Source organism: Enterococcus hulanensis (assembly GCF_005405485.1).
Lineage (GTDB): Bacteria > Bacillota > Bacilli > Lactobacillales > Enterococcaceae > Enterococcus_A > Enterococcus_A hulanensis.
Genome location: NZ_BJED01000007.1, coordinates 1 through 57,671 on the forward strand (window position 1 = coordinate 1; position 57,671 = coordinate 57,671).

58 protein-coding genes and 2 pseudogenes (1 of these 60 running past the window's edge) are annotated in these 57,671 nt (G+C 40.3%); 29 read left to right on the top strand and 31 right to left on the bottom strand.

All coding sequences use genetic code 11. From position 1 onward, the window contains the following. Positions 1-94 precede the first annotated feature (94 nt). The 9 genes and pseudogenes from FFR60_RS08825 to FFR60_RS08860 all read left to right on the top strand — a co-directional run bounded on the left by FFR60_RS08825 (position 95) and on the right by FFR60_RS08860 (position 5,024). The gene (locus tag FFR60_RS08825; RefSeq protein ID WP_137663858.1) at positions 95-637 is read left to right on the top strand and encodes a hypothetical protein; all 543 of its coding nucleotides are present in this window, start codon (positions 95-97) and stop codon (positions 635-637) included. A 149-nt stretch (positions 638-786) separates the two neighbouring features. Then, positions 787-1,317, top strand: a complete 531-nt coding sequence (gene tnpA / locus FFR60_RS08830) for an IS200/IS605 family transposase (protein ID WP_249354979.1) — start codon at positions 787-789, stop codon at positions 1,315-1,317. Positions 1,318-1,723: 406 nt separating this feature from the next. Continuing rightward, positions 1,724-1,876 carry a hypothetical protein gene (locus FFR60_RS08835; protein WP_171004902.1) on the top strand — a complete coding sequence of 51 codons (153 nt, stop codon included), beginning with the start codon at positions 1,724-1,726 and terminating at the stop codon, positions 1,874-1,876. A gap of 140 nt (positions 1,877-2,016) precedes the next feature. Next, positions 2,017-2,676 (top strand): DUF6998 domain-containing protein, encoded by a 660-nt coding sequence (locus tag FFR60_RS08840; protein ID WP_137663859.1) that lies wholly within the window; start codon positions 2,017-2,019, stop codon positions 2,674-2,676. 358 nt (positions 2,677-3,034) lie between these two features. After that, positions 3,035-3,097, top strand: a pseudogene (locus FFR60_RS23230) (metal-sulfur cluster assembly factor); the annotation flags it as partial. Positions 3,098-3,174: 77 nt separating this feature from the next. Then, positions 3,175-3,384: a hypothetical protein gene (locus FFR60_RS08845; RefSeq protein ID WP_137663860.1), complete on the top strand. Its 210-nt coding sequence runs from the start codon at positions 3,175-3,177 to the stop codon at positions 3,382-3,384. A gap of 108 nt (positions 3,385-3,492) precedes the next feature. Then, positions 3,493-4,398 (top strand): helix-turn-helix transcriptional regulator, encoded by a 906-nt coding sequence (locus FFR60_RS08850; protein WP_137663861.1) that lies wholly within the window; start codon positions 3,493-3,495, stop codon positions 4,396-4,398. A gap of 10 nt (positions 4,399-4,408) precedes the next feature. Continuing rightward, on the top strand, positions 4,409-4,708 hold the full coding sequence (locus FFR60_RS08855; RefSeq protein ID WP_137663862.1) for a YciI family protein: 300 nt from the start codon (positions 4,409-4,411) through the stop codon (positions 4,706-4,708). A 13-nt stretch (positions 4,709-4,721) separates the two neighbouring features. After that, positions 4,722-5,024 carry a YciI family protein gene (locus FFR60_RS08860; protein WP_137663863.1) on the top strand — a complete coding sequence of 101 codons (303 nt, stop codon included), beginning with the start codon at positions 4,722-4,724 and terminating at the stop codon, positions 5,022-5,024. Between the two features lie 40 nt (positions 5,025-5,064). On the opposite strand, the gene FFR60_RS08865 is transcribed toward FFR60_RS08860, so the two are convergent. After that, positions 5,065-5,631, bottom strand: a complete 567-nt coding sequence (locus tag FFR60_RS08865; RefSeq protein WP_137663864.1) for a hypothetical protein — start codon at positions 5,629-5,631, stop codon at positions 5,065-5,067. A gap of 126 nt (positions 5,632-5,757) precedes the next feature. Between FFR60_RS08865 and FFR60_RS08870 the strand changes: the two genes are divergently transcribed. The 6 genes from FFR60_RS08870 (at position 5,758) to FFR60_RS08895 (ending at position 11,901) form a co-directional block, all read left to right on the top strand. Further along, a complete protein-coding gene (locus FFR60_RS08870) occupies positions 5,758-7,293 on the top strand; it encodes an ABC transporter permease/substrate-binding protein (protein WP_137663865.1) in 1,536 nt (511 codons plus the stop codon). After that, complete coding sequence (locus FFR60_RS08875; protein WP_137663866.1) at positions 7,294-8,247, top strand: ABC transporter ATP-binding protein; 954 nt, start codon at positions 7,294-7,296, stop codon at positions 8,245-8,247. Positions 8,248-8,249: 2 nt separating this feature from the next. After that, complete coding sequence (locus FFR60_RS08880; RefSeq protein WP_137663867.1) at positions 8,250-9,575, top strand: dihydrolipoyl dehydrogenase family protein; 1,326 nt, start codon at positions 8,250-8,252, stop codon at positions 9,573-9,575. Between the two features lie 74 nt (positions 9,576-9,649). Then, on the top strand, positions 9,650-10,336 hold the full coding sequence (locus tag FFR60_RS08885; RefSeq protein ID WP_137663868.1) for a hypothetical protein: 687 nt from the start codon (positions 9,650-9,652) through the stop codon (positions 10,334-10,336). A gap of 4 nt (positions 10,337-10,340) precedes the next feature. Next, entirely contained in the window at positions 10,341-11,252 is a 912-nt protein-coding gene (locus FFR60_RS08890) for a sce7725 family protein (protein ID WP_137663869.1), read from the top strand. After that, positions 11,242-11,901, top strand: coding sequence for a GNAT family N-acetyltransferase (locus FFR60_RS08895; protein WP_137663870.1), 660 nt, complete (start codon positions 11,242-11,244; stop codon positions 11,899-11,901). Before FFR60_RS08890 ends, FFR60_RS08895 begins: the two co-directional genes overlap by 11 nt. Here FFR60_RS08895 and FFR60_RS08900 read toward each other — a convergent pair. After that, positions 11,881-12,423, bottom strand: coding sequence for a guanylate kinase (locus FFR60_RS08900; protein ID WP_137663871.1), 543 nt, complete (start codon positions 12,421-12,423; stop codon positions 11,881-11,883). The genes FFR60_RS08895 and FFR60_RS08900 overlap by 21 nt on opposite strands. Positions 12,424-12,489: 66 nt before the next feature. Here FFR60_RS08900 and pbp4 point away from each other — a divergent pair, with 66 nt between their 5' ends. The 7 genes from pbp4 to FFR60_RS08935 all read left to right on the top strand — a co-directional run bounded on the left by pbp4 (position 12,490) and on the right by FFR60_RS08935 (position 22,412). Continuing rightward, positions 12,490-14,514, top strand: coding sequence for a penicillin-binding protein PBP4(5) (gene pbp4 / locus FFR60_RS08905; RefSeq protein WP_137663872.1), 2,025 nt, complete (start codon positions 12,490-12,492; stop codon positions 14,512-14,514). Positions 14,515-14,569: 55 nt separating this feature from the next. Beyond that, entirely contained in the window at positions 14,570-14,752 is a 183-nt protein-coding gene (locus FFR60_RS08910; protein WP_088932608.1) for a hypothetical protein, read from the top strand. A 206-nt stretch (positions 14,753-14,958) separates the two neighbouring features. After that, positions 14,959-15,990 (top strand): DUF1002 domain-containing protein, encoded by a 1,032-nt coding sequence (locus FFR60_RS08915; protein ID WP_137663873.1) that lies wholly within the window; start codon positions 14,959-14,961, stop codon positions 15,988-15,990. Between the two features lie 217 nt (positions 15,991-16,207). Further along, the gene (locus FFR60_RS08920) at positions 16,208-17,056 is read left to right on the top strand and encodes a hypothetical protein (RefSeq protein ID WP_088932606.1); all 849 of its coding nucleotides are present in this window, start codon (positions 16,208-16,210) and stop codon (positions 17,054-17,056) included. Further along, positions 17,056-18,090: a hypothetical protein gene (locus tag FFR60_RS08925; RefSeq protein WP_137663874.1), complete on the top strand. Its 1,035-nt coding sequence runs from the start codon at positions 17,056-17,058 to the stop codon at positions 18,088-18,090. The genes FFR60_RS08920 and FFR60_RS08925 overlap by 1 nt, the downstream gene beginning before the upstream one ends. 225 nt (positions 18,091-18,315) lie before the next feature. Beyond that, positions 18,316-20,196, top strand: a complete 1,881-nt coding sequence (asnB, locus tag FFR60_RS08930; protein ID WP_137663875.1) for an asparagine synthase (glutamine-hydrolyzing) — start codon at positions 18,316-18,318, stop codon at positions 20,194-20,196. 329 nt (positions 20,197-20,525) lie between these two features. Beyond that, complete coding sequence (locus FFR60_RS08935) at positions 20,526-22,412, top strand: endonuclease MutS2 (RefSeq protein WP_137663876.1); 1,887 nt, start codon at positions 20,526-20,528, stop codon at positions 22,410-22,412. A 38-nt stretch (positions 22,413-22,450) separates the two neighbouring features. Here FFR60_RS08935 and FFR60_RS08940 read toward each other — a convergent pair whose 3' ends face one another. Then, positions 22,451-24,550, bottom strand: a complete 2,100-nt coding sequence (locus FFR60_RS08940; RefSeq protein WP_137663877.1) for an LTA synthase family protein — start codon at positions 24,548-24,550, stop codon at positions 22,451-22,453. Positions 24,551-24,798: 248 nt separating this feature from the next. Between FFR60_RS08940 and FFR60_RS08945 the strand changes: the two genes are divergently transcribed. Beyond that, complete coding sequence (locus FFR60_RS08945; protein ID WP_137663878.1) at positions 24,799-25,188, top strand: tautomerase family protein; 390 nt, start codon at positions 24,799-24,801, stop codon at positions 25,186-25,188. A gap of 14 nt (positions 25,189-25,202) precedes the next feature. After that, positions 25,203-25,994, top strand: coding sequence for an ankyrin repeat domain-containing protein (locus FFR60_RS08950; protein WP_171004903.1), 792 nt, complete (start codon positions 25,203-25,205; stop codon positions 25,992-25,994). A 217-nt stretch (positions 25,995-26,211) separates the two neighbouring features. Here FFR60_RS08950 and FFR60_RS22925 read toward each other — a convergent pair whose 3' ends face one another. From FFR60_RS22925 to FFR60_RS08990, 8 genes and pseudogenes are all read right to left on the bottom strand, one after another. Continuing rightward, positions 26,212-26,514, bottom strand: coding sequence for an IS30 family transposase (locus tag FFR60_RS22925; protein ID WP_249354974.1), 303 nt, complete (start codon positions 26,512-26,514; stop codon positions 26,212-26,214). 403 nt (positions 26,515-26,917) lie between these two features. Next, entirely contained in the window at positions 26,918-27,313 is a 396-nt protein-coding gene (locus FFR60_RS08960) for a hypothetical protein (protein ID WP_088932598.1), read from the bottom strand. Next, complete coding sequence (locus FFR60_RS08965) at positions 27,313-27,900, bottom strand: TetR/AcrR family transcriptional regulator (RefSeq protein ID WP_137663879.1); 588 nt, start codon at positions 27,898-27,900, stop codon at positions 27,313-27,315. Before FFR60_RS08965 ends, FFR60_RS08960 begins: the two co-directional genes overlap by 1 nt. 178 nt (positions 27,901-28,078) lie before the next feature. Beyond that, complete coding sequence (locus tag FFR60_RS08970; RefSeq protein WP_137663880.1) at positions 28,079-28,468, bottom strand: DUF3796 domain-containing protein; 390 nt, start codon at positions 28,466-28,468, stop codon at positions 28,079-28,081. 146 nt (positions 28,469-28,614) lie between these two features. Further along, complete coding sequence (locus tag FFR60_RS08975; protein WP_137663881.1) at positions 28,615-29,121, bottom strand: GNAT family N-acetyltransferase; 507 nt, start codon at positions 29,119-29,121, stop codon at positions 28,615-28,617. Positions 29,122-29,140: 19 nt separating this feature from the next. After that, positions 29,141-29,727 (bottom strand): annotated as a pseudogene (locus tag FFR60_RS08980) (HAD family hydrolase). 118 nt (positions 29,728-29,845) lie between these two features. After that, positions 29,846-30,475 carry a hypothetical protein gene (locus FFR60_RS08985; RefSeq protein WP_137663882.1) on the bottom strand — a complete coding sequence of 210 codons (630 nt, stop codon included), beginning with the start codon at positions 30,473-30,475 and terminating at the stop codon, positions 29,846-29,848. Positions 30,476-30,635: 160 nt separating this feature from the next. Continuing rightward, positions 30,636-31,259, bottom strand: coding sequence for an NAD(P)H-binding protein (locus tag FFR60_RS08990; RefSeq protein WP_171004904.1), 624 nt, complete (start codon positions 31,257-31,259; stop codon positions 30,636-30,638). Positions 31,260-31,458: 199 nt separating this feature from the next. On the opposite strand from FFR60_RS08990, the gene FFR60_RS08995 reads away from it, so the two are divergent. Genes FFR60_RS08995 through FFR60_RS09005 form a run of 3 tightly spaced genes read left to right on the top strand, consistent with a single transcriptional unit; the run spans position 31,459 to position 33,310 of the window. Next, on the top strand, positions 31,459-32,256 hold the full coding sequence (locus FFR60_RS08995) for a bifunctional hydroxymethylpyrimidine kinase/phosphomethylpyrimidine kinase (RefSeq protein ID WP_137663884.1): 798 nt from the start codon (positions 31,459-31,461) through the stop codon (positions 32,254-32,256). Further along, on the top strand, positions 32,253-32,747 hold the full coding sequence (locus FFR60_RS09000; protein WP_137663885.1) for an ECF transporter S component: 495 nt from the start codon (positions 32,253-32,255) through the stop codon (positions 32,745-32,747). Before FFR60_RS08995 ends, FFR60_RS09000 begins: the two co-directional genes overlap by 4 nt. Before the next feature lie 23 nt (positions 32,748-32,770). Continuing rightward, the gene (locus FFR60_RS09005; RefSeq protein ID WP_137663886.1) at positions 32,771-33,310 is read left to right on the top strand and encodes a TIGR01440 family protein; all 540 of its coding nucleotides are present in this window, start codon (positions 32,771-32,773) and stop codon (positions 33,308-33,310) included. Positions 33,311-33,359: 49 nt separating this feature from the next. On the opposite strand, the gene FFR60_RS09010 is transcribed toward FFR60_RS09005, so the two are convergent. The 16 genes from FFR60_RS09010 to FFR60_RS09085 all read right to left on the bottom strand — a co-directional run bounded on the left by FFR60_RS09010 (position 33,360) and on the right by FFR60_RS09085 (position 51,218). Beyond that, positions 33,360-35,594 (bottom strand): AAA family ATPase, encoded by a 2,235-nt coding sequence (locus FFR60_RS09010; RefSeq protein WP_137663887.1) that lies wholly within the window; start codon positions 35,592-35,594, stop codon positions 33,360-33,362. A 23-nt stretch (positions 35,595-35,617) separates the two neighbouring features. Then, positions 35,618-36,097 carry a DUF6530 family protein gene (locus tag FFR60_RS09015; RefSeq protein ID WP_088932589.1) on the bottom strand — a complete coding sequence of 160 codons (480 nt, stop codon included), beginning with the start codon at positions 36,095-36,097 and terminating at the stop codon, positions 35,618-35,620. Positions 36,098-36,620: 523 nt separating this feature from the next. Then, positions 36,621-37,466, bottom strand: coding sequence for a DegV family protein (locus tag FFR60_RS09020; RefSeq protein WP_137663888.1), 846 nt, complete (start codon positions 37,464-37,466; stop codon positions 36,621-36,623). 79 nt (positions 37,467-37,545) lie between these two features. Continuing rightward, positions 37,546-38,730, bottom strand: a complete 1,185-nt coding sequence (locus tag FFR60_RS09025) for an LCP family protein (RefSeq protein ID WP_137663889.1) — start codon at positions 38,728-38,730, stop codon at positions 37,546-37,548. Positions 38,731-38,826: 96 nt separating this feature from the next. Further along, the gene (gene pheA / locus FFR60_RS09030) at positions 38,827-39,675 is read right to left on the bottom strand and encodes a prephenate dehydratase (protein ID WP_137663890.1); all 849 of its coding nucleotides are present in this window, start codon (positions 39,673-39,675) and stop codon (positions 38,827-38,829) included. Next, positions 39,675-40,184, bottom strand: coding sequence for a shikimate kinase (locus tag FFR60_RS09035; protein WP_137663891.1), 510 nt, complete (start codon positions 40,182-40,184; stop codon positions 39,675-39,677). The genes pheA and FFR60_RS09035 overlap by 1 nt, the downstream gene beginning before the upstream one ends. A 307-nt stretch (positions 40,185-40,491) precedes the next feature. After that, positions 40,492-41,763: a 3-phosphoshikimate 1-carboxyvinyltransferase gene (gene aroA / locus FFR60_RS09040; protein WP_137663892.1), complete on the bottom strand. Its 1,272-nt coding sequence runs from the start codon at positions 41,761-41,763 to the stop codon at positions 40,492-40,494. 4 nt (positions 41,764-41,767) lie between these two features. Beyond that, complete coding sequence (locus FFR60_RS09045) at positions 41,768-42,841, bottom strand: prephenate dehydrogenase (RefSeq protein WP_137663893.1); 1,074 nt, start codon at positions 42,839-42,841, stop codon at positions 41,768-41,770. 16 nt (positions 42,842-42,857) lie between these two features. Further along, positions 42,858-44,018 carry a chorismate synthase gene (gene aroC / locus FFR60_RS09050; protein ID WP_137663894.1) on the bottom strand — a complete coding sequence of 387 codons (1,161 nt, stop codon included), beginning with the start codon at positions 44,016-44,018 and terminating at the stop codon, positions 42,858-42,860. A 3-nt stretch (positions 44,019-44,021) separates the two neighbouring features. Then, positions 44,022-45,080, bottom strand: a complete 1,059-nt coding sequence (aroB, locus tag FFR60_RS09055; protein ID WP_137663895.1) for a 3-dehydroquinate synthase — start codon at positions 45,078-45,080, stop codon at positions 44,022-44,024. A gap of 16 nt (positions 45,081-45,096) precedes the next feature. Then, positions 45,097-46,137: a 3-deoxy-7-phosphoheptulonate synthase gene (aroF, locus tag FFR60_RS09060; protein WP_088932580.1), complete on the bottom strand. Its 1,041-nt coding sequence runs from the start codon at positions 46,135-46,137 to the stop codon at positions 45,097-45,099. A gap of 21 nt (positions 46,138-46,158) precedes the next feature. Beyond that, positions 46,159-47,037, bottom strand: a complete 879-nt coding sequence (gene aroE, locus FFR60_RS09065) for a shikimate dehydrogenase (protein ID WP_137663896.1) — start codon at positions 47,035-47,037, stop codon at positions 46,159-46,161. A gap of 518 nt (positions 47,038-47,555) precedes the next feature. Then, on the bottom strand, positions 47,556-48,338 hold the full coding sequence (locus FFR60_RS09070; protein WP_137663897.1) for an ABC transporter ATP-binding protein: 783 nt from the start codon (positions 48,336-48,338) through the stop codon (positions 47,556-47,558). Between the two features lie 4 nt (positions 48,339-48,342). Further along, positions 48,343-49,224, bottom strand: coding sequence for an ABC transporter permease (locus FFR60_RS09075; RefSeq protein WP_137663898.1), 882 nt, complete (start codon positions 49,222-49,224; stop codon positions 48,343-48,345). A gap of 4 nt (positions 49,225-49,228) precedes the next feature. Continuing rightward, a complete protein-coding gene (gene trpX / locus FFR60_RS09080; protein ID WP_088934635.1) occupies positions 49,229-50,239 on the bottom strand; it encodes a tryptophan ABC transporter substrate-binding protein in 1,011 nt (336 codons plus the stop codon). Between the two features lie 418 nt (positions 50,240-50,657). Further along, positions 50,658-51,218, bottom strand: a complete 561-nt coding sequence (locus tag FFR60_RS09085) for a hypothetical protein (protein ID WP_088932576.1) — start codon at positions 51,216-51,218, stop codon at positions 50,658-50,660. Between the two features lie 174 nt (positions 51,219-51,392). Between FFR60_RS09085 and FFR60_RS09090 the strand changes: the two genes are divergently transcribed. After that, a complete protein-coding gene (locus tag FFR60_RS09090) occupies positions 51,393-53,060 on the top strand; it encodes a phosphoenolpyruvate carboxykinase (ATP) (RefSeq protein ID WP_088932575.1) in 1,668 nt (555 codons plus the stop codon). An 89-nt stretch (positions 53,061-53,149) separates the two neighbouring features. Further along, positions 53,150-54,853 carry a fibronectin-binding protein EfbA gene (gene efbA, locus FFR60_RS09095; RefSeq protein ID WP_137663899.1) on the top strand — a complete coding sequence of 568 codons (1,704 nt, stop codon included), beginning with the start codon at positions 53,150-53,152 and terminating at the stop codon, positions 54,851-54,853. Here efbA and FFR60_RS09100 read toward each other — a convergent pair. The 4 genes from FFR60_RS09100 to FFR60_RS09110 all read right to left on the bottom strand — a co-directional run. Then, positions 54,850-55,887, bottom strand: a complete 1,038-nt coding sequence (locus tag FFR60_RS09100) for an AI-2E family transporter (RefSeq protein WP_137663900.1) — start codon at positions 55,885-55,887, stop codon at positions 54,850-54,852. The genes efbA and FFR60_RS09100 overlap by 4 nt on opposite strands. 168 nt (positions 55,888-56,055) lie before the next feature. Continuing rightward, positions 56,056-56,682, bottom strand: a complete 627-nt coding sequence (pyrE, locus tag FFR60_RS22930; RefSeq protein WP_249354975.1) for an orotate phosphoribosyltransferase — start codon at positions 56,680-56,682, stop codon at positions 56,056-56,058. Next, positions 56,683-57,399, bottom strand: a complete 717-nt coding sequence (gene pyrF / locus FFR60_RS22935) for an orotidine-5'-phosphate decarboxylase (protein WP_249354976.1) — start codon at positions 57,397-57,399, stop codon at positions 56,683-56,685. Continuing rightward, a protein-coding gene (locus FFR60_RS09110) for a dihydroorotate dehydrogenase (protein ID WP_137663901.1) crosses the window boundary here: on the bottom strand, positions 57,399-57,671 show its final stretch. It continues 645 nt past the right edge of the window; the window shows 273 of its 918 coding nt (coding positions 646-918); its start codon lies off the right edge, out of view; its stop codon occupies positions 57,399-57,401. Before FFR60_RS09110 ends, pyrF begins: the two co-directional genes overlap by 1 nt.

The window sequence follows — 57,671 nt, forward strand, 5'->3', positions numbered from 1 at the left end:
TGCTTAAAAATACTGTGAGAGGCTATTTACTAGAAAACTTAATTAATTAACTTCCACAGTTTAGTTGACAAACCCGTTAAAAGATGTATATACTTTGAGAACCACTTTAAGACTCGATTCTAAAGGTCGTACCCACTCAATATTTAAAACTTGTTTTGATTTAATAGTTTCTTTAACAGTTAAATTTGGTGTTTCTATAGGGGTATTTTCATATTTTCTTTCAAATGATTATGGCATCATCGAATCAGTACTATTCATGATTTTTACTTACATCATTTTGAAGTTACTTGGTACGCTTTATTTCAGTGAGTGGTTGAGAAGCCAAGGAGATAGAGCTACGAGGAATTTTTTTCACGAAGAAAATTTACCTAACGCTGATTATAATTTCGATAGTATGACTAAAACGATAATTTTTTATTGTGATTTGATATTTAATGAGGTTATTAATTTAGACAATCCATTTGTGCAAAAAAATATAAGAATTATATGTAGATATATGCTAAAGCACCACTGGGAGTATCTAAATGTTCCAAATTACAGATTTTTTAAAACGATACAGATAGCATTAGATGATAAGAGGATAATCAAGGAGATTGTGAAACAATTAAAGCACAACCACTATAAGACCTCTGGTTAGAGGTCTTATTTTATTAACGACTTCAGTCGGTTTCGCTCGCACCAGCGAGAGAAACAAGAAAACCGCGCGTTTTTACGCGTGGACGAAATAGCTTTAGCGTTAAAAACTCATTTCGATATACTAATAAGTGGCTACTAACCGCTCATTTTATCGAAAGGAGTTTTTTCTATGCCATCAATTGTAAGTATCACATCGTGCTCACTCCAAAATATAGAAGGAAAGTAATTTATGGGGAATTGAGAAAAGACATTGGAAGGATTTTACGTAAGCTCTGTGAGATGAAAGAAGTAGAAATCATCGAGGCGCATGCAATGCCAGATCACATCCATATGTTAGTAAGAATTCCACCGAAAATAAGCATTTCAACTTTCATGGGATTCTTAAAAGGAAGAAGCGCTACTCTGATCCATGAACAGCATGGAAACTTAGTCTATAAATATGGGAATAAAAGTTTCTGGTCAAAAGGATATTACGTAAGTACAGTAGGATTGAACCAGAAAACGATCGCAAAATATATAAGAGAACAGGAATCAGATGATCGTATTCGGGATAGTATAAGTAAACGAGAATACGTCGATCCCTTTAAAAAGCAACAGATAAACGAAAGAAGTGAGAGTCGAGCGGTTGGCGGTCTTTTAGAAAGCTCCATTTATGGAGTGGTGAGTGGGGACCTCTTCTAGAGGTGTTAAAAAGCCACCCGTTTTCACGAGTGGATGGGTTACTTTCTCAAAAGCTACTAAAGAAAAACAAATAGGAAAATTGACGTATCTTATAGAAAAAAAGACTAAGGAGTAGGAGAGATGCTAGATAAAAAATCATCCATATTTTCTTAAAGATGATATAGAAAAATGTGCCAAACTTTTGCATATCCTAAATCAAATAGATTTTGATTCCACACCCGACGAGCAGCACTTAATAGAAGAAAACTAATCCCTATATTTATCTCATAAAGTTGTTTACTACAATGAACTTTGCGAATAATCTACGTTATTATTCTAAATAAAAACAGATCATAAGTTCGGAGAAGCGTTAAGATTTTGGTATCATGTGATTAATCAATTCCAATATAAAGAAGGTGGATTAACCATGAAGCGAGTTCAAACGATTGAAGATATCGCGCATTTGATAGAGGGCTTGGATAAGAATATTGTAGTTAGAATTCAAGAATATATTGACCACCAATTATTATACTTAGAGGATTTTTCTAGTGAGCAGGAAGAAGTGAATGAATCAAAATAAATTTTTATGGACATAGCAGATAAGTTATTTAAGCTAATAAAATGTTTTGAATATAAGTAAAATGAAAGAGCGGATTGTTTTCTACTCTTTTTATCATTAAAATGGAAGTAGTGATTTATTACTTTAAAGTAGGTGGTTTCTTGAGTATTACACAAAAGGACTTAATTCATTCATTAAGTAAATTATTAGATTGGTTAGAACAAGAAAGAGATTGGGGAACAAATAGTGGTGAATTAAAGTTTATCACTGGCAGAATTGGTGAAATATATACAGCTATCATGGTAAATGGACAAATGGCCGAAAATACTAATCAAAAAGGATATGATGTGGTCTCTGAGAAAAATGAACGAATCAGTGTAAAAGCAAGGACAAAGCTAAAAGGACAAGTTAATTTCAACAGTAATACTTTAGATTATGTTGATAGAGTTATCATAGTTTTCGTTGATGTTGAAGAGATTACTGTCAAGATAATTTATGATGCGTCAATTGATGAAGCGAAAAAAATAATGACCATTCAAGATACATCCGTAAGAATTTCAATGAGTAAAATAGTTTTAAATGAACAAGAGAAGCCCAAGGAAGAGCATATTCTAAATGTTGCTGAATTTGAGGACTGCAAAATTGTTAGATTGGAAAGTGGAAAGATTGAGGTCTATAAAAAAGATTCATTAATATCTCCGTCAAAAACTATTTTAAGAACTATAGCACAGATTATTGGAGTAGATATTATGAATTCAAATGGTAATAAGAAAAACCAGAGGCAGTTGGGATATGATGTCATCAGACAGTTAGAAGAATAATAATCCACATCAATATTTGAAAAAGGAGGATTGAGAGTGTAATGATAGGTTTGAAAGAAAAGCTTATGATTTTTAAGTCCGACTGTTATTTTTTAATCTAGCTTTAAAAGAATAAATACTTTGACAAAATATACAAACATTTAGCTGGACTACAGACAAAATGAGTAGTTTTTGACTCAATAACTCAGCACTCCAAGCCAAATTTTTATCATTGCTGAAGCAAAATACTTGAGTTATATTTAAAAAAAGAGAAGAAAATGTTACTTAAAACATTGCTAAATCAGCATATTTGTCTGAAAGTAAGAATTCCTGCTTGTCCAAGGTTTTTTGTAAAACAAAAGACTGGATTAATTTTTGATATCCAGCATGGACGACCGATAAGATGAGTCGTTATGCACGGATTGCTTTAGGGATTCGCTAATTTAACAAGAGATTTTGTCTCCTCTTTCTTTAGGGGGAGACTTTTTTTGCTATAATTAAATAAAGGAGCGTGTCAGCTTGGAAAACTATGAGTTAACTGATTATTTGGCCGCAAAGAAGTCATTAGCTTCGACGCTGCACAAAGTCGAGCAGGCGATCATTTCATTAGAAGAAAAACAATCTGCTGGACGAAACATGAAATCACAAATTACTTTGTCAAAAGAACGGGTAAAGGCCTTGAAGCTTTCCCTTGCATTGATTGAGCGAGAAATTACTAGATTGTCTTAAAAACAGAGGTAGAGCATAAAAAATGTTTTATCTCTGTTTTCTTTTTTTAATATGACAGCTTATTGTCGCATTACCCTTGTTATAGTTTTATTGAAAGGAAGGAATTTTATGCAGATCGAACGGTTGGTGAGGATGATTTTTTACATTGTCAGCCATAAACAGGTCACGGCAAAAGAATTGGCGGAGTACTTCAACGTTTCGACCCGGACGATTTATCGTGATATTACGACTCTCACTTTGTCAGGTATTCCCATAATGTCGAAAAAAGGATCTGGCGGCGGTATTTCACTGATGGATGGATACGCCTTGAACAAATCTTTTTTGACGAGTGAAGAACAAGTACAGGTCTATCAAGGATTGCAAATTCTTCAGGCATCAAATTATCCGGATGCAGATCAAGCGCTGAACAAGATCGGTGCATTGTTTGATCATCCGTTGTCAGAGGATTGGCTGGAGGTTGACTTCAGCTATTGGGGAAGCAAGGATGATGAAAAAATCACGATTGCAGAATTACGAAGAGCGATTACTCAAAAGTATGTGTTGACCTTCGAATATTTCAACTCAGAATTGCAGCACTCAATAAGAACCGTTGATCCGCTGCGCTTGATTTTCAAATCCCATGCTTGGTACATCGTGGGCTATTGTCATCGCAATCAAGCGATCAGAGTTTTCCGTCTGTCGCGTATGAAAAGAATCAATGTCATGAACGAAAACTTTGAACGAACATTGCCGAAGGATTATTCGTTGGACGAATCTGCTTATACTATGGTTTTTACGACATTTAAGCTGCGATTTTCCCCAGAGATGGCCTTTCGCTTATTCGATGAGTTTCATGAGCATCAGGTCGAGCAAAATCCAGATGGAACTTTTTTAGTAACGGTTGAATATCCATTGAACGAATGGACCTATCATCGCTTGCTTTCGTTTGGTCCCTACATGGAAATACTCGAACCGGAGGAAGCTCGAAAAGAGTTGAAGAGACGTGCGTTGAATATCGTAGAAAAATATGATTAGGAGGAATATCATGGAGGAATGGTTATATGTCATGATGATCAAGAAAACTAAAGAGTATCGCAAACTAAATAAAGCCGGAGTGATCGAGCATGTCGGAAATTTGCGTAAACTAGATGCTGAGGGCAGTATTGAACTTGCCGGTGCGTTCAAAGGGTATCCGGGCATGGCGGGAATGTTTATTCTCAAGGCGAAAAGTTATGAAGAGGCAGAAGCCATGTGTAAACAAGAACCATTAGTGGTCGCAGGTTACGCGACTTATGAGCTTTATCGTTTGCAGGCAGCGAATAAAGAAAACAATTATTTGTTATAGGAGGGGATAAAAAATGAAAGAAGGAAGTATGTTGTTTGTTAGGATTGATTACAAAGTTGGAGCAGATGAGGTGACCGAGCAAGTCGCAATAGAATCCGCAGAGTATTTGAAAAAGTTATCGGCGAAACGGTATTTGACAGCTGGTGTTTTCGGTGACATGACGACTGAAGAAATTGATGGGGCGATGGTGATTTTTGAGGCGGAAAATCTGGCAGAGGCCAAAGCTATCTCAGATGCGGACCCTGTGTTTCAAGGCGGCCTTTATCGATATGATTTAAAGCAGTGGCATGTCATGGTAACTTCGACTGAGCAGTAAGAAAAAAAGAAACGACCAAAAAAAGTCGTTTCTTTTTTCTTTAAAGATTTTGAAATAGCTCCAACATTTCTTGGGTTCGTTTTCTGGTAGGTGCATTCAGAGTATTCAGCTCTTCGGAAGCAGCATCTGCTGAAGCTTCCTTTAGTAAGAGCAGACGAGCGATCAGCCGCAAGTCTTGGCGTCGTACTTTTGGCAAATGCTGCATTAATACTTGATTGAAATCTGCATTCATTTGATTGATGCCGATTAACGGATCTTTTTGCATCGTATAATTCGTCAAATACCGATCGAAGTCTTTCATCGCGGCTGCGGATTTTTCAGGAACGAAGCCATTCGCCCAAGCCGCAGTTACTAATACGAAACTGTCTGTATCAGACAGTTCCTTCTGGAAGCTAATGATCGTTGCATTTAAAACTCTTTCCTGCAGCGTTTCAAAAATAGCCGGTTCATTTTGCTTGATCCGCAAGAAATAGTTAGTGAACCCGTCGCTGTTTAATAAATTTAAATCGATTGCTTTGAACCAATTATAATGATGAGAATTCAAATAAGAATAAGTTTTCTCTTGTTTAGTAAGCTGAATTTCTTTTAAATCATCCATTGTTTTCATCTTTTTCCTGCTTTCTTTATTAGGAGTCACTTGTCATTATACTACTTTTTATCCGAGCCAATATTTTTGTCTCCCTTTTTGATTAAGTTATACTGAGAACAAGTCATAATTTTGAAAGGATATTTTATGAATGAATTAATGAATACTTTTAGTGAAAGAAAAGACGATCTCTTATCAGCGATCTTTGAACATTTAGCGATTTCTTTGAGTGCGTTATTAATTGCGGTAGTGATCGCGATTCCGTTGGCGATTTTGTTGAGCCAGCGAAAAAAATTAGCAGAGGTTGTTTTGCAAATTACGAGTATTTTGCAGACTATTCCATCTCTAGCTTTGCTGGGATTATTAATTCCCTTTGTGGGTATTGGAACGGTGCCAGCATTAATAGCCCTAGTGGTTTATGCGTTATTGCCGATTTTCCAAAATACTTATATCGGTTTATCAGAGATTGATCCGTCGATCGAAGAAGCGGCCGATGCATTCGGGATGTCACGGATGCGAAAACTAATGCGTGTCGAACTGCCGATGGCAATGCCCGTGATTATTTCTGGGGTCCGTACAGCCCTCGTTTTGATTATTGGGACTGCTACATTGGCAGCACTAATCGGTGCCGGCGGATTAGGGACATTTATTTTACTCGGGATCGACCGAAATGATCCAAATTTGACATTGATCGGCGCCATCAGTTCAGCGTTACTTGCTATTATTTTTAGTACGTTGATCCGCTTCTTGCAAAATCGCAGCGGAAAAGTAACTTTGATTACACTAGCTGTGATCTTTTTAAGTATCGGCGGAATTTTCTTCGCACAGAACAATCCGATTGGAACGGAAACGGTGACGATCGCTGGGAAGCTTGGGTCAGAACCGGATATCTTGATTAATATGTATAAAGAAGTGATCAAGGATGAGGATTCCTCGATCAATGTAGAACTGAAGCCGAACTTCGGAAAAACAAGTTTCTTATTCAGTGCAGTGAAGAATGACCAGATCGATATTTATCCTGAATTTACCGGAACAGTTTTGGAAAGTTTAGTCAAGGTTCCAAAAAGTACACCAGATGATCTATCGCCAGAAAAAACATATCAAGAAGCGAACAAGCTGCTGGATTCGCAATTCGATATGCGTTTATTGAAACCGATGGATTATGAAAATACCTATGCTTTAGCTATGAAGAAAAGCGAAGCAGGAAAACGGGGAATCAGCAAGATTTCTCAGCTTCAAGCACAGCAAGATCAATTAAAAGCCGGCTTTACGTTAGAATTTATCGATCGCCAAGATGGTTATCGCGGAATTCAAGATAAATATGGTGTGAAATTAGGTTCGGTTCAAAGTATGGAACCCGCGCTGCGCTACCAAGCGATCAATACAGGTGATGTCGATGTGATCGATGCCTATTCTACAGATAGCGAGATCAAACAGTATGAGCTGATGACACTAGAAGATGATCAGCATCTCTTCCCGCCATATCAAGGAGCACCTTTAATGAAGAAAGAGTTTGCGGAGAAACATCCGAAAGTTGTTAAAGCTTTAAATCGTTTAGCTGGAAAAATCACGGAAGACCAAATGATCGAAATGAATTATCAGGTCAACGTGAAAAAAGAACAACCGGCGAAAGTTGCTCATGACTTCTTAGTGAAAGAAAAAATCATTGGGGAGGAGAAATAGATGGAATCAATTATTGAATTTAAAGATGTGAGTAAAGAATTCGAAGGCAATGTTGTCTTGAAGGATTTAAATTTCTCAGTTAAAAAAGGGGAGATTTTTGTTCTGGTTGGACCTTCTGGAAGCGGAAAAACGACGTCCTTAAAAATGATTAATGGATTGATCGAACCAACAGACGGCAACCTATACTTTAAAGAAAAACGGATCAAAGACTATAACATTCAAAAACTGCGTTGGCAGATTGGTTATGTCCTGCAGCAGATCGCTTTATTCCCAACCATGAGCGTCAAAGAGAATATCGAAGTAATTCCTGAAATGCTTGGATGGAATAAGGAACAACGCAATAAACGAGTGGATGAGTTATTGCAGGAAGTGGATATGGACCCTGAACAATTTAGAGATCGAATGCCTAGTGAATTATCCGGCGGACAGCAGCAGCGGATCGGGATTATTCGAGCGTTGGCATCAGAACCAGATATTGTCTTGATGGATGAACCATTTAGTGCGCTCGATCCCATTTCACGGGCTAGTTTGCAAGATCTCGTGTTGGAATTACATCAGAAATTAGGCAATACGATTATTTTCGTAACGCATAATATGAAGGAAGCGATGAAGATCGGCAGCCGAATTGCTGTGATGCACGAAGGAAAATTGATCCAGTGCGACACACCTGAGGAGATTCAAAAAAATCCTGCCAATCAATTTGTTGAGGAATTTTTCGATGAAACAACAGATGAAGTTTATACACAAACTTTAGAGACTTTATATAACGGCGGTTTTTACCAAAGTGCGGAAACGGCAGATGCTGCATTACCAAGTTTGTCGATGGATACTAGTTTAAGCGAAGTCTTTGATTTACTAGCCGAACAGGATGCGTTTATCCTTAAACGTGATGGCAAACCGATCGCATCAATCAATCGAAGCGACGTCTTCCGCTTTTTAAGTCAGGAGGGTTAATAATGGAAAAATATGATGTTATCGTGATCGGCAGCGGTCCAGCTGGAAACTCCGCTGCCTATGCTTTAAAAGAAAAAGGAAAAACTGTAGCGATTATCGAATCGGATCTGTGGGGCGGCACCTGTCCAAACCGCGGCTGTGATCCCAAAAAAATGCTGATGAGCGGCGTAGAGGCGCAAAAGCGGATCGAAACCATGATCGGCAAAGGCTTTGAACAAACACCAAAGCTCGTTTGGGAAGATTTGATGACCTTTAAGAAAAGTTATACAGATAGTGTTCCACAAAATACCAAGGATGGATTGGACGCTGCAGAGATTGATCGTTATCAAGGTCAAGCAAGTTTTATCGATGCCAACCATATTATTATTGACGATCAAAGTTTAGAGGCGGATCAATTTTTGCTAGCGACTGGTCAGCGCCCTGCTGTCTTATCAATTGAAGGACAAGACCTGCTGCAAAGCAGTACAGATTTTCTTGCTTTGGAACATTTGCCGAAAACAATCGTCTTTATTGGTGCCGGCTATATCGCATTTGAATTAGCTGTGATCGCTAATGCTGCTGGTTCTGAGGTGCATATCATTCATCATAATGATCGTCCGTTAAAGGAATTTGATCAAGAGTTGGTGACGGATTTAGTCGAACACATGAAATCCGCCGGTATTGAGTTTCATTTTAATGTTGATACAAAAGCGGTAGAGTTGCTGCATCCAAATTATCGCATTACTGGTGAGAATTTTGAATTAGTAGCTGACATGGTTATTGGAGCAACTGGTCGAATTCCGAATGTCGAAGGCTTGGAGTTAGCAAAGGCTGGTGTCGACTATGATAACAAAGGAATTAAAGTTGATGATTATTTACGTACCTCGCAGCAAAATATTTTTGCCTGCGGCGATGTGTTGGCAAAGAGTCAGCCAAAACTAACTCCTGTGGCTGGCTTTGAAGCAGGCTATGTCGTCAATGCAATGGATGGTGATAACGAAGCGATCGAGTATCCATTGATTCCAACGATCGTTTTCGGGGATCAGCGTTTGGCTCGCATTGGATTAAGCGAAAGAGAGCTTGCGGCTCATTCGGAAAAATATCATTCAAAAACCACGGATTTATCTAGCTGGTACACCTATCATCGAATCAATGATCAAGGTGCCAAAATCAAAATTGTTTATGATGAAGAGAATAAAATCGTTGCGGTTACTTGTTTAAGTCAATTAGCAGATGAAGTTATCAATTATCTTTTGATCGCTCTAACGAAAAAAATGACTCATGAGGAAGTTGAAAAATATATTTTTGCTTACCCAAGTCCAGCGAGCGATCTTTCATATTTTATTTAAAACAGAGGGTAGCCTCTGTTTTTTTTCATGCAGATATGCTAAAGTTTACGAAAATACGTTCCCATGGTGAGATTATGAAAACAACATTAACCCAAGAAATCGAAAAGGCTTTGTATTATTATTGTTTGGAACTCGGCGGTATCGTAGTCGAAGAGGTAACGATGCCAGACGAACAAGGAATCGTTGATACGTTGGCTTGCTTCTTTAAGCCAAATGCTACGGAATGGCGCTGCTATGAACTAAAGGTTACAAAAGCAGATTTCTATTCTAAGGCAAAGCTATCTTTTATCGGTCATTACAATTATTTCGTATTAACGGAGGAGCTTTATAAAAAGGTTCAAGACGATATACCAAATGAAATCGGCGTTTTAATATATCGGCCATATACGCAGGCTGAGGATTTACCCGCTGATGGCACCTTCTTCATAGCCAAAAAGCCTTTAAGAAGAGAGTTGCTCGTGGCAGAAACAGCCTTGACTCAGCGATTTATGGCTTCTTTATTTCGAGAAGTTCAAAAAGCTAAGAGAATGTCATATGGTACGAGCTTTTTCTCAACTGAACAGCTTTATAAAGAATTGCGACGGCGTCTGGACGAAAAGGATCACCTGCAGGAGAATAACTATTATCAACGATTTATTGAAGATGTTCAGTCCGCTCGAATTGAGAGTCTGGAAGAAGAGCTTCGGGCATTAGAACAGGATTACGAGTTTTTACGTCAACAAAGACAGGTTCGTCGTCGTCCGACTGAACCATTGGAGTGATTCGATGTATTATCCATATTTACGAGGGAAGCAATTTGATCTATTAGCGATTAACACTTTGATCAAAGAAGAGCGCTGGTCAAAAAACATTCGTCCAATTATTCAACCAGTTCGTGATTCACCTACATTAAAAAAGACGATTGAGCTGTTTGATAGAAACGATATGATTTGTTATTTAATCATGAATCCGCAAGTTGGGACCGCGAAGCTTTTTGTGGACAAGCGCTTTGAGTGGACATTAAGAGAAGCTTCAAGTGTTAAAAAGGCGGAAATCGTGACTCAAGAAAATCCTTTTGAAGCGGAATTGTATTTGTTTAATGCTCATTCACCGCGGAAGAAGTCTCAGCTTGCGATTAAAAACGAGGCTGTATCGGTTATTCCGGATCAAGGAAGATTTAGAATTTTAGATGTACCAAATAAAATTTTACTCAGAGAAGCTTTTCAAGCGAAAAAAAATGTTGCCAATTACGGTGAAAAGGCGGATGATTTTTATAGCGACGAACACCTTTTTTTGGAGCCGGATTCATTGGGGTTCAGTGACTATACTATTGAAGGCAGCCGTTATTTTGATAAAGGCGGACCTAGTCGTGCGATCGCCATTCACATTAGCTATTTTGATGCGTATCTTAATTTAAGAGTCAAACATTTCGTGTCAGATAGTAATGAGAATGCCCAAGACCAAGGTGGTAAATTTTTCGAAGCACTGGATAAATTAGCTGACTGGTATTCCCGTAATCAAGATCAGCTATTGCTGACGCTTGGTTTAGAGGAATTACTGCATTACCGGGAAACAAAAAAATTTCCAGGTTTAGGAACAATCAAGAAATGGACACTGGCGCATCATTTAGAATTGATTGGCGCTTTTTTAGAGCAAGGCGATCATTGGCAGAGAGGATGGAAGAAAAATGGGATATGAAGATGAAGATTTTATTGTTAGACAGGCCAAACAAATGGGAGAGGTTTTAGGCGGAATTCTAGGAAAGAAAGATGCGGAAGCAATTCTTTCATTTGGTGACGAAGCCAAAACCAGCGAACAAAATGAACCAACATTTATTTTCCGTCCAAGTACAATAGCGGATATACCAGCAATTGGAATTATTATCAATGAAGCGAAACAATATTTGAAGGAGCAAGGTTCGCCGCAATGGCAAGATGGACACGAACCCCATGAAGGAGTGATTCGTGAAGATATACAAAAAAAAGCCAGCTATGTGCTGACTTTAGAAGATGAGGTCGTTGGAACGATCGCCTTAATCGCTGAAAACGATCCTGTCTATGAAGCTATTGAAGGCAATTGGCAAGGTGAAGGACCTTATGTTTCTTTGCATCATGTCGCGGTTAGTCAAAAGCATCGCGGAATCGGGTTAGGTAAAAATTTATTGACGTTGGCAGTCAAGCAGGCTCAAGCTTTAGGCTATGAAGATATCCGAATTGATACATACCCTGCCAATCAGCCTATGCTTAGCCTTATCGAAAAATGCGGTTTTACTTATTGCGGTATGGTCCATTTTCCATTTGAACATGGCGAACGCAAAGCCTTTCAGTTAATTCAAAGCTTGACGTAATTGACGCAGCATCTCATCTAAAGAAGTTTCGGCATCGATTTCGATCAGATTTGGATATTTTTTCAAACGGGCCAAGCTCTCTTGATCTTCTTGAAAAATGGCCAAGCGCCGATCCAAGTTTTCTGAAGTGGCTCGCTTTTCTAGTCTGGCGATCATCGTTTCTTTAGAAATATTGATCCAGATTGGAACCATCTGATCACCAAAGATACGATGCAAGTTAACAAAGCCTGTCGTCGTGATTGGATCGTAACAGTCACCAGCAGCTAAAGCATCGCGCAAGGTCGCCTTGGCAATACCATAAAAATGTTCGTCATAAACATCATATTCAGCAAATTGATCGTGATTGACCATCTGCTTGAATTCTTTCTTCGATACAAAGTAGTAATCACGCCCGTGTTCTTCACCTTCACGAGGGGCACGCGTCGTATAAGAAATAATCTTTTGTTCAGTAGTAAAGGCTTTTTCGGCCAAGCTGGTTTTTCCAGAACCGCTCGGACCAATGAATAAGTAACAATGATTCATAGTCAACACGTCCTTTTTTATAGTATAAAGAAAGAGGACGAAAGATGCTAGGGAGGGGACCCTTATATGGAAAGAAGTACACGTAATAAAAAAGGAACGAATAAACTCCCGATTATTATTATCGGTGTAATCATTGTGCTCATTGCAGGCTTTTTCGGTGTACGCGCATATCAAGCGAGCCAAGTTAAGAAGCAAGCAGAAGAAACGGTACAAACATTTGTTAAGAGTCTGCAAAAGGGCAAATATCAAGAAATGACTAAAAGCTTGAATGCTGATTCGATCAAGTCAAATGGCTATACTAAAAAACAAGTCGCTGAAAAATATCAGTCGATCTTTTCAGGTATTAGCGCCTCGAATATCAAGATGAAGAATCTAGCGGTGGATAAAGAGGGAGACGACTACCACTTTTCTTACGAATTATCCGTAAATACCGGTTTTGGTCAATTAAAGAATCAAAAATATTCTGGTACTTTGGCTGATGGCGGCAAAGAAATTAATTGGAAGCCGAATTTGATTTTCCCTGGTATGTCTGGCAAAGACAAAATTAACTATTCTGTCGATCCAGCTACACGGGGCGAGATATTAGATCGCAGCGGGCAAGGTCTTGCAACCAATGGAACAGTCTATCAATCAGGTGTCATCCCCCAAAATCTTGGTACGGGAGAAGATCGTACAGCCAAAATCGATGCGATCGCAAAAAGTTTGGATATTACTGCTAAAGATGTGGAAACGGCCTTAGCGCAAGGATGGGTTCAGGATGATTTCTTTGTTCCTTTGAAAACCACAGCAGAGGCACCAGCAGAAACTCCTGATGGTTTGGAAGTCAAAGAAACAACTGGGCGAACCTATCCATTAAAAGAAGCAGCTGCTCAATTAATCGGGTATGTTGGTAAAGTCACAGCAGAAGATCTGAAGAAAAACAATGATCTGGCCAGTAACAGTTTGATTGGCCGAAGCGGTTTAGAGATGGCTTTAGATAAACAACTGCGAGGAAAAGACGGCGGATCATTGGCGATCACAGATAGTAAAGGCAATGAGAAGAAAGTCTTACAAAAAATCGAGAAAAAAGATGGCGAAAATGTTAAATTGACGATCGACAGCCGTGCGCAGCAGATTGCTTATAATGGCTTGAATGGTCAGGCGGGTTCAAGTGTTGTGATGGCTCCGAAAACGGGAGATTTATTAGTTGCAGCTAGTTCACCTAGTTTTGATCCCAACAAAATGACCAATGGAATCAGTCAAACTGATTACGATGCTTATAGCAACGACAGCAATCAACCATTTATGAGTCGTTTTGCTACTGGGTATGCACCCGGCTCGACCTTTAAAACAATTACTGCAGCGATTGGCTTGGACGCGGGTACTTTGAATCCAAACGAAGAATTAGCGATCAATGGACTGAAATGGCAAAAGGACAGTTCTTGGGGCTCTTATCAGGTAACTCGTGTCTCAGATGTTAGTCCTGTCAATTTAAGAACAGCTTTAGTTTACTCGGATAATATCTACATGGCGCAAGAAACCTTGAAGATGGGAGAAAAAAACTTCCGAGCAGGCTTAAACAAATTCATTTTTGGCAAAGACTTAGATTTGCCGATCGCGATGGAAAAGGCCCAGATTTCAAGTAAAGACAGTTTTGATTCTGAAATTTTATTAGCAGATACTGGATATGGACAAGGACAGTTACTGTTAAATCCAATTCAACAAATCACGGCATATTCTGTCTTTCCAAATAAAGGCACGATGGTCTATCCTAAATTGATTGCCGATAAAGAAACCAAAAACGAAAAAGATGTGGTCAAAGCAAGCTCTGCTGAGACGATCACTAATGATATGCAGGCAGTTGTCAGCGATGAAAATGGGACAGCACATAGTTTAGCTGCATTAAATACTCCATTGGCCGCAAAAACTGGTACTGCGGAGATCAAACAAAAGCAAGATGAAAAGGGACAAGAGAACAGTTTCTTGTATGCTTTTGATTCAGAAAAACAAAATTATTCAGTCGTTGAATTTTTGGAAAATAAACCAGAGGGAACTTCTGCGACGGAACTTTCGAAAGATTTATTGACCTATTTGAATCAAACCTATCAATAAAATACTTGTCTGAAAAGCTGATGCTTGGTAAGATATCCAAGAAGGACGGTGTTTTATGAACAAGCGACAACGAAAAAAAAGAGCATACAAACATTACATTCGAGCAATTTTTGAAGGCTACGAAAAAATGCTGGAGGATTCTAGTATCAAAGAATTACATTTCAGCTATTTAAAGGAAACGACGTACTTGGAACGTGATGACCAAGATAAGATTCATTTTACAACCAAAGAAGATTGATCTTTAAAGACTTCTCAGCAAAGTAGGCTGAGAAGTCTTTTTTGATAAAAAACATAGAAAATCAGACATTACCTCCAACTTAAGACCGAGAAAATAGTTAAGAGATTCTTAGCTTAGTAAATAATTGTTTAAAGAGAAGGGGTATGAGTAAGCAAAAATGCATAAATCAGCTAAAATATGAGTATTAAGATACGGGAGGCAATCAGATGAAACTTCATAAATATATTTTACTAGCAGGCTTAGGTCTTTCACTAGGTGCTGGCCTAATCAATCAAACAAAAGTTCAGGCAGGGGATGGTGTCATCAATGAACGTTGGGGCAAACCAACTTTTGTCGCTGGGGCAGGATTAAACCAGCAGCAGTTAGATGAAACTATGAATAAGCTTGGAATCAATCAAGACAGCGTTAAAATGGAAACAGCGACTGGCGCAGATTTAGTTAAATATTTGGGTTATGGCAGCGGAGACGACAGTGTGATGCTGAGCTCTGTCATGGTGAACCGCGAAGATCAAGGAAAAGGGATCAATGTGAAAATATTGACGCCGGAAAATATTACCCAGATTACCGCGGATCAATATAAGAACCCATTAGTTACCGCAGGTATTACTGATGCAACCGTCAAAGTTGCCAGTGTTGTGAAAGTAACAGGCGAGAGCGCTTTGACTGGTGTCTATAAGGCCTTTGAATCAAATGGTGAAACGGTTGATCCAGAACGGGCGCAATTGGCTCAAACGGAATTGGATACGACCTCGGATGTTTCGCAATCAGTCGTAAATAAGGCCAATGAGCAAAGTCAAAATCAGAACTTGTCTGACAGTGAAAAAGAAAAAGCCGATGAAGCCTATAAGGCGCAGTTAAACCAAACATTGGTTGACATAAAAAAAGAGTTGGCAGAACTTAAAGAAAAACAAGGCGAACTAGCAACGAAAGAAGATGTTGAAAAAATTGTTAATGATGCCTTGGAAAAAAATAATTTATCACAATATGTTACGAAGGACGATATCAATCAATTAGTTGCTTTAGCAGAAAAATATCAAACGACTGATGGTGTATTAGACAAAGAATCGATCGAACAGCTTGATAAAATCAGCAGTGATTTTAAAGGAACCGTCAATAAGGTCTCTGATCAGCTTGGTAAATTCGGTGATTCCCTCAAAGGAACATTAGAAGAGAATCAAGGGTTCTTCGCAAATCTATGGCAACAAATCAAAGATTTCTTCAGCGGATCATCAAAATAATTAAAAAAGATTGTGTCATTTTTTAAGATTGACACAATCTTTTTTTACTTTCCTCAACAGTTTATGCTTATCATTAGGGCCTTGCTAGGGTAAAATAGAGAAGTGGGTTCCAATTCTAAAGCAAAAAATTAGATAATTTGCTTTGTGGGATTGGATCAAGAATAATTATGGTAATATTTATTATATAATTAATCAAAAAAATAAAGGAGGGTCTTAAATGGAGACTCCAGAAAAAAAGGAAGAACTTCAAACTGAAACATCATTTGATTCAGTGAAAGAATCTGCTTCCGGTGTGTTAGGTGGGTTGATGGGACAGATCAGACGGTTGGAAGAGGCAATGAAAGCAGAGCGAATGGGCGATGTTTACCAAATCTACTGGAATGAATTGCCAGCTTCGATCCAGCAATCCAGCAATGCGAATCATGAGATTGATAATTTCTTGACAAGTAAGTTGGATCAAGAAATACAAAGGACGTTCCCATTTATGATCATGCGTGACGTTGTTTCACCCATTTTAATCAATTATCAGATCGGCAGCTATTATCGAGATCGCGCGGTCTTACAGGTGGATGCAACACAGCCTACTATAAAAATATTACCCGAAATTCGTGAGCAATGGGAAAAAGCCATGAAGGACGGCTATAAGGAACAACTGGCGGAGCTGCAAAATCAGCAGGATGACTTTGATGCAAAGACGATTGCTGCTCAGTCGGAATTGCGTGAGCTTAACGGCAAAATCGCTCATCAAGAAAAGCTTAAAGCAGATTTAGAAGAGACTAAAAGCTTTATGAACCGCAAGAAGATCGAAGAAGAAATCGAAGTAATCGATGACAAGCTGAAGGAATTGAAGCAGCAGCGTAGTCAATGGACACCTTTTGTCGGCGATCAGTTATCAGGCGAATCACAAAAAATTGAATTGGCGAATCGCATTGCCAATCTTTCATTAGAACAGGCAATCGCAATAAAAGAATTGCGCTTGATCAAAAAACGCTTTGGCGGTTTAGAGGAAATGGATGCCGCACTTGAGATTTTTATCAAGGATTTCTTAAATAGGGGGGCGGAATAATGACTGAAGAAAAGAATAAAATCAATCAAATCTATGATACTTTGGTCGATTCGGAAGAACCAGGCTTAAATATTCGTGAAAAAGAGATTCTTCACCCCGATGAAACGACGGAAGAATCCACTGAAGCCTTTCAATCAGTGCCTCAATCGAAGCCTGTCAGCGATTCGGCGATAAACTATTATGATAATCGGGAAGAAAATTATCAAGACTTGTTAAGGTTGATCGACGATGCAGAAAAAGAAATCGCTGATCTGAAATTTAGAAAGATTTTGATGGAGTCTGATTTCCCATCATTGTTGGATTACTTCAAGAAAATTTTTGTTGAAGAATCAATGACTGCCTCGGCAATCGCAAAAGGTGCGTTATTAGAATATTTCACCTTTGAGCTGATCAAGCCTCTGCAAAACCATGATCTGCATCTTTCGACCAATGAATTTTCGACATGGGAAAGTAAACATTTCAACCTTTCTTATCGGCTGACTAGTACCAACGAAATCAATTTTAGTTTTATGATGCCGACATCTGATGGGAAATTCCGCAGCGAGAAGATTAAGCTGATGGAAGTTTATCCTGAAATAATGAAAGTCACTGTTTTAAACGATGCGGTATTGACTTTATTGAAGGATTGCTACAACAAACATATTTATACGAGTGGGCAGAATTCAATGTTCAGCCGTGAGATGAATGATGTTATGGCTCATATGAAGGATTTAGGCTTCGACTTTGATGAGAATCTTTTAGATAATAGCCAACCGTTAGACCTATCAGTAGATCTTACTCATAAGACACCGATTGAAGTTTTAGATAAAATTTTCATCACAACGATGGATAATGAAAATTATGATTTCAAAAAGGTTGATGAAAATAGTTATTTAGTCGCGTTGGATGGGAATCAAACGGTGACGATCAAGCAAAATACCGAAGATCAAACCAGCAGCCTGAAATTAAATACTGATCGTAAAAATAAATCATTGATCGAATTCTTTGGCAGCTACCCCTTCTTAGTACCGTTGACGATCACTGACGAACAATAATGAAACAACGAGCGTTGCGCCATTTTTTGGTGTAGCGCTTTTTTTGTTTTTGGAAGCAGAAACTTCGCCGATAAATTAAGTATATCTCTTTGGAAAATATTAATTTTTTTGCCTTTTTTTCTAGGAAATCACGTTCACTCGTGAAAGTCCGTAAATCCTATGATATACTTTGAAAGTTGATATGAAAGAGTATCAGTTTACCATGTTTGAAAGAGGGTAGAGATTGTGTGTGGAATTGTAGGATTTATTGATCGTTCAAATACAACGCAAAAAGAGCAAATTGTTAAAAATATGATGGATACGATTGTTCACCGCGGACCAAATAGTGCGGGACAATTTATCGACGGGGGTGCCGCTATAGGTTTTCGTCGTTTGAGCATCATTGACCTTGAGGGCGGTACACAGCCTATCAAAAACGAAGATGGAACAAAAATTATTACCTTTAATGGAGAAATTTATAATTATCAAAGCATTCGTGAAGACTTGATCGCCAAAGGCCACATTTTTACGACTCACGCTGACACTGAAGTGTTATTGCATGGCTACGAAGAATACGGCATTGATTTGCTGCAAAAAATTCGCGGAATGTTTGCTTTTGTTATTTGGGATACAGAAAAACAAGAATTATTCGGCGCGCGCGACCATTTTGGGATCAAGCCGCTTTATTACACGATGATGAATGGTACATTTATGTACGGTTCTGAAATCAAGAGCTTCCTGCAGCATCCAAACTTTGTTAAAGAGTTGAATAAAGAAGCCTTGAAACCATATATGACGTTCCAGTATTCAGCATTGGATGAAACCTTCTTTAAAAATGTTTATCGCATCAAAGAAGGCCATTACTTTATCTATAAAGATGGCAAACTAGATATCCAACAGTATTGGGATGTAAAAGAACAAGAAACCAATATGACGCTTGAAGAAACTGTTGATTTGATTGATGATACAGTCTTGAAATCGGTCGAAGCTCACCGAATTGCCGATGTTGAGGTTGGTTCATTCTTGTCATCTGGTGTGGATTCAAGCTATGTTACGGCTGTTTTACGCCCAGAGCATTCTTATTCAATCGGCTTTGGCGATAAAACATACAATGAATCGATCGAAGCAAAGAAATTGGCAGATTTGATCGATCTGAATAATACATCTCGCGTGGTTACGGGAGATGAAGCCTTTGAATACTTCCCGTTGATCCAATATCATTTGGATGAACCTGATTCAAATCCTTCATGTGTGCCGTTATATTTCTTAACAGAGCTAGCTAGCCGTGACGTGCGGGTTGCGCTGAGTGGAGAAGGTGCAGACGAATTATTTGCCGGCTACCAAGCTTACGGGATGAACACGAAGTCAAAAGCAGTCAAAGTTGTTGCTGAAGGCTTGAAAAAATTACCAAAAGGCATGCGTTACTCGATCGCTAAAGGACTAAAGGGTAAAACCTTCAAAGGTGCTTTGCACTTGTATACATCATTGGCACCAGCCGAAGAATTCTTTATCGGACAAGCGAAAGTTTTTGAAGAAGACGAAGCGGTTGATTACCTGCAGCCTGAATACCAACAAAGTCCAACAATTAAGGATATTGTTGATGTTCATTACGAAAAGGTTCAGGATATGTCTGAAATCAAGAAAATGCAATACTTGGATATGCACCAATGGATGCCAAAGGATATCTTATTGAAAGCTGATAAATTAGCAATGGCTAATTCATTAGAAGTGCGCGTACCTTTACTAGACAAAGAAATGATGAAAGTCTCTGAAATTGTACCAACTAAATATTTGATTAATGCTGAAAATACAAAATTCGCATTCCGCCAAGCTGCGGCACGTCATTTGCCAGAAGAATGGTATAACCGTGAAAAACTTGGCTTCCCAGTTCCAATCAAAGACTGGTTGCGTGAAGAAAAATATTATCAAATCGTTCGCGACGTGTTCACACAAGACTTCGTAAAAGAATTCTTTGATCAAGACAAAATCGTGAAGCTGTTAGATGATAACTTCGCTGGAACCGCAGATGGTCGTCGTAAAATCTGGACGATCTATACCTTCTTGACATGGTACCAAGTGTACTTCATCAATGATGGTGCTAAGCCTGTACCGGCTGCAATGGCGTAAACTAATAGTCCAATTTGACAAACATTAACTGTCACGTTAGACTATCAATAAGGAAACTTAACAAAAATTATGAGGTGTCTTGGTGAGTGTAGTTATTTAATTTGGAGTAACTTGATAGCGGAAAAAATGACTGTTTACACAGGTTTATTTCGCATGCCAAATTAGATGATACCTATCAAAGCTGATGAATTAGAATTCAAGCTGTGAAGAGGAATCTTCACAGCTTTTTTGTCGCTTCTGTTTATTAATGAGCTAGCTGCGACGACTATCTCCTTTGTTAAGTTCCCCTGGCCTCGATAGGTATCTTTTCATAACGAAAGGAAGAGACCATGAATAACGAAACATTTACAAAAACACAATTTAATGAAATCAAACAACAACTTAGCAGCTACGCAATCAGTAGCTTCGGGAAAAAACGAATCGCAAACACTCAGCCTCATTCAAAACTATCTGTTGTAGAAAAACGGCTGACGGAAACGACTGAAGCAAAGCAGTTACTTGATAGCAATCTCCATGTACCCTTTATGGGGCTGCAAAGTATTGAACATATAACGAACCAGCTCGAAAAAGGCTTTGTGCTTACACCGCAAGAGCTGATGGAATACGCGGACTTTTTACGCAGCTTGCGTTTGATCCGGCAATTTTTTGAAAAAAATCAAAGTATCGCACCCCTTTTGAATCGTTACGGACAAGGATTGAACGACTTCAATGAAATCGAAGAAGAAATTTATCAGGTCATTCGAAATGGAAGAATAGTTGACGATGCTAGTCGCGAACTGCGGCGAGCGCGTCGGGATATCGCGGAGACTCAAGACAAAATCCAAGAGTTGCTGAAAAAATTTATTCGTCAAAATAAAGAGAAAATGCAAGAAGCGATCATCACTAAACGCAACGATATTTTTACCGTTCCTATCAAAGCGGCATATAAGAAACAAATCAAAGGAACGATCGTTGAACTTTCCAGTAAAGGAACGACGGCCTATATCGAACCTAGCAGTGTGAGCCGTTGGAATGAGCAATTGACCTACCACAAAATGGTAGAAGAAGCCGAAGTTTATCAAATTCTAGCAACCTTGACCGGCTTGTTGGCAGAAGCCTTGCCGCTGATCCAGCAGAATATCGAGATCATCGCAGAATTTGATCAGATCTTTGCACGGGGGAAATTTAGTCGCGAATTAAAAGGGATCACACCGAAAATAAACGCTGACGGCTATATTCATTTAATCTCTGCGACTCACCCTTTGATTGAACATGCAGTACCGTTGGATTTGACAATCGGTGAAGATTATCGCGGATTAACTATTACCGGTCCAAATGCCGGCGGGAAAACGGTCGTCTTAAAAACGGTCGCACTAATGAGTCTGATGACAATGATCGGTTTGCAGATCCCGGCAAAAGAAGGAACGGAGATCGCGATTTTCGAGCAGATTTTTGTTGATATTGGAGACGCGCAAAGTATCGAGAATGCTCTAAGTACCTTTTCTGGACATATGCAGAATATTTCTGAGATCCTTCGGCAGGCGCGTAAAAATAGTTTGATTCTTCTGGATGAATTAGGCAGCGGGACTGAACCAAATGAAGGTGCGGCCTTGGCGATCGCCATCATGGAGGAATTTTACCAAAAGGGCAGTATTTTGATCACGACCACCCATTACGGTGAAATCAAACGCTTTGCTGAACAGCATCCTGATTTCATCACGGCGGCAATGGACTTTGACGCAGAACATTTAACACCGAAATATCGCTTGCTGATTGGTCAAACTGGTGAAAGTAATGCCCTATGGATTGCGAAAAAGATGGCGATCTCTGATCAGATCATCACTAAAGCCCAAAATTATTTTACCGATCGCAATTACAGCCTCGAAAAGAAGAGCTTTAAGAAGCGGACGATGAAGCCGACCACAGCGGCTGTTGAAATGACTTACTATAAAGGGGACAAAGTGTTCTTGCTGGAACAGCAGAAATCAGCCTTGATCTATCAGGAGATTCCTTTCACTGACAATGTGAAGGTGTTCTTTGAAGACGAGTTTATCGAAGTGCCTAAACGCCGAATCAAGCTTGAATATCGGGCGACCGAGCTTTATCCAGCGGACTATGAGTTAGAAAATCTGTTTGAAGACTTCCAGACGCGAAAAGAGCGGCGAGATATTGATCGCGGCTCGAAAAAAGCGCAACGCAAATTAAGAAAAGAAGCATTGCAAAGAAGACAAGACTAAAAAACACCTCCAGTTTTTTCGACTGGAGGTGTTTCGTTTTATTCATATTGCTGATAGGTTTTAGTCTTATATAAGCCAACCGTTGATTTCTGATTATTCTCGCTGTATAAACTAGAAGACTGTGCGCCTTTTTGACGTTCGATTTCTTCTAAACGCGCCTTTTGATCACGATAATCAAAGGAACTCGGATTAATCGAATCTAAGCCGCTATCCTGATAATATCTCAGCAAATCGCCGTTAGTGATTTTATCAGAGGTGATCAATTGCTGATCGACGTCCTGATTCAGTTCGATAAAGGTTTGTTCTTGCTCCGGCGTTGGTTCAGTGATCACCTCAGCTGTTTGGTTATCATACATTTTGCCACCGTAGAAGGTATATTGCGGTGTGACGAAATCACCATCTCTAAAGGCCACAACTTGTTTATGTTCCGGCGAGAACAGATCTTGCCCCAGCTGCAGATATTTCTTCGAATCGATTCCCAGCAAATGCAGCAGAGTAGGGAGCGCATCAACTTGACCACCATAAGTATGGTTGACGCCGCCATTTGTTGCACCAGGTACATGGATCATGAATGGGACCCGCTGTAATTGCGCGTTGTCATAATCTGTCCAAGCATCCGATTCTTTTCCTAATAACGGTGCCAGTTCTCTATTACGCGTATTCGAGATACCGTAATGGTCACCATATAAGACAAAAATTGAATTGTCATATAGACCGCTGGCTTTCATGTAATCAAAGAACTCTTTTAACGCAGTATCTAAATAGTTCGCTGTAGCAAAATAGCCATTGATCGTTTCATCCTTCGTATTAGCTAACGGGAACCCATCTTCTTCATTTTTAAAACGAGAATAAGGGTAGTGGTTCGAAACGGTAATAAATTTCGCATAAAAAGGCTGCTGCAGATGTTCCAAGTATTGAACAGATTGATTCAAGAATGGTTTGTCGTGCATACCGTATTGGAACGAATTATCATCATTGATGTCGTAATAAGACGAATCGAAGAAATACTCAAACCCTAGGTGTTTGTAAGTTTTATCCCGATTCCAAAATGAAGCCGAATGACCATGGAATACTGCCGACGTGTAATCCGCCTTTTGCTTCAAGATATTTGGTGCTGCTTCAAAGGTATTTTTATCACCCATTTGAGTGAAAAGTGCCCCTTGATTCAAACCAAATAATGAGTTTTCCATCAACGTTTCCGCATCAGAGGTTTTACCGGCTTTGACCTGATGGAAAAAATTATCGAAGCTATAAGTGCTTTCACCATGATACAAGCTATTTAAAAATGGCGTAACAGTATGGTTCGCGCCGTTTTCATCAGTCAGTTGGTAATCGATCAAAAACTGTTGGAAACTTTCCAAATGAATGTAGACAACATTTTTGCCTTTTGCTATGCCGAACATTGAATCATTTGGCTCCGCGTAATGATCTTTAACGTAGCTTTCAACTTCCTTGAGATCATTGGGACTAGCTTCTGCTCGAATTTGGTTGTTCTGATAGGTTTGATAACCATCATAGACCGTAAAAGCATTCACACCTAGATATTTCACTAAATATTCGCGAGAAAATTGCCGACTCAATAAGCCAGAGCGATCAATCTCAGCCAGAAAAATATTTCCGCTGCCGATTAAAAGAGAAAGGGCAGTGAGGGCCGCCGCTTGACGGAAACGCGGATATTTCTTATCCATCGGAATTTTCTTTTTGATTAATAAAGCAGGCAGCAAGAACAGGTCGATGATATAAAAGACATCGTACAAGCGAAATAATCGAACGGCACTTTCACCTAAGCCAGTCGAGACTTGGCCGGCACCCAGCATCGTATTGATCGTAATAAAATCAGTAAACTCACGATAATAGACCGCATTCGAAAAGAGCCAAATCGTTAATAACGCATAAATGATAAACAATGTCGTATAAGCAACTTTTGAACGCTTGATAAACAGGGCAAGACTGAGCAGTACCATCGAAACGCTTAAAGGATTAATGATCAGAATGAATAATTGCATAGGACTTTGAATGCTTAAATGAAAATCAACAACATAGGCAAACATATTTTTCAGCCAAAGTAAGCCAATCAGCAGACTGAAAAAACCAATTCGTGTTTTTGTAAAATCAATATATTTTTTTAAATGAGACATTTGCATGCTCCTTAGATTTATTTTCCATATTCTTCAATAGTTTATCGGTTTTTAAGGCGAAGGTCAAACTGAACAATGTTGGAAACGCTGATATACCAATATCCGGATAAGTTTTTAATCTGAATATTAATAATTCTTAATATTCAGAGCCGCTGTCTGGAATAACTTTATTTTCACCGGAAGTTCTCAAGTCGGCTGAATTGTTTCATAGATGTTATACTATGCAGAAATAAAGGGAGGATATGCCGATGCCATTAATGAAAATCGATATGATCAAAGGAAGAAATGAAGATGAAATCAAAGAAATTCTGGATATTTCTTATCAAGTAATGCTGGAGGCTTTTCATGCTCCAGAGGGCGATCGCTATCAAATAGTCAATCAACACGAACCATTCGAAATGCAGATTCTTGATACAGGCTTAGGCTTTGAACGAACCGATCAAGTGATCGTTTTCAGTCTAACCACAAGACCACGTACCAGCGAAGAAAAGCAAAACTTTTATTCTCAGTTAGTGAAGGAATTAGAGGACCAGCTTGGCATCAAACCAGAAGATGTAATGATTAACCTGACAGTCAATTCAGATGAAGACTGGAGCTTTGGTTTTGGCCGAGCGCAATTTTTAACTGGCGAGTTGTAAGCAGGGGGAAATGTATGAAAAAAGTAATCGCGATTATTGCATTTCTATTTATTTTAGGCGGCTGTCAGTCAAATTCAGCAAATAAGGAAGCGACTGGCACTTCAAAATCCACTGCAGAAAAAAATATTTCTAAAGCTTCCGACAAAACGAGTGCTGCAAAAGAATCTTCCAGTACACAACAATCACAGGAGGATAAAAAAATGGATATAGCTCCAGGAAGTTTACTCCAAGCAGTTTCAGCAAACGATTCAGCAAAAGTAGCCGCAATTTTAAAAGCAAAAACAGATTCGATTGATGAAGTGAACGATAAAAATGAAACACCGTTAATGATCGCGGTCCATAATAATCAAATCGAGATAGCCAAGAAATTGATAGACGCAGGAGCAAATGTAAATAAACAGGATACTATCGAGGATAGTCCTTATTTGTACGCAGGAGCTGAAGGCAGAACCGAGATTTTAACCTATATGCTAGCTCATAGTACGCCAGATCAATCAATTACCAACCGTTTTGGCGGAAACGTGCTGATTCCAGCCGCTGAAAAAGGTCATCTGGCTAACGTAAAGTTGCTGCTGGCTGATGGTCGAGTAAATATCAATCATCAAAATGATTATGGCTACACAGCATTGATTGAAGCCGTTGCATTAAGAGACGGATCGCAAGTTTATCAAGACATCGTGGCAGAATTACTAAGAAACGGCGCCGATCCAAACATCGTTGATAACTATGGCAAATCAGCAAAAGATTACGCTAATGAACTCGGTTACGGAAACATCTCTAAAATGCTGGAGGAAAACTCACAGTAAGTCGTTTAATAATAGAAGATACAGTAAAAGGAGGCTTGTTTTAGTCTCCTTTGAAATTTTTTATTCTAGTTTACATAATATACATTAAGCAAAGTTACATACGATAAACTAGTATACATATTAACTGTAGCATTTGATTATTTTAGTATCACTGTTGTTTGACTCAATCTGTTAGATTCCTATAAAACTACTTTGATTATCCGCAAAAAGTTCTCGATTATTCTAAATTTGACTTATGCTGCAGTGATTTCCATTTAAAATATTTTCTTAGTCGTAAATTTATACTTTGAACAGCTTGATCGATTTTGTTTTGAGAGATATTTTTAAAATTAGATGGCTTTGGAAAATATTTTCTGAGTAATCCATTATTGTTCTCATTAGATCCATGTTCATATGGCGAACTTGGATTGGCATAATAGATTTTGCAGTCAAAAGTGTCTTCAATGAGTCCGCTTTTAAACTGTTTGACAAATTCACTTCCACTGTCGAATGTGATCAGTTTCACAACATAAGAATACATTTCTACTAAGCAGGTCGATTCTTTAACGTAAGACCGTCAAAGAATTCCCACTTCGGTCTTTTTAACAACTTTCCAGTAATTTTTATTTTATAGCGTTTTCCACGCCCCTTATTTTTTTTATATCAAAAGGAATGATTTGTTTATAAATTCAGGTATAGATTGTTGAAGTACAGATTTTTACGCTACGAACTGCATTTGCGATCCGTTCTGGTGTATATTTCATTTCTAGGTACTTTAAAATGGTCTTAGTGTTGTGTACAGTGGCTAGGCAACTGTAAGTAGACCAATCTCATTTCACAATTTAGGCACTTGAAATCCTTGCTACGACAATCACTTGAAATAATCCTCACTTATGTAAATCTCTTTTTAAATAACAAGCTTTAATATTAAGAAAAAAGGAAGCTTACGCTTGGAATGACTTGCTGCGCTTTTTCTTCTCTATACCCCATCCTATTATCCAACACAGAACCAAAGCGTAGTTTTCTAAAGCACCTACTAAGCTAGTTAGTTTTGAGCTGTCTTCTAAAAATCCTAAGAGATGGTTGGTTCCAAATCCCATTCCTCCAATAATCAAAGAAAAAAGAATGATCCTCAAGAAAAACCAATCATATTTAATATTGATTGCTATAAGTATTGGAATAATCGCAAGATTCCAAAAAGCAATTTCTCTTTGCCAGCCTAAGGATATCCCATATTCTGAGTTTGCTCCCATATAATTTGCAAAGAAAAGCTGTAGTACAGATGCTGAAAACATTGCTACGATTACTAAAGCGAAAGTAACTCTTAAAAGCTTATTCATTATTTCTCTCTCCTTATCATTCTTTTTCCTAGAGATTCTACTAGAAATAAATAGGTCTGCTTAAAGTCAATTAAACTAACACTGTAACTGTTTGAGAAAAGAATAACCGAAACTGAATCAATAAAAATGGATGTCTCAACCATTAAATCCTTTTTAAGATAACTTATAAAACAATGCCATAATTCTTCTTTTTTTTCATCAATCAGTTTCTTCCCACCTTTACTCAACTGACTATATGACTTATTAAACTCTTTTCCAGAAGCGTTAATTAACCACATATTATCTTTGATAAAATCTGTAAACGAAAAAATAACTTGGGTAAAGTATCTATAAGAATCTTCTTCTTTTAATTTGACTTTTTCTATTAATTGCTCAATGTCATTAAAAGCATCCAACAAAACTCTTAAAAATAAATCTTCCTTGTTTTCAAATATTAAATAGAAAGTTCCTTTTGCTATGCCTACTATTTTGACCAAGTCATTCACGCTAATAGTTGAATTGGACTCTTGTTCCAATCTCAGCTTATACTCCTGGAGTATTCTGTCTTCCAATTTTTCTCTTTCTTCATTGCTAAACTTTTTTGGCATAGTAATTCACTCCTCTTCAATGACCATTATTGCATTTCGGTCACTAAAAATCAAATTCAATAAATAAAAAAACAACACCCACAGAGAATTGTTGAGTGCTGCCTTTATTTATCTGAAATTCTAATGGAACAGGATTCATCTAATTGCTTTTGTATTTTTTAATCAATCTTTCTTAAACTCATTCTTTATTAGTAAAAGTCGCTTTGTCGAAATAATAAGTTAACATAGGTACAAGGATGAAAGTCACTGCAATTCCAAGACAAATCAACGTTGTTTGCACCATCAAAGTCATCTTATAGTTTCCTGTAAATCTTGCAGACAGTATTACTGTCAGAAAGATCATGCCCATTCCTACCCTATACCCATATCTTTGTGCCTTCGAAAAATTATTTTTTAGTCTTTCATCAATTTTTTCATGATTCATTTTTCCTTCCCAATAAAACCCATAAAAGCCGAAGAACACAAAAAATACAAGAAATCCCGGCTCATTTAATACGAAGCCTAGCACGCCAAGAAAACCTAAAACACCAAGAAACCCCATCCATGATTTTACTCTTTTATTAAACATTTTAAATCTCCTTATGTGATGTGATATATTTGTATCATGAGATAAATATATCACTTCGAACTTTTGATGTCAATTTACATTTTTAATAGCAAAAAAACACTCAACAAGATTCTGCTGAGTGTTAGACGGTATTCTGGTAACCAGAATTAATTCTTTAATTGATAAACTAAATGTTCTTTTAGCATGCCGTTTTGCTTTCGCTGATAACTGAACTCGTAAGTCAGCCCATTTTTTTCAAGAATTCTTTGCGATGCGCGGTTTTCGATAGCAAATTGCGCAAAAATTTGCGGTAAATGATAGCGATTGAAGGCTAATTTGACAAGTTCCTGTACGATTTTAGTTCCATAACCAAGACCTTGGTATTCTTTTTTTACGATATAGGCGATTTCATCGAGGGTAGTGAAATTAATGGTTGTTTTGATGATTCCGGCAATTCCAATTGATTGCTGAGTGCGAGTATCTGCTACGATGAAGTAACTATATCCGTATTCTTGATATTGCTGAGTAATTTTATTGATCCAGCCTTCTACTTCTTCGTCTGTATAGATTTTCCCCCAGCCAAGCAGCATTAGTTCTTCTGATTGAAGGATCGACTTCAGAAAGTGAAAGTCATTGGTCGATATTTTCTTAAAAGTAAGTGAAGTCTTTTCCACTAAGCTCTCCCTCTTGCTTTTATTTGTTCAAGCTTTTAATAAGCTCGTAAATCTCAAGCATGTCCGCTGCTAAATAGTCAGCGCCACTTTGGTCGACCTCCGCTCGTGTTTCTTTATAAGCGATCGTGGTAATTCCTGCAGCTTTTGCTGCGGTTATTCCGTAGTATGAGTCTTCAATAGAGATCGCCTGCTCAGGTTTGACCTTCAGTTTTTGTAAAGTATTTAGGTAGATCGCTGGATTTGGCTTACTTTCTGCGACGAACTCACCGCTGTAGATCACATCGAAATATTATTTGCTTTTGCCCACGTTAAAATAGAGAGAATGTTTTTTCTAAACAACTGCTGATAGTTTATTGATTCATAGGCGGCATCGTTGAATTTTTCAAAACGTTCTTTGATCGCACTTAATGAATCATTGCTGTCGATGAATTTGCGTAAAGTCTTATAAAGCATGTCATAGGACTGACCGATTAATTCGTCAAAATTTGTGGCCGCGTGATCGATGGTCGGATTCTCCTTTTTGATAAACTCCTGTTGAATTCGAAAATCTTGAAATTCAGTATCGACAATCACACCATCCATATCAAATATAATTGCTTTAAGCATTCGCGTTGTCCTCCTTGCTGGTTATACGTCAAATTATTGCAAACCATTTCACTAAAAGCAAACAGGATAAACGCAAAAACAAAAATAGCCAATCACGTTTTCCTTTTAACGTAGTCGGCTATTTTTTGATTTTATTACGCAGTGCTTTTATTTTGTCCATGGTGATGATTTTTGATTCAGTCTCAGGTTGTTTTTCCGCTAGTTTCTCGGCTTCTACTTTTTGCTCTTCGACTAATTTGATACCGCGATGCTCCGCCCGAAAAATGTTTCGCTTGATTTCCTCGACTTGGGCTAACTTGTCCAACGCTTCAGGACTGTGGCGTAAAAGCTCTCTAGTCTTTCGTTCGTGAATTCGTTCCGTGACTTTTTCATCGAAATAGCTCGTGATAGCTAAATTGATCACTAAGGCAATCAAAAGAAAATTGTCGGTTACGGTGGAGCCGTTCAGATACCCATTACTGAACAACCAAGCAACAAAACAAACCAAAGCCAGCACACTAAAAACCTGATAAACTCTCAGCGCCTTTTCCTTTTCGCTGCGATCAGCAAAGACAGGCTTGGCGTCATGGTACAAAGCCAAATAAAGATTGCGAGCCTCGACGAACTCCGGCTGTGTGTTTTCTGCCGTTTCGTAGGCTTCTTTCTTGGCAAACCCCTGCGCTTTCATATAGTATTTTGCGACTTTCCTTTTTCGGATCATTTGAACCCCCTCTTCGATTCTAGCATTGTGAATATTTTGAAGATTCATAAGGTCTCTCCTTAATTACGGAATTCTCTTTTCAGCAACCTCTATTTTATCATTAAGTTAGTCGAAAGACTAAGAAATAATTTAATATTTTTCTGCTCGTCTGAATTTAGAAAAGAGAAATCCACTCAGATAAGCTTTTTCACTGAGTGGACCAAATTTTTTATATTTTTTTTACTGCTTCTTCAATCGGTGTGTCGCCGTCGCCCATTAAAATTACTTTTTTAATGGTGTTATCTTGCTCCAGCAACGCTGCCAAAACGGCTGCGACGTTTTCGATCGCGTTCTCTGATTTTTCTGTGATATTTGTAGTTATTTTTCCGCTGCCGGGAATCTCTTTTAAGGTGCCAGGCTGCAGGATCGTATAATCCAGGTTCGTTTTGTCGATCAGCCAGTTATCTGAAAAAAATTTTGCGATATTATACTCAGTTAATGCTTCACTCCATTTATCCGGTTGCAACGCAAACAGTGAACTTAAATGAATGTAACGCTTGATCCCTTTTTGTTCGGCGGCCTGCATTAATTTGACTGCACCATACAGGTCTGTTTGTAACAGGTCTTTTCCTCGTGAGCCGGCGACAAAATAAACGGCTTCTGCATCAGCTAGCGTATCTGCGATTTCATCAACGGTGCCATGTAAATCTAAATAAACAGGCTTGACTGAATCGGTCGCTTTAATGTCTTGGTCCCGACGAGCCCCCGCATAAATATCGTGTCCCTTTGCTGTTAAGTTCTTGATCAATTCTTCGCCTACGCGGCCAGTTGCTCCAGCAATAAATATTTTCATATACATGATCCCCTTTCTCCTCACTTATGCTAACGCACTTCTTCTATTGGAACAAATATTTACACTTAAAATTGGATGAGTTAGAAAACAACCAATTGGCTGTTTATTTTTCAGTTCACAACTTTATAATAAGAATCATTAACGATATCCGTTTAAATGACTCACTAATTAATTGATGGATGACATGAGGAGTTTTTCTATGACCAAAACAGTGCTGACAATTGCAGGCTCGGATACTTTAGCGGGCGGCGGTCTGCAATCCGATCTAAAAACATTTGAGAATCATCATCTATTTGGCCTGACGGCGATTACTTGTATCGCAGTCGTCAACAACGGTCAATTTGAGATAAATGATCTGCCGCCTAAACTTTTGCAAGAACAAATAAAAACAATCGATGATAATCTAAGTCTGGATGGAATAAAAATCGGCTTGATTCATCAATTAGAATCGTTGGAAATTGTAAAAGATTTTTTGCAACGATTTGATGGTCCGATCGTCTTAGATCCCGTCATGGCCTTTAAAGAAACAGATCGTGTGTATAGCGATACCTACCGTGAAAAACTGATTGAATTGTTTCCATTCGCGACGATCATTACTCCGAACTTGAAAGAAGCTGAAATTTTAAGCCAGCAAAAGATTACCAACTTGGATGAAATGGAACAGGCAGCTCAAAAAATCTCAGCTCTTGGCGCACGCTCTGTGGCGATCAAAGGCGGCGAGCGTCTTTCCGGCGATTTAGCTTCGGATTTGTTTTATGACGGCGCACATTTCGAATTCTTTTCTAAGCCAAAATTAACGAAAACAACGATTAATGGCGCTGGATGTACATTTGCCTCGGCAATTACCTCGAACTTGCTACTAGGCAAAGACTTGATTTCAGCGATCAAGGATAGTAAAGAATATGTTTATCAAGGAATCAAAAATGGCTTCACACTAAAAAATGGTGAAGGAAATGTTTGGTTTGGCGATAGTGTGAAAACGGAGGTGCTGACATGAGAACAAAAGATATGACGAAACTTGCGATGATGGTGGCATTAACTGTGACACTATCGATATTATTTATTATCCCGATCCCTGCCACCAAAGGCTTCGTAACACTTTGCGAAGTTGGAATCTATGCCTCTGCTCTGCTTTTTGGGCCGGGAGGCGGATTTTTGGTCGGAGCATTAAGCGGTGGTCTGATCGATATGATTTCTGGTTATCCTGAATGGGCGATTTTTTCGATCATCATTCATGGGATTCAAGGCTTTATTTTGGGCTATCTATATCAGAGGTATCCCAATAAAAAAGGTCTTACTGTAGGCTTTTTATTCGCCAGCTTATTTATGATCATCGGCTATGCGTTGGCGACTGCCTTATTATTTGGCTGGCCTGCTGGTTTGGCTTCGTTACCAGGTAATTCTGTGCAAAATATTTTCGGTATCGCGGTGACAGTTCCCCTCTTTCACGCATTGCAGCGGGTTCTGCGTCATCCTCAATATAAATAGTTAATAGAAGGAAGTTATCCAAAATGGAAAAAGAAAAAATCCAACAACAACTAACCACTATCACAAATGATGTCTTAGAAGCAGCCAATCTAAAAGCTGGTGACACGTTTGTATTAGGCTGTACGACCAGTGAAATCGTTGGCGGTACAATCGGCAAAAATTCTAGTCAAGAAGTCGGTCAATGGGTTATCGAGACCCTGAAAGCAATTCTTGATCTTAAAAAAATCTATCTAGCAGTACAAGGCTGCGAACACATCAATCGTGCAGTCGTTGTCGAGCGAGAGCTGGCTGAGAAAAAAGATTGGGAAATTGTTTCAGTAAAACCAGCGTTGCATGCTGGCGGTTCTTGTTCGGTTGCGGCTTTTGAACAATTCAGTGATCCAGTTGAAGTTGAGCATATTGTGGCTCAAGCCGGCATTGATATCGGCGATACTTCGATCGGTATGCATGTAAAATATGTGCAAGTGCCTGTTCGCCCATCCATCAAAGAATTAGGCGGCGCACATGTGACAGCTTTACGCAGCCGTCCAAAATATATCGGCGGACCTCGCGCAACATATTAAATATTTTAAACAACAAAACCTACCTACGAATTTTTCGTAGGTAGGTTTTTTAGATAAACCGCGCAATTAACTGAAGAAGCTGCTGCGGCAATGTTGAAATATCAGAGATATCGACAAAATTGTTTTCACCGTAAAGTGTTCGCAGCTGCTCCTTGTCTTCACCAATCGCACAAGCAATGAAAAGGATCCCTTTTCTTTCGTAATCATCTAGAACTGATTGGATATCTTGCTTGGCTTTTTCACCAGTATAATCCGGTAAAGCTTTCGGCTGACCGTCGCTGATCGAAAGTAAAACCTTTGTGTCGGCAGCTTGCTGACTAAGTTTCTCAGCTAATAGTCTCAGTGGTACGCCGTCACGATTATTTTGTCGCGGCTTCATCGTAGAAAGCTTGGCCGCCATAAAGTCATAGCCGTCGTCGAATTCCTTGTATGAATAGATCGAAGTTTTTTCTCGTTGACTAAGATCTGCAGAATCCCCATATAGCATCAGCGGAATATTGGTCTTCTCAGCAAATAAACTCAAAGCAACTGCTGCTAATTTAGCGTTTTGAATCCGGTCATCTCGCAGCATCGAGCCAGATTCATCCACCCGCACGGCTAATGCCAATGAAGGCTGTTCGCTTGGCGGATTTTTCTTATCGAAGTTTCTTAGATCACCATAAGCAACGTGGCTTGGATTAAATCGCGCGCCATAGTATTTCCCGCTGGAGTAATCATTGCTGACTTCTTTATTTAACAAATCATTGATTACGCGACTTAGGCTTTCTACTTCTGGCAGCACACTTTGTGTCAGCTCTTGGCCGTTTTTGATCGCCGCTTCGTTGATCGTTGGTCGATGAAGTATCGTTCCTTCTTTTGCATGGATCGTCTCTTTCAGACTTTCACGTATCTCGCGATTTAATTCCTTTCGTTTTGTTTTATCGATTTCCGCCATTTCATCTAATGACATCGCTGAACCGATTTTCTCCTCTTCATCGATCGAGGCTGTCGTGCTTTCGGTTTCAGCGTCCCCTCGTTCGGCATCATCAGAAATTGTTGCAGCTTCGGGCTGCTTTTTTTCTTTTTCAGACTCCACCTCTTCAACCTTTGTTTCTTGATTTTCGGTTGGAGCATCGGTTTCTACGGCCTCGCTCTTCAAAGTCGCCTCTTCTGCCTCTTCAAAAATATTTCGCTGGTCCGCTTCTGCTTGACTGATTCTTCTGCCCTGCTGCAATTTTTGCTGATTCTTTACTTGCTGAAGCTCTGTCAGCAGCTTGCTTTGCTCTAAAGCCTCCTGCAAAATCTTTAATTCTGTTTCGTCCGTAGTTAATTTATATAAAACTTTCGGAAAAATACTTTCCAATGGGTCTTGCCCCTGCTTCAAGCTATTAACCCAAAAGAAATATGAGCGCATCCCTGCTACGCCTTTGATCGCATTGGCCTTGGCTGTTTCATCTAATAAACGGATGATTTCCGCCATAACTTCAAGGTAATCACGATCCGTAAAATTCGTCTTGGCGATGGCTCGTTCAATCATTACTTCAATAGAAGGCAGATCCATTTTTTCCGCATGCTGTACCCGGTCACGGAGCGATTCATTCAGCGGTCGATTTCCCTGATAATTGCGGTTGGTCGTAATGATTACTACACAATCAGGATGCCGGCGAATAATACCAGTGGGGATATTCAATAAACCATTCGGCTCCAAAGCAGAATTCAAAGCTACTAAAACTGAAGCATCACGGATTACTGTAGGCTCTTGGATTTCCAGCAGATAGCCTTTTTGCATCGCACGAACGATCTCTGAAGGATAAAATTTATACTCAACACTTGTTGTAGTTTCATCCTTATCAATCCGTTCGATTAGTTTGCATAAGCGATCTTTTGCTTGATCCGCATCAATTTGGAAATGGCTTTCGATTACTGCCAAAACCTCTTGTAAAGAGTCTGTTTGATAGATCGCTTCCAATAATTCTTGATCGTCCTCATCGTCGGCACTGACAACTGGCAATAAGGCGCCAAAGACATCTGTTTTATCCATGTCAGCAAAACAGGTAACTTTTGTATAAGGCAGCTGCAGGTCATCAGATAGGGCGCGGGCAAGTTGAGTTTTCCCTGAACCGGCATCACCTTCCAATAAAACATTCATGATTTTCATTTCGGGATCAAGCCAATTATTTTTGATCTCCGACGCGATTCTGACTTCTTCCTTGCTGGTTTTATGACTTAACGGCTTGCGCCAGATCATTTGTTCTTCTACTTTGGTAAACTTTCGTCCTTTAGTCACGACAAAAGATTGCTCCATCTTAATTCACCTCGTCATTCAGTTTAATAACCTAATTCGTCTAAAAGACGTTTCAATGTTCGATAACGCTGCGCGATCAAGTCGCCGTCTTTATTCATCGTATCATTGAACAGAATAATGTCTTCGTCGATCTTGGGATTTTCTGTATCGACTTTGACTTCCATTCGGCCCCCCTGCAGCCCAATAATGTCTACTTTAGGGTCTTCTGGATCATAAAATTTTTCATAGCGATAGGCATCTTGTAAATAAATACTTGATTGCGCCACTAGAATCGCTAAGTCTAAAATTCGTGTGATCGGCAGCTCTTCTGACTGGCGCGACCATTTTTCTCCAGTATGACGCCAAACCTTGCCGGAAATATCCACACGCCCACGATCATTCCATTGTGCCAAGCCTAATGTTAGACCTTTGGCATCGCTATCCCAAGCATGGTGCCCGTCGATTTTATCGTAATTTTCTACTAAAAAGACTGGTTTGTGTTTTAAATTCGTCGGTATTTTCATAAAAAATCCTCCTAGTTGATTCCTATTTATTTTCATTAAAAGAATCACTTATGTAATAATTCACTTTAGTAATTTAGTAAATTACTAAACTACTGATGAAGACAGAATACGCAAAAGAGAGAAAATTTGCAACTAACTCATATTAGGGTAATCATTTTTTGAAACCCACAAAAAATGAGTCCGATTTTCGCTGCGTATACCATCAAACTAAACGTCTTGTAAGAAGTTTTCTACTTAGAAGATTGATTCGTTCTCATGCTTTATAAAACTGTGAAAAGTTTGACTGGCAACTACCTCTCATTAAAGTATTCATTTTTTGAAGACCACAAAAAATGAGTTCTATTTTTGCTGTGTATACCATGAAACTAAACGATTTGTATATGATTTTCAAATCTTATCACCTTGCATAACTGCTAAAATTTTGACTAACAGCTATCTCTTATAAGTCATTTCACATTTGCGCAAATTTATTGAGTGAATTTGACAAAAGAAAAACTCACTAAACGAATTAGTGAGTTCATGTTTATTTTGCTACACCAAGTGCGATTGCTTTATCGCCTAAGTGAGTGCCGATAACTGGGCCGAATGTGCCGACATCGATTGTCGCATCGGGATATTTCTGCCGCAGCTTATCGTATTCTTGCTGAGCGAGTTCTGGATTGTTGCCGTGGATCACATAGATTCGCAGTTCATCTTGGTTTTCCTGACGACGCTCCTCAATGATTTCCTCGGTACGTTGTAAAGCTTTCTTTAATGAACGAATTTTTTCTGCCAGAACGATCTTGCCATCTTCAAAGGTCAGGATCGGCTTGATCTTCAACAAACCGCCAATGATCGCGGCGCCATTGGTCAAACGTCCGCCTCGGACCAAGTTGTCTAAATCGTCAACAATAATATAGGCATTCGTGGTGTCGCGAATTTGATCGACGGCTGCCAATATTTCTTCTAGTGACTTTCCTTGCTCACTCATTTCCAGTGCTTTTTCCACCATATACCCCATAGGGACACTAGTGATTTTAGAATCATAAGGAATAAGCTGTAATCCTTCAATATCATCTTTAATTGCTGTCAATGTACGAACAAAACCTGAGATACCTTCTGATAAATGAATACTGATCACTGTATCGTAGCCCTGTTCCTTGATTGAGCGATACAATTCGTAAACTTCGCCTAAAACCGGTTGAGAGGTTTTTGGGAAATCCTTGCTGCTTTTCAATTTTCGATAGAATTCTTCATATCCAATATCCACCCCTTCTTCAAAAGGTTCGCCGTCAATGATGACGGGAATTGGAATTATGAACAAATCTTTATGATTGCGCATGCGTTCATTCAGATAAGCGGTACTATCTGTCACGATCGCTAGTTTCATAGTCGCTTCCTCGTTTCTATCAAAATTTACAATAATTATAATATAGCATACTCATAGATTGATGGGAATCAAAATTCTATTACTTCCCTAAAAACTCTTGAGCCGCCTGCGCATTTTGGTTTGTGTCGACGGCTAGCGCACTGCCGGCATTGACGGTATCGATATAGGACCATGATCCATCAACTGGCAAGGTCAAACGCTCAAGTCCGCCCACCGCTTTTCCGAAATTAAGTAAATGTGTTAAAACATAACTATTTGGCATATCTGTTGAAAGATACCCCCAGATTTTCCCCGCAGCGTATGGTCCGCGCAACAACACTAGCGGATTAATTAATTGTCCAAAAACGGATTGCATCACCTGCTGCTGACGACGGACACGTCCAAAGTCGCCTTCTTCATCCATTCGGAAACGAGCATAGTTCAATAAGGTATGACCGTTCATTCGCTGTGTTCCTTGTGTGATCGGTTCATCAATATAGGCACTCATATCCTTTTCAGCATCGATCTGCACACCGCGCGGGAACAACGCATCGATCCCCTTTTCGAATGTTTGAAAATCCACCATCGCATAATAGCGACAATCGATCCCAAAATTTTCCTTAAGTGTTTGGCGAACGAGATCAGCCCCGCCGTAAGCATAGGCGGCATTCAGTTTATTCTCTCCAACGCCAGGAATATTGACATACATATCCCGCATAAAGGAAACCAGCTTCGGCTTGCCCCAGCCATCGACCTGCAGTACCATCATTGAATCGGAGCGTCCGCTGATATTGTCGCGGGTATCGCTGCCTAGGAGCAAAATGTTTCGCTTGCCATTTTCTGAGGTCGCGCCATTAAATTCCTGTGTCTCGATCTTCGGCATAGAGGAATCATGCTTCGCGGCAAAATTACCAACACCAAAAGAAATCACCGAATACCCTAAGATCGCAATCAGGATCATGACTAATATTCTGCGCCAGCTTCTCTTTTTCTTCGGTTTCTGTTCATAAGGATTCTTTGGTTTTCGTTTAAAAGGATTTTTAAATTTAGGCAGTTTGAAATTGAATCGTTTCTTCTTCGGTTCTTGATAATGATCCTCATAATAGAATTCTTTTTCAGGTTCTTGATACGTCTGCCGCGGTTCTTCATAGCTAGGCTCTTCGTATCTAGTTCTTTCTTGTTCTGCTTTTTCGTCTTTTTTCATCTCACGCCGAAAGCCAAAAGGTTTTTTATCCTCCTTTTGACTTTCCTCGTGGATCTTCTTATATTTGTCCATTCGGCTCATAGTGCACCTCTTCATCTCATTACTATTATTATTAAAATAGCAAATCATCTGCCCTTTGTCTTATTTTTCCCAAAAAAAATTAGAAAACCTTAACTACTAAGATTTTCTAACCGCTGGAAGATATGTTGGGTAATCGCCGATCAAAGTGACAGCGAAATTCTGCTCCTTTAACTGAAGCAGCACTTTATTGAGCTTCTCCTTAGCTGGAGTCTCTAGGTCAATAATAAAGAAGTACTCCCCTAATTTTGTTTTTTGTGTGCGTGATTCGATCTTAGTCAAGTTGATGTCTTCTGCCGCGAAGATCGCCAAGCCTTGATAAAGTGCCCCAGGATGATCTGAAGCTAAATCGAATAAAACCGTCGCCTTATTCTTTCCATGAGGCAGGTTCCCTGCGACTGGTTGCTCCCCCAGCACCCAAAAGCGTGTTTCATTCTCACTGATCGATTGGATATTTTCTTGGACGATCGTTAAACCGAATTGTTTGGCCGCGTCTCTTGAACCGATCGCGGCATAACGTTTTTCAGGATTATCGGCGACCTTTTGCGCGCCTTGAGCCGTTGAGCCGATTTGTTCGATATCAACTGTTGGAAAATGGTTCATCAAAAAGACTTGCGATTGTGCTAAAGCCTGTTGATGGCTGCAAATCAATTCCGTATCCTGCCAAGAATCGGCATGAGCAGGATGCACCATTAACTGCTGCTGAATCGGCAATACGATCTCCGCTTGAATCGTCGGCAAAGTTTGAAAAATCAAATCCAATGTCGGCAATACAGAGCCTTCGATCGTATTTTCGATCGGAACGACACAATAATCCAATGCGCCCTTTCGCTGTTCCTCTAAGAGCGCAGTTAATGAGTCATAAGGTAGTAATACATTTTCATTAAAAAAGTTTGCAGCCGCACTGTAGGTAAATGACCCTCTCGGTCCCAAATAGCCAACTTTCATTAAGAAGCAACCTCGACTTGTTGAATGATCTCGCTAACAATGTCCTTTGGTAATTTCTCTGAGGTATCGACGGTGATCTTGGCTAATTTTTCATATAGCTTTTCTCTTGAGAAGAATAAGCGTTTCAGGTCTCCATCGTCGTTTTTGATGGCCAACGGACGAACATTTACTTTGTCTTCGCGAATTCGTTTCACCAGAACATTCGCATCTGCTTTTAAGTAAACAACTAATTTATCGGATAAGACTTGCTGATTTTCCTTTTGCAAAATGACGCCGCCGCCAGTTGCAATAACCGATTCTTCATTCAATGCTTCTTTTAAAAGGTTCGTCTCGTGTTCCCGGAACGATGCTTCCCCATGTTCTTCAAAATAATCGCTGATCGGCTGTCCGATCCGTTCAACTAAAACATCATCCATATCTACCACCCGGGCATTCAATGTAGTGGCAAGTTCTTTACTAATCGTAGTTTTTCCGGCTCCCATAAAGCCGATTAAGACAATAGATTCCATTAGGCATTCTCCTTTTTCATTTGAAGGTAATTATTTTTCTTGAAGAGAAAAATAAATTTAATGTTCAAGCCGTATACCATCTAACTAAACAGCTCGATTCTTGTACTATTTTGAATCTTTTTTTGATCACGCAACATCTAAACTGCTAAGAGTTAGACTGGCATCCTTGTTCGTTTTAATGTACTAATTTTTTTAACAAAAAATTAGTCTGATTCTCACGCCGTATACTATCTAACTAAACGACTCTAATCTTGTATTATTCTGAATCCTTTTTTGATCTCGCAATATGCAATCTGCTACTTGAAGTCTAAATCAATGAGTTTAAATCTGTAAAAAAGTTTGGATATGAAATGTTGATAGCTTCGGGATTGTTTAGCTCCACTGGATCTTCTGTTAATAGAGCTGCGATCTGAAGCATCATTCCGATGCGATGATCGCCATGGCTGTCTACTACTCCGCCACGGAGCTTTGTAGGTCCGTGAATAATCATTCCATCATCTGTCGTTTCGATGTTGGCTCCTAGTTTGTTTAGCTCTTGAGCGGTTGCATCGATTCGATTCGTTTCTTTGACCTTTAATTCTTGCGCATCGCGAATGATGGTCGTTCCTTCTGCTTGAGTGGCGGCTAAGGCAATTACTGGTAATTCATCGATTAAACGCGGAATGATCTCTCCGCCAATTTCTACAGCTTTCAATGGTGCTGGCTTGATTAGTAGGTCCGCTGCTTGGTTCTGCTGATCTAGAGCGGCCTCTTGGATATTGGCACCCATTTCCTGTAAAATATCTAAAATACCCGTACGAGTGGGATTCACACCGACATGGTTTAATTGAAGATTGCTGTTGGGTAATAGGCTGGCTGCCACAAGATAGAAGGCAGCTGAGGAAATGTCACCAGGTACCGTTACCTCTTGACCAACTAATTTTTGTCCGCCCGGTACAGTGATTTTTTTATCCTCTACTGTAATTTTTCCACCGAACTGCTTGATCATTTCTTCTGTATGATTGCGTGATTTTTCTTTTTCAATAATAGTAGTCAAACCTTCTGCTTGCAGTGCGGCAAAAAGGATCGCGGATTTTACTTGTGCGCTTGCGATCGGCATTTCGTAAGTGATCGCTGAAAGCTTGCTTCCCTCAATCGCGATCGGAGGAAATTCACTGCCCTGTTCACCCTGCAAGTTTCCACCCATTGTTCTTAGTGGTCCCATAACACGTTCCATCGGGCGGCGGTTCAATGAAGCATCGCCGGCGATTTCTGAATGAAAAGGCTGCCCTGCTAAAATTCCCAATACCAAACGCATTGTTGTACCAGAATTCCCAGCGTCTAATAGCTTTTTCGGCGCTTGTAAATTTTCAAAGCCCTCCCCTTCAATGATAATATCTTTTCCCTCATCATTGATTGCAACACCTAGTGCTTTAAAAACAGCGACAGTGCTCAAACAATCCTCTGCCCTTAAAAAGTTATGGACTGTCGTCTTCCCATGACTGATCGCACCGAACATGATGCTGCGATGTGAAATTGATTTATCCGCTGGTACCGTCAATGTACCGGTCAGACCTGCTTTAGTTTTCAATAGTTTCATTTGTTCAACTCCTTCTGCGACAACGAAAATCCGCTTCTTCAATTAGCAATTGCCCTTTTTCCAAGTCTGCTTGATTTTTAAATGAAAGTTCTAGAACACCGAAAATATCTTCCCGAGTTTCTTGAATTTTTAAGTTAATAACCGAAATACCAGCCTCGCTAATGAGCGTCATCACTTTTGCGATGGCTCCTGCGATATCCGGAATATCAATGTAAAGATCGTAGAATGCTGGAATTACGCCACGATCTTTTGTCGGCAAATGATCGCGAGAATGTTTGGCCTGACTAAAAAAGTCATAGATTGCCGGCTGGTCTTCTTGAATGAGGCTTTCTTGAATCTTCGTCATTTCGTCCTGCCAGCCTGTGATCAAATCCAGCAAGATTGATCGATTGGTTAATAAAATGTCGGTCCACATTTGCGGATCTGAGGAAGCGATTCTTGTAATGTCGCGAAAGCCTCCTGCTGCCAACTGTGTTGCCCGAGGGTGATCTTCTGTCAGCTGATCACTCATTTTCACCAAACCTGATGCCACGATGTGAGGCAAATGACTCAAAACCCCTACGATCTCATCATGAGATTCAGGTTCGATCACAACAAATTTTGCTCGAGTCGGCTCTAATAGTTCCATTAACGGGTCGACGTTTGTTCCTTCAGGCGGTGTCAAAATGTAGTAAGCCTCTTCGAAAAGATTTGGATTCCCTGCTTTGACTCCTGATTTATGGGAGCCCGCCATTGGATGTCCTCCGATAAATGTAAAAGGCAGTGTCTTCGCCAGCTTCATGACCTCATTTTTTGTGCTGCCGGTGTCGGTGACGATCACTGATTCTTTCAATGGCAAGCGTGCCAGTTCATGCAAGTAATGCAGCGTTGATAAGACGGGTACGGCCAAGATAATGATATCCATCTCAGGAGCTCTTTCAATAGAAGCAATTTGATCGACTAATCCAACTTCACTAGCGATTTCGCGGGTTTCTTCCGAATGATCCCAGCCGAACAGCTCGATCGTTGGATTTTTGATTGCCCGGCAAAGTGAAGCGCCGATTAGACCAAGTCCTAAGACGAACACTTTCTTTTTCATAGACGTACCCTCTCTCTTAAAAGTTTTTGATTGCTTCGCGGTATTCTGCAACCGCCTGTTTTAACTCATCGATTGTATCGGATGAGAATTTTTCTAAAATTTCTTGTGCTAAGACTGTCGCAACGACATGTTCTGCAACGACAGAAGCGGCTGGAACCGCCGTGCTGTCTGAACGTTCAACACTTGCCTTGTAAGGTTCCTTCGTATCAATATCGACACTCATCAATGGTTTGTACAATGTCGGGATCGGCTTCATGACACCTCGGACGATGATCTGTTCGCCATTGGTCATGCCGCCTTCAAAGCCGCCAAGGTGATTACTTGTTCGACTGTAACCTTCGTCCCAGACGATTTCGTCCATGACTTTGGAGCCTGGTCGATGAGCCGCTTCGAATCCAATTCCGAATTCAACACCTTTAAATGCATTGATACTCATCATGATCTGTGCGATCTTGCCATCCAGCTTGCGGTCCCATTGAACGTAGCTGCCTAATCCAGCTGGTACATTGTCCGTTCGTACTTCCACGACGCCGCCAATGGTATCGCCAGCTTTTTTCGTTTGATCGATCAACTCCTTAACCGATTCTTCGACTGTCTCATCAACCATGTTGACTTCTGAGACTGCTGTTTTGGCTTTAATCTCTTTTACGCTCAATTTTTCTGGAACTGCAGCTTCGATTCCGCCTAAAATTGCGACGTGACTGGCGATATCAATGTCTACTGCTGCTAAAATTTGTTTTGCAAGAGCGCCAATCGCCACTCGCATCGTTGTTTCGCGAGCAGACGAGCGTTCCAAAACATTCCGCAAATCACTGTGATGGTATTTCATCCCGCCGACTAAATCAGCGTGTCCTGGCCGTGGTTTTGATACCCGACGTAATTTTTCATCTTTTTCAGCTACTGCTTCGACAGACATGACCTTTTGCCAATTTTTCCAATCACGGTTTTCGACGATCATGGTAATTGGAGAACCTAATGTCTTGCCGTGACGCACGCCAGAGGTAATCCGAACTTGATCTTTTTCGATCTTCATGCGTCCGCCGCGTCCGTAGCCGCCTTGTCTTCTTGCTAGTTCTTGATTGATTGCTTCAACGGAGAGTGTTAGTCCTGCTGGAACACCTTCGATGATCGTTGTTAATTCTGGTCCATGAGATTCTCCAGCTGTTAAGTAACGCATAAGCTATTCTCCTTCTAGTAAAAACTCTTTGATTTCAGTGAGTTTGATTTTTTTAATATAGGCCTTGCCGATTTCTGCCAATAAAATAATGTTTAAACTGCTGCCCCGAGCTTTCTTATCATGGGTGATGGCCGTATAGAATTTTTCGGCTTCCCACGGCTGATAAGTAATCGGCAGTTGATATTTTTGATTCATCGCTTTAATTTTATTAGTGATACCGGCTGGTGAAAGATTCTTTTTCTCAGCGGTTTGCGAAATCTTCACCATTCCAATGGCAACTGCCTCGCCGTGACTGATCTTTCCATAGCCAGCTGTATTTTCAATTGCGTGGCCGATCGTGTGGCCGAAATTCAATAATAGACGTGAGCCGTTATCGAATTCATCTTCTTCGACAACTGTCTTCTTTACTTCCAGAGCTTTGAGAATGATCGCTTCACTATGAGCTAAAAGATCTTGGATTCCTGTTAGTTTCTCAAGGTCGTTCCATAGTGAAGCATCACTGATCGCGCCGCACTTGATGATTTCTGCGATTCCTTCGCGTACTCGCAGCTCCGGCAAAGTATTCAATGTTTCTGGATCGATCAATACGCCATCCGGTTGAGCAAAGGTTCCAATCATATTCTTGGCTTTGCTTGAGTTCACCGCTGTTTTCCCGCCAATACTAGAATCTACTTGTGCTAGTAAGGAGGTGGGAATTTGAACAAAGGCGATCCCTCTCATATAAGTCGAAGCGACGAAGCTGGCTAAGTCGCCCACAACACCTCCACCAAGAGCGATGATTGCATCACTGCGGGTAAATTGCTGATCGGCTAGAAAATCATAAAGATTGTTTGCCATTTCTAAAGATTTACTGCTTTCGCCAGCCGGCACAGTGTAGTGACAGACCTCATAATTGGCTAACTGCTGTTGGATTTTCTCGCCATAAAGCGGAAAAACATGTTCATCGCTGATGATTGCGATTTTTTTATTCTGCCAAAGTGAAGCGATCCATTCGCCAACAGTATCTAAAGCGTGGCGCTTTACGATGATTTCATAACTTTTATCTGATAAGACAATTTCCATGAAACGTTCCCCCTGTTTAAATCAGTGAAGGTTCTTTTGTTAGTTCCTTAACTTTTTGCATCGCATCTACCATGATTTCTACTTCACTCATCATTTGTAGGTAATTTTTTTCATTCAATGATTGTTCCCCATCAGACCAAGCATGTAATGGATCAGGATGGATTTCAACGATCATACCGTCAGCTCCGCTGGCAACACCTGCTCGAGCCATCGGTGCCACTAGATCCCATACGCCTGTACCATGACTTGGGTCAACAATGATTGGGAAATGGCTCAATTTTTTGATCAATGGTACGGCACTTAAATCAAAGGTGTTTCGGGTAGCAGTTTCGTATGTCCGAATCCCGCGTTCAATGAAAATGATTTTTGAATTGCCTTGGACAGCGATGTATTCCGCTGCATTTAACCATTCTTGGATCGTCCCGGAAATCCCGCGTTTCAAGCCGATTGGTTTGCCTGTTTTTCCGACTGCTTCAAGTAATCGGAAGTTTTGCATATTGCGTGCACCGATTTGGATGATATCAGCGTATTGGCAAACGACATCGATGTGCGCCTCATCCATGACTTCTGTGATCACTTTTAAGCCATGGGCATCAGCGGCTTTGCGCATGATTTTCAAACCTTCTTCGCCTAAACCTTGGAAAGCGTATGGAGAAGTACGAGGTTTGTATGCTCCTCCGCGTAAGATTTTGGCACCGCCGGCTTTTGCCATGCGGGCTGTTTCCATAATTTGTTCTTCGCCTTCGACTGAACAAGGACCAGCCATCGTTACGAAACTGCCGTCACCGATTTTCACGCCGTCTACATCAACTACTGTATCTTGCGGGTGAAATTCTCTTGAAGTCAATTTGTACGTATTTGAGATAGCTACTGCCCGTTCAACGACACTGTAAGCTTGGAACGGTACATTTTGAATGATTTTTGGATCTCCTAAAAGTCCCAAAACTAAACGATCTTTCCCGTGATTGATTTGTACTCCTAATCCTTCTTCTGCGATACGTGATAAAATTGGTTTTAAATCTTGTTCTTGAATTCCTTTTTTTATAATTAAGATCATCGTAATAACTTCCTTCTTTTTTTATTTTTTGATTGTTTCTTCCAATAACGGTTGGATTTGTTCGACCGGCATTTCCTTGCCTGTCCATAATTTGAAAGCGGCGGCTCCTTGATACAGCAGCATGCCTAAGCCGTTGACTGCTGTTGCTCCAGTTGCTTTCGCGGCTTTTAATAATTTGGTTTCGGCTGGATGATAGATCACATCGAAAACCGGTAAATCTTTTCTTAATAAGGATACATCTGGTAATGGCATTTGATCTGTATCAGGTGCCATTCCAATATTTGTGGCATTGATCAATAAACTGCTGGCAGCCAGTGAATCGCTCAATTGCTTTTCATCTGCTAAATCATGTAATTGAATGTGACAATTGGTTTCATTAGCGATCATGTCCAGCTTCGGTTCGATCTTTTGATAGAAGTCATCTTTGATGTTGAATACATCGATGGCTTCCACTCCGTCGATCGCAGCTTGTGTAATAATTGCAGTTGCGGCGCCACCAGCTCCAAGAATCGTCATTCTCTTACCGATGATTTCTATCCCGTTTTGTTTCAGGCTTTCCATACAGCCGATTCCGTCTGTGATATGTCCGATTAATTTACCATCCTGATTCACGATGGTATTGATTGCTCCGATCAAGCGGGCTGCTTGGCTGAGTTCATCGACATATTTGACAGCTTCCATCTTGTGAGGCATCGATAAATTGACTCCCAACATTTCAAGATCGCGAATCGCTTGTATGCTTGCGCCAAGTCGTTCAGGCTGAACATCAAAGCTTAAATAGACTGCATCAACCCCCGTTGCTTGGAACGCTGTCGTGTGCATCATGGGTGAAAAGCTGTGCCTTGCTGGCAATGCATATAACCCGGCTAACCGCGTTCTTCCTGAAATTTCTTCTTTCATCTTTCCTCACTCCTTCTTATAGTTAGTTAACCTTTAATCAGCGATTTTAAGAAAGGCTTCGTGAACTCGCTCAGCTTTTAGTCTTATTGCTCAAAAGCTAGTTCACGTAGCTAGACACCCAAAAGCTCTGGTGCTGACGCTTTTTAAGCTTTTTAAACTTATACGTTTCTTAAGTTTAAAAAAAGACTAGGCCCACTGTAGAAAATCTACAATGAGCCTAGTCTCCCAAAAAGATACCAAAAGAAAAAGCCACTATAGATTTTCATCTATGTGGCATTAAGTCAAACTTAAAATCCTTAGCCATCATAGATACAAACTTGTCTCGTTTGCATCCATGAATCATGAATACAAACTTATCTAAAATAGCTAAAGTAATAATTATTCAGTTGTGTGTGCGTACTCTTATTTATATTCGTATTCATAAAAATCGCTCCAAACTGATTTAAGATTGAACTTAGTATAGATTTGTTTTTCCAAGAAGTCAACCCATTACTTTTATTTTCTGTAAAAAAAATTATTTACATTACTTCAGCTACACTCTCGTTTTCTTCAAAAAGCAAGAATAAATCCGCTAATGTCATACGTTCCTTCTCTTCTCCACGGATATCTCTAATGATCTCCCCTTTTTCCATTACGATCACGCGATCGCCGTAATGCAGAGCATCTTCCATTTTATGGGTGACCATTAAACAAGTCAGATTTTCTTCTTTGATCCTTTGATCTGTCAGCAGCATCAATTGCTTCGCTGTTTTTGGATCGAGTGCAGCTGTGTGTTCATCTAATAATAGTAAATCGGGTTTTGTGATCGTCGCCATCAGCAAACTCAAAGCCTGCCGCTGTCCGCCGGAAAGAAATCCTGTTGGTGTATCGAGGTGGTTTTCCAGCCCGTTGCCGACCAATTTGCAAAGGTCGCGATACAATTCTTTCTTATGATTCAGTTGGCGCTGGCGTAGTCGTCGTTTTTGCCCGCGCTTTTCAGCTAGACCTAAATTCTCGGCGACTGTCAATCGCGGTGCGGTGCCCATTTTCGGATCTTGGAAGACTCGAGAGATAGAACTTGCTCGTTGTTCTTCAGATAGTTTAGTCAAATCCTTGCCCATTACCGAAACAGTACCGCTGTCTAACTGCAGACTGCCGGAAATACTATTGAAAAGGGTACTTTTTCCAGCCCCATTACCGCCAAGTACGGTGACGAATTCACCTGGGGCGATCGTCAAATCAACATTATTTAAAATTCTGCGTTTATCATTCACACCATTACTAATGGTTTTGCTGGCGTTTTTTACCTCTAATGCATTCATGCGATCACTCCTCCTTTTCCAGTCCTGTTTTCAGATTCAATGCTTCCTTTAAACGCGGGATCATCAGACACAATGCCAAAATGATCGATGAGAAAATCTTCAAATAAGTAGTATCTAGTCCGGCTTTAATGATGATTAAGATCAATAATTGATAAATAATACTGCCTAATACGATCGCAATCAATCGTTCAACAAATGTTACTTCACCATATAAAACTTCGCCGATAATAATTGAAGCTAGTCCGATAACGATCACGCCGACACCTTTTCCGATATCAGCATAGCCGTCATTTTGTGCGATCAAGGCGCCAGATAATGCGATCACGCCATTGGATAAGGTCAGACCGATCACCTTCATGCGATCCGTATTGATACCGATCGAACGCGCCATGTTTTCATTGTCGCCAGTCGCAATATAAGCCTGCCCAAAGTCAGTGAAAAAGAAAAATAGCAAAAGAGCGACAATGATCACGATAGCGATCAAGCCTAACAGTACGATATCGAAATGATCCGGCAAATTTAAATTTGTAAAGAAATCTTGGATTTTCGGCTGCTTCAATAAAGAAAGGTTTGGTGTTTGCATAATGAACAGCATCACCGAATTCAATCCCGACATCACTAGAATTCCAGCTAAGATGACTGGGATTTTTCCTTTGGTATAGAGCATGCCGGTAACAAAACCAGCACACATACCTGCGACGATACCAAGAAATGTCGCCAATATAGGAGATACACCATTGGTGATCGCAGTCACGCAGACCGCGCCGCCTAATGGAAATGAACCCTCTGTTGTCATATCAGGAAAATTTAAGATCCGATAGGTCATAAAAATACCTAATCCTAAAACCCCCCATAAAAATCCTTGTCCAATCGCTGAAATTACCATCTGTCTACTCCCCTTTAACTACTTCTGCTTTTTCTTTGATTTTTTCTGGAATCGTGATGCCTAATTCTTTGGCTTTGTCTTCATTGATGATCATATCACCATAATCGATGACGTTTACTGGTGTGTCGGCTGGTTTTGATTTGCCGCTTAAAACGTTGGCTGCCATTTTCCCAGTTTCAACGCCTAAGTCAAATTGATTTTGTCCAACGGTGGCGATGCCGCCTTCTTTTGCCATATTATCAACGGAAACGAAGACTGGTTTTTTCGCCTTATCAGATTCATTGATCAAGGTTTGGAACGCGCTGGCGATTGTGTTGTCTTGCGGAATATATAAGTAGTCAGTTTCTTGGCAAGCCTGCTGAGTGATCTGAGCGATGTCATTACTAGAGCTGATCGCGTATTTCTTCACCGTCAAGCCGTCTTTAGTCGCACGTTTTTCTGCACGTTCGATCTGCGACTTAGAATTTTCTTCCGAAGATGAATAGATCATGCCGACTGTTTTTGCATCTGGAAACAGTTCCTTCGCCATATCTAATTGCTGATCGACTGGTGTTAGATTGTTTACACCTGTTACGTTGCCGCCGGGATTTTTCAAGTCTTTGACTAATCCAGCTCCGATTGGATCACTGATAGCGCCCATAATGATTGGCTTGTCGCTTGTTGCGTTAGCTAATGCTTTTGCTGCCGGAGTGGCAATTCCGACTAACACATCTGATTTCTTTTCTAATAATTGCTGACTCATGCTGTTTAGTTTACTTTGGTCGCCTTGACCGTTTAAAAATTCGATCTTGATGTTTTTCCCATCTTCGTACCCTTCTTGTTTCAACCCTTCGATCACACCGTCTTTGATTTGATCTAACGATGGATGGCTGATGAATTGCAGGATGCCGACTGTTTTGATTTCTTCTTTATTTTCTGTTGCGTTCGTTTGACGCGAACCCATTTGATAAGCAAAAACTCCGATTAATACGACTGCTAATGCGATGATTGATCCGATAATTCCTTTATTTTTCATGATTGATTCCCCCGATTTTTGTTTTTTGGTTTTTTGTTTGATAGTAGCTAACTTGGTGACAGCTAGCACGATTAGAAAAACTGGCAAAAAAAGACAACTACCCAAAAATTCAACGGTAGTTGTCTTAGAAAAAACAAAAACCGCATAGATCGTCTCTATGCGGGAATAAGCGTGAAAAAATATCCAGCATAGATACAAAATTTAGAAGTTGCCTAAATGTTGTATCTATGAGTGAATTCATAAATACAACTTATCTACGCCAGTTTTGCCAGCTATTCAATTGTTGATTAGATAAGTTTGCGTTTTTCATGAATGTCACTCCTTCATTTCTTATATTGAGGTTAGTTTAGCGGAAAAAAAATCGACTGTCAACTCTTTTTATTAAAAAAAGCTCATTTATTTTATTCGAATTCTCATTTTAATTTTTAAGGTCCCACATCGGCAAGCGATTCAGTTCTGGGATAAATTCATTGTTTAGATCCTTCAAGCTTTCCACGACAAAGCGATTTTTTTCTTTGCCATTATGGAAGAAAATAAATGTCACTTGGCGAGGATCAAGCTGATAGTTTTTAGCGATCGTCTCACTGTCATAGACGATTGGATAATAATAAAATTTGCGATTCAGCATCGTTTGCTGGTTCGGATCGTCAAGAATCGTCATGACATTTTCAAAGGAAGTTCCGCTTGGTTGGCTGAACATGATCGAAATCGCCTTGGTATCCTTGATTTTCTGATCGACAGTTTGGTACTCCAAAGGGATTAAGTGATCTGATTTTAGGGAATCAAAAACTAATTCGTCTAATTGATCTTGGCGAATCGTCTTCTGAGCAAAAACGGCAGAAGCAGAAAAAAGAAGCGCAAAGATAACGAGACTGGCGGCGATCATTAAGGAACGGCGCTCATTTTCCGAAACAATAATTATGAATTTTCGCCAAAAAATAAGCAATTTTTCTTTAGCTCTGGCTAAATGTCTTTCCATAATAATCCCTCCTCACTTATCATTATATTATTTTTATCTTAAAACCGCTACCACCTAGATCAAATTTCAGTTTTTTTGCGTAGGCAGAAAAAATTACGTGTTCTATATTGGATTGTTAGCGTTTTATTTTAATGATATTATAATGATGACAACTTATTTTGAGGAGGTTTTATGATGAGCAGTATTGAACATTTTTCACGTAATGAGATTACAAAAAGTAATCGACTTTTCTCTAGTATTCGCAGCGTGATCGAAACAGCGTTTTATGGGAACAACGTCACGCGTATTCGTCATCTTACAGATGCCTATGCGTTGGCAAAAGCGAGCCCAGGAACGATCACTACTGATCTTGATGTTGCCTATACTAGCAGATTGCAGCTGCCTACCGATGCCAAGGTCCTAGTGACTAATGATGGGAAAATCGTTGGGCGTACAGCAGCGGCGCGGCGCATTATTGGTCAGCAAGGAATCGACAGCGCTTTTTATAGTGAGCTGCTGCGAGAAGCAGTCTTCAATGCACGTTCGAAAAAGTTTTACTCTGGCGAAGTGATCGTGGGATTAGATGAAGAATTTACTGTCAAATCTCATTTAATGATACCAGCAGATTATAGTCCTAACCTCTATTCCTACTTATTAAACTTTCAAATTGGTGACGCGAAGCACCTGTTCTATCAGGAATCAGACGAGATCCATACTGGCGATATCTTTATTTTTGCTGATCCGGATTGGGAGCATCCTGATTTCCCTGATGGTGTGGTCGTGATTGATCCGCTCCATAATTGTGCAGGTATTTTAGGTCTGCGCTATTTTGGCGAATTGAAAAAAGCGACCTTGACCTTGGCTTGGGCGACCGCTCACCGCAACGGCTTTATTGCTTGTCATGGCGGAATGAAGCAATACTTGCTGGAGGACAAAAAATTCACGATGGCGGCCTTTGGCTTATCTGGTTCAGGGAAATCCACCATCACCTTGGCGAAGCCGAAAAATAAAGGTGAAGTTCATGTTCTGCATGATGATGCTTTTGTCATTTCAAAGGAAAAAGGTTCGACCACTGCGTTAGAGCCTGCTTATTTTGACAAAACACAGGACTACCCTATGTCCAGCGACGAGATCAAGTATATCGTTACCGCCCAGAATGTCGGTGTGACGCTGGATGAGGAAAACAAAAAAGTCTTGGTTACTGAAGATATTCGCAATGGTAACGGCCGCAGCATCAAGAGCCGCTATGCTACGCCAAATCGGGTCGACCATATTGCTGAAAAGGTTGACGGTCTGTTTTGGATCATGAAGGATGATAGTCTGCCGCCGGTGATCAAGATTGAGGACCCTTCCCTTGCGGCTGTTTTCGGCGCGACTTTGGCAACGAAACGTTCAACGGCTGAAAATGTGGTTGGCGAAGTATCCGATCAGCTAGTGATCGAGCCGTTTGCGAATCCTTTCCGCTGCTATCCGCTGCAGGAGGATTATCAAGATTTCAAAGACCTGTTCCAAAAACAAAAAACCGCCTGCTTTATTTTAAATACCGGTGATTTCAAGGGACGCAAAGTTACACCGGATGAAACCCTAGGCAGTATCGAAAAGATCGTCGATGGATCAGCGAAATTCAAGCCATTTGGTCCGCTTAAGAAGATCAGCTATCTGCCAGTCAAAAAGCATGAACCAGATTTCAACAGTCATCATTACTTGATCCACTTGATGACGCGGCTTGAAACGAGACTGGCTTTTGTCCAATCACGTAAAACTTATCAAGGCGGCTATGATCGTTTGCCAAATGAAGCGGAACAGCTGCTGCTCCAGCTTCTTGATGAGCTGCACAGCTACAAGGAATCGATCAGCGTTTAAGCAAATGATAACTCTCCAATGACTTATTTGGTCATTGGAGCTTTTTTGTTTATAATAGACCTATTATGAAAAGAAATGAGGGATAAAAAATGTCCTTTGATGGAGTTTTTACCCATGCAATGGTACGAGAATTGAAAGATCAGCTCGTTTCCGGAAGAATATCCAAGATTCACCAGCCTTATGAAAATGAAGTCGTACTGGTCATTCGTGCCCGAGGAAAGAATCGGCGTCTGCTGCTTTCGGCGCACCCTAGCTATGCACGGATTCAGCTGACTGAGATTGCCTATACAAATCCTGATAACCCGCCGAATTTCGTGATGATGCTGCGGAAGCATTTAGAAGGTGCAATATTAGAAGATATTCATCAGGTCGAAAACGACCGCGTGGTTCACTTCACCTTCAGCAAACGTGATGAATTAGGCGATTTGCAAAATATCGTTCTGATCGTGGAATTAATGGGACGGCATTCAACGATCGTCTTATTAAATAAACAAAACGGCAAAATATTGGATGCAATCAAACACATTGGTCATTCTCAGAATACCTATCGTTCGATCCTGCCTGGCAGCGAATATATCGAGCCACCGAAGCAAGAACAAATGAATCCCTTCCATGCATCGAAGGAACAGGTCTTCACGATTCTTTCTACCGCGGAAACATTAGATGGACGTTATTTGCAGCAGAACTTCCAAGGTCTGGGACGTGATACTGCTGAGGAACTGGCCTTCCGTTTTTCGGAAAGACCAAATGAGAAAATGGCGGTTTGGGAGACATTTTGGACCAGTGTTCAAGGTGATATTACCCCAACGTTAGGTGTCAAAAATAACAAAGAGTTCTTTGCACCGCTGGCCTTCGAGACTTTTGAAAATACCGAAAGTTATCAAACTTTGGGTGATTTGCTGGATGCCTTTTATGGTGAAAAAGCCGAAAAGGATCGGGTCAAGCAGCTGGGGAATGATTTGATCCGCAAGGTTGATAATGAGATCAAGCGGAATCAAACAAAGCTTGCCAAGCGGGAAAAAACGCTGCTGGATTCTGAAAATGCCGAGGAATTTCGTCGCGACGGTGAACTGCTGACGACCTTCATGGCACAGGTCCCTCGCGGTGTTGAAAGCGTCGAGTTGGAGAACTATTATGAGGACAATGCGCCGATTACGATCAAGCTGAATCCGGCTTTGACGCCGAATCAAAATGCCCAGAAATATTTCCAACGGTATCAGAAGCTGAAGAATGCGGTCAAATTGATTTATGATCAAATCGCCGAAGCAAAAGATGAGATCGCCTATCTTGAATCGGTTCTCGCTCAATTAGAAATTGCCGGACCGATGGATATCGAGGTCATCAAGGAAGAATTGGTGGCTAGCGGTTACTTGAAGAAAAAGCGCAGCAAGAAGAATCGAAATCATGCGCCTTCCAAACCAGAGCGCTTTGTTGCCAGCGACGGTACAGAGATTTTAGTTGGTAAAAATAACTTGCAGAACGATCAATTGACCTTGAAGCAAGCACGTAAAACAGATATTTGGCTGCACGCGAAAAATATCCCCGGCTCCCATGTAATCGTGAAAAGTGCTGATCCTAGTGAGGAAACATTATTGGAAGCAGCAGAACTAGCGGCCTACTTCTCGAAATTCCGCCAGTCGGCACAGGTACCGGTGGATTATGTAGCGGTCAAGCATGTTCACAAACCTAACGGCGCTAAACCAGGCTTTGTGATCTATGAAAATCAAAAGACGCTATTCGTCACACCAGAGGAATCTGTCATTGAACAATTAAGAAAAAACGGAACAGCCTAGCTTGGCTGCTCCGTTTTTTTGTTTTTTGTTTTCTTCGTCGCAATTTTCACACCTAAAATTTCTAGGAAAAAGTTGAAAATCGGGATACCTACGATCAGTCCCCAGACTCCTAAGAATTTTTCGCTAAATAACAAAATCACGAAGGTATAGAAGATCGGTAATTTCGTTCGGCTCGACATGAATTTCGGATTCAAGATATACGCTTCGACGCAATGCACAACAATGATCAGGACCAGAACGTAAATGACCGTCTGCAGTCCTCCTGTCGAATAAGCAATCAATGTTAGCGGGATGCAAGAGAAAATCACGCCCGCCACCGGAATCAAGCTCAGGAAGAAGATCATGATCGCCAGCGTCGGTAATTGGGTGAAGCCGATCAAGCCCAGCCCAATCGTCGTGATGACTGTATTTACGATCGCAATCAATAATTGCACCTCTACGACCACTCCGAAAGTTTCAACGAAAACTTTGGCGAAATAATACAAATCTTGGAAAAACCAAGCGTATTCGCTGCTTAAAAAGTTGCGTGAAAATAAGACCGTCTTCTCCTTTTCTATCATAAAGAAAAAGCTCAGGATAAACGACATGATGAAGGAAATCGCTAGACGGCCGACATTTTGCAGCTGCTCTAAGATAATTCCGGCGCCGCTCTCTACTTTATCCTGCCAGTTATGATTCTTGAAATAATTAGAAATGAAATCTGTAACGATATCGGAATCAAAATCCTTATGCTGATAAAAATGGACGATGGAATTGTAGGTCGAGATGACTTGATCGATCAAAATCGTCGAATATTTCGCGATCAAAAGATACAGCAAACACAGCTCGATCAAATACAGGATTGTCGCCAGTAAAAAAGTCGGCGCCTTAATATAACGCTGAATGAACTTGACGATTTTGACCGAGATCAATGTGAAGATGAAAGTCAGCAGCATCGGTGTCATAAAATCCCTGACTAAAAATAAAACAAAAATGACTAGTCCTAAGACCGTAAACCTGCGCAAGCGGGTGTTGTTTAGAAATTTTTCATACATAATGGTATCCTCTTATTTCTCTTATTCTGTTGTTTCTGTAAAAACCACTGAAAATAATATACCATTAATCCGCTTTTTCAGCTCCTAATATACTTACGGTGCCTTGTAAGCAGCAAAAAAACGCTGAATCAGATGGAAATGATTCAACGTTTTCTTTATGCTTTTTAATTAGTTCAACCAGTTTTCTGGGTCTTTGCGCCATTTTTTTAAAAGCTCAAGCTGTTCTTGGTTGATGTAGTTTTCTTTTAAGGCACTCTCGATCAGGGTTGAATAATTGGTTAAGGTCGCTAGTGGCATATTCGCCTCTGCAAAATTATTCTTGCCTTTGGCTAATTCGTATGTGAAGATCGCTGCGACACCTAAGACGTCGGCGCCTTCTTTTTTAGCTGCTGCGGCTGCTTCTAATACACTGCCGCCGGTTGAGATCAAGTCTTCGATCACGACCATTTTTTGGCCTTCTTTGATGCGGCCTTCGATTTGATTTCCTTGACCATGATCTTTCGGCTTGCTGCGGATGTAGACCATCGGCAAGTCTAAGATTTCAGCGACCCAAGCTGCGTGCGGGATACCTGCTGTGGCTGTTCCCGCAATCACTTCAACATTGGGGAATTCTTCTTTGATCTTAGCTGCTAAGCCTTGCGCGATCGCACGGCGAACTTCTGGATAGCTCATCGTTACACGGTTGTCACAGTAGATAGGCGATTTTAGTCCGCTGGCCCAAGTAAAAGGTGCATCGGGACTTAAAGAAACTGCTTCGATTGATAATAAATCTTTGGCGATTTGTTCTGCGATCATTTATGCTTCACCGTTCCATTCTTTTTTGATTTGTAAGTAGCTTTGGTAAGGATCATCTGCTTGTGTGATTGGACGTCCGACCACGATATAATTTGATCCGATCGCGCGAGCCTTCGCTGGTGTCATCACGCGTTTTTGGTCACCGACACTGGCACCTTGCGGACGGATGCCTGGTGTTAGGCAGATGAAGTCTGCGCTGGTTGCTTCGTGGATCTTTTCTACTTCATGGGCTGAACAGACCACGCCTTCTAAGCCGGCTTTTTCTGCACATTGTGCGTAATGCAGGACGCTTTCTTCCAGACTGACGTTGATCAGCTGGTCTGCGTGCATTTGTTCTTCACTGGTGGAAGTCAGTTGCGTCACCGCGATCAATTCAGGGATGGCTTGATTTTCAGTTGTTCCTTCAATCAGGCCTTGTTTGGCTGCCTGCATCATTTCCACTCCGCCGGCTGCGTGGACGTTCGTAATTTTGACGCCCATTTTGGCAATGCCCCGCATCGCTTTTTGGACGGTATTGGGAATGTCATGCAGCTTCAGATCAAGGAAAATATCATGTCCTTGTGTGCGGAGAAAATCGACGATCGCAGGTCCTTCTTGGTAAAAAAGTTCCATGCCGATCTTGACGAAGAGCTTTTCCTCGTTGGGAAAATGCGTTAGAAATTTTTCGATTTCCTGTTTTGAAGCGAAATCAAAAGCGACGATTGGTCGATTTTCCATTAGAACGTCCCCCTAACTTCTTGGCGCAGCTGTTCCAGTGATTCAATGCCTAGTTCCGCCATGCGGATCGGCAGTTCTTCAATTAATTTTGGACAAATATATGGGTCAGTGAAGTTCGCAGTTCCCACCGCTACCGCACTGGCACCCGCCATAAACATTTCTAAGACATCGTCGACTGTTTGGACGCCGCCCATGCCGATGATCGGCAGTTCGCTGACTGCGGCGACTTGGTTGATCAAGCGAATCGCCACTGGTTTGATCGCCGGACCTGA

Bases quoted from the DNA above. Each gene is read 5' to 3' on its own strand.
- aroF (WP_088932580.1), bottom strand. From the start codon at position 46,137: ATGATCTTAATTATAAAAAAAGGAATTCAAGAACAAGATTTAAAACCA.
- FFR60_RS08985 (WP_137663882.1), bottom strand. From the start codon at position 30,475: ATGAATCTTCAAAATATTCACAATGCTAGAATCGAAGAGGGGGTTCAA.
- FFR60_RS08925 (WP_137663874.1), top strand. From the start codon at position 17,056: ATGACTGAAGAAAAGAATAAAATCAATCAAATCTATGATACTTTGGTC.
- FFR60_RS09045 (WP_137663893.1), bottom strand. From the start codon at position 42,841: ATGAAAAAGAAAGTGTTCGTCTTAGGACTTGGTCTAATCGGCGCTTCA.
- FFR60_RS08835 (WP_171004902.1), top strand. From the start codon at position 1,724: ATGAAGCGAGTTCAAACGATTGAAGATATCGCGCATTTGATAGAGGGC.
- aroB (WP_137663895.1), bottom strand. From the start codon at position 45,080: ATGGAAATTGTCTTATCAGATAAAAGTTATGAAATCATCGTAAAGCGC.
- FFR60_RS08865 (WP_137663864.1), bottom strand. From the start codon at position 5,631: ATGAAAACAATGGATGATTTAAAAGAAATTCAGCTTACTAAACAAGAG.
- FFR60_RS08935 (WP_137663876.1), top strand. From the start codon at position 20,526: ATGAATAACGAAACATTTACAAAAACACAATTTAATGAAATCAAACAA.
- FFR60_RS08970 (WP_137663880.1), bottom strand. From the start codon at position 28,468: ATGTTTAATAAAAGAGTAAAATCATGGATGGGGTTTCTTGGTGTTTTA.
- FFR60_RS08950 (WP_171004903.1), top strand. From the start codon at position 25,203: ATGAAAAAAGTAATCGCGATTATTGCATTTCTATTTATTTTAGGCGGC.
- FFR60_RS22925 (WP_249354974.1), bottom strand. From the start codon at position 26,514: ATGTATTCTTATGTTGTGAAACTGATCACATTCGACAGTGGAAGTGAA.
- FFR60_RS09035 (WP_137663891.1), bottom strand. From the start codon at position 40,184: ATGGAATCTATTGTCTTAATCGGCTTTATGGGAGCCGGAAAAACTACG.
- FFR60_RS08885 (WP_137663868.1), top strand. From the start codon at position 9,650: ATGAAAACAACATTAACCCAAGAAATCGAAAAGGCTTTGTATTATTAT.
- FFR60_RS09020 (WP_137663888.1), bottom strand. From the start codon at position 37,466: ATGAAACTAGCGATCGTGACAGATAGTACCGCTTATCTGAATGAACGC.
- FFR60_RS09010 (WP_137663887.1), bottom strand. From the start codon at position 35,594: ATGGAGCAATCTTTTGTCGTGACTAAAGGACGAAAGTTTACCAAAGTA.
- FFR60_RS08890 (WP_137663869.1), top strand. From the start codon at position 10,341: ATGTATTATCCATATTTACGAGGGAAGCAATTTGATCTATTAGCGATT.
- FFR60_RS09085 (WP_088932576.1), bottom strand. From the start codon at position 51,218: ATGGAAAGACATTTAGCCAGAGCTAAAGAAAAATTGCTTATTTTTTGG.
- FFR60_RS08855 (WP_137663862.1), top strand. From the start codon at position 4,409: ATGGAGGAATGGTTATATGTCATGATGATCAAGAAAACTAAAGAGTAT.
- FFR60_RS08945 (WP_137663878.1), top strand. From the start codon at position 24,799: ATGCCATTAATGAAAATCGATATGATCAAAGGAAGAAATGAAGATGAA.
- FFR60_RS09100 (WP_137663900.1), bottom strand. From the start codon at position 55,887: ATGTATGAAAAATTTCTAAACAACACCCGCTTGCGCAGGTTTACGGTC.
- FFR60_RS08860 (WP_137663863.1), top strand. From the start codon at position 4,722: ATGAAAGAAGGAAGTATGTTGTTTGTTAGGATTGATTACAAAGTTGGA.
- FFR60_RS09070 (WP_137663897.1), bottom strand. From the start codon at position 48,338: ATGAATGCATTAGAGGTAAAAAACGCCAGCAAAACCATTAGTAATGGT.
- aroE (WP_137663896.1), bottom strand. From the start codon at position 47,037: ATGAAAGAAGAAATTTCAGGAAGAACGCGGTTAGCCGGGTTATATGCA.
- FFR60_RS08895 (WP_137663870.1), top strand. From the start codon at position 11,242: ATGGGATATGAAGATGAAGATTTTATTGTTAGACAGGCCAAACAAATG.
- FFR60_RS08960 (WP_088932598.1), bottom strand. From the start codon at position 27,313: ATGAATAAGCTTTTAAGAGTTACTTTCGCTTTAGTAATCGTAGCAATG.
- pyrF (WP_249354976.1), bottom strand. From the start codon at position 57,399: ATGGAAAATCGACCAATCGTCGCTTTTGATTTCGCTTCAAAACAGGAA.
- aroA (WP_137663892.1), bottom strand. From the start codon at position 41,763: ATGAAACTATTGAAAACTAAAGCAGGTCTGACCGGTACATTGACGGTA.
- FFR60_RS08880 (WP_137663867.1), top strand. From the start codon at position 8,250: ATGGAAAAATATGATGTTATCGTGATCGGCAGCGGTCCAGCTGGAAAC.
- FFR60_RS09005 (WP_137663886.1), top strand. From the start codon at position 32,771: ATGGAAAAAGAAAAAATCCAACAACAACTAACCACTATCACAAATGAT.
- trpX (WP_088934635.1), bottom strand. From the start codon at position 50,239: ATGAAAAATAAAGGAATTATCGGATCAATCATCGCATTAGCAGTCGTA.
- FFR60_RS09025 (WP_137663889.1), bottom strand. From the start codon at position 38,730: ATGAGCCGAATGGACAAATATAAGAAGATCCACGAGGAAAGTCAAAAG.
- FFR60_RS09090 (WP_088932575.1), top strand. From the start codon at position 51,393: ATGAGCAGTATTGAACATTTTTCACGTAATGAGATTACAAAAAGTAAT.
- FFR60_RS08965 (WP_137663879.1), bottom strand. From the start codon at position 27,900: ATGCCAAAAAAGTTTAGCAATGAAGAAAGAGAAAAATTGGAAGACAGA.
- FFR60_RS09075 (WP_137663898.1), bottom strand. From the start codon at position 49,224: ATGGTAATTTCAGCGATTGGACAAGGATTTTTATGGGGGGTTTTAGGA.
- FFR60_RS08850 (WP_137663861.1), top strand. From the start codon at position 3,493: ATGCAGATCGAACGGTTGGTGAGGATGATTTTTTACATTGTCAGCCAT.
- FFR60_RS08940 (WP_137663877.1), bottom strand. From the start codon at position 24,550: ATGTCTCATTTAAAAAAATATATTGATTTTACAAAAACACGAATTGGT.
- pheA (WP_137663890.1), bottom strand. From the start codon at position 39,675: ATGAAAGTTGGCTATTTGGGACCGAGAGGGTCATTTACCTACAGTGCG.
- FFR60_RS08875 (WP_137663866.1), top strand. From the start codon at position 7,294: ATGGAATCAATTATTGAATTTAAAGATGTGAGTAAAGAATTCGAAGGC.
- FFR60_RS08920 (WP_088932606.1), top strand. From the start codon at position 16,208: ATGGAGACTCCAGAAAAAAAGGAAGAACTTCAAACTGAAACATCATTT.
- pbp4 (WP_137663872.1), top strand. From the start codon at position 12,490: ATGGAAAGAAGTACACGTAATAAAAAAGGAACGAATAAACTCCCGATT.
- FFR60_RS08990 (WP_171004904.1), bottom strand. From the start codon at position 31,259: ATGAAAATATTTATTGCTGGAGCAACTGGCCGCGTAGGCGAAGAATTG.
- FFR60_RS08910 (WP_088932608.1), top strand. From the start codon at position 14,570: ATGAACAAGCGACAACGAAAAAAAAGAGCATACAAACATTACATTCGA.
- FFR60_RS08900 (WP_137663871.1), bottom strand. From the start codon at position 12,423: ATGAATCATTGTTACTTATTCATTGGTCCGAGCGGTTCTGGAAAAACC.
- FFR60_RS08870 (WP_137663865.1), top strand. From the start codon at position 5,758: ATGAATGAATTAATGAATACTTTTAGTGAAAGAAAAGACGATCTCTTA.
- efbA (WP_137663899.1), top strand. From the start codon at position 53,150: ATGTCCTTTGATGGAGTTTTTACCCATGCAATGGTACGAGAATTGAAA.
- FFR60_RS08995 (WP_137663884.1), top strand. From the start codon at position 31,459: ATGACCAAAACAGTGCTGACAATTGCAGGCTCGGATACTTTAGCGGGC.
- aroC (WP_137663894.1), bottom strand. From the start codon at position 44,018: ATGCGTTACTTAACAGCTGGAGAATCTCATGGACCAGAATTAACAACG.
- pyrE (WP_249354975.1), bottom strand. From the start codon at position 56,682: ATGATCGCAGAACAAATCGCCAAAGATTTATTATCAATCGAAGCAGTT.
- FFR60_RS09000 (WP_137663885.1), top strand. From the start codon at position 32,253: ATGAGAACAAAAGATATGACGAAACTTGCGATGATGGTGGCATTAACT.
- FFR60_RS08915 (WP_137663873.1), top strand. From the start codon at position 14,959: ATGAAACTTCATAAATATATTTTACTAGCAGGCTTAGGTCTTTCACTA.
- FFR60_RS09015 (WP_088932589.1), bottom strand. From the start codon at position 36,097: ATGAAAATACCGACGAATTTAAAACACAAACCAGTCTTTTTAGTAGAA.